The 56,724-nt window shown below is 63.6% G+C and carries 52 protein-coding genes (1 of these 52 only partly in view); 34 read left to right on the top strand and 18 right to left on the bottom strand.

What is annotated here, in order from left to right; all coding sequences use genetic code 11:
• The 6 genes in view from H3V53_RS23460 to H3V53_RS23435 are tightly spaced (at most 41 nt apart) and all read left to right on the top strand, a layout consistent with a single transcriptional unit that may run on beyond the window.
• Positions 1-206 carry the end of an amino acid ABC transporter permease gene (locus tag H3V53_RS23460; protein WP_336599995.1) on the top strand. The gene continues 451 nt to the left of window position 1, outside the view, so only the last 206 of its 657 coding nucleotides appear in the window; its start codon lies off the left edge, out of view; its stop codon occupies positions 204-206.
• A 41-nt stretch (positions 207-247) separates the two neighbouring features.
• Positions 248-1,099: an amino acid ABC transporter ATP-binding protein gene (locus H3V53_RS23455; RefSeq protein WP_336599994.1), complete on the top strand. Its 852-nt coding sequence runs from the start codon at positions 248-250 to the stop codon at positions 1,097-1,099.
• Complete coding sequence (locus tag H3V53_RS23450) at positions 1,096-1,407, top strand: (2Fe-2S)-binding protein (protein WP_336599993.1); 312 nt, start codon at positions 1,096-1,098, stop codon at positions 1,405-1,407. The genes H3V53_RS23455 and H3V53_RS23450 overlap by 4 nt, the downstream gene beginning before the upstream one ends.
• The gene (locus H3V53_RS23445; RefSeq protein WP_336599992.1) at positions 1,386-2,762 is read left to right on the top strand and encodes an FAD/NAD(P)-dependent oxidoreductase; all 1,377 of its coding nucleotides are present in this window, start codon (positions 1,386-1,388) and stop codon (positions 2,760-2,762) included. Before H3V53_RS23450 ends, H3V53_RS23445 begins: the two co-directional genes overlap by 22 nt.
• Complete coding sequence (locus H3V53_RS23440; RefSeq protein ID WP_336599991.1) at positions 2,759-3,940, top strand: NAD(P)/FAD-dependent oxidoreductase; 1,182 nt, start codon at positions 2,759-2,761, stop codon at positions 3,938-3,940. The genes H3V53_RS23445 and H3V53_RS23440 overlap by 4 nt, the downstream gene beginning before the upstream one ends.
• 11 nt (positions 3,941-3,951) lie before the next feature.
• Positions 3,952-4,350 carry an AraC family transcriptional regulator gene (locus H3V53_RS23435; protein WP_336599990.1) on the top strand — a complete coding sequence of 133 codons (399 nt, stop codon included), beginning with the start codon at positions 3,952-3,954 and terminating at the stop codon, positions 4,348-4,350.
• A gap of 104 nt (positions 4,351-4,454) precedes the next feature.
• Here H3V53_RS23435 and H3V53_RS23430 read toward each other — a convergent pair whose 3' ends face one another.
• The 3 genes from H3V53_RS23430 to H3V53_RS23420 form a co-directional block, all read right to left on the bottom strand.
• A complete protein-coding gene (locus H3V53_RS23430) occupies positions 4,455-4,958 on the bottom strand; it encodes an Lrp/AsnC family transcriptional regulator (protein WP_336599989.1) in 504 nt (167 codons plus the stop codon).
• A gap of 107 nt (positions 4,959-5,065) precedes the next feature.
• The gene (locus H3V53_RS23425; protein ID WP_336599988.1) at positions 5,066-6,466 is read right to left on the bottom strand and encodes an aspartate aminotransferase family protein; all 1,401 of its coding nucleotides are present in this window, start codon (positions 6,464-6,466) and stop codon (positions 5,066-5,068) included.
• Positions 6,467-6,881: 415 nt separating this feature from the next.
• On the bottom strand, positions 6,882-7,772 hold the full coding sequence (locus tag H3V53_RS23420) for a GNAT family N-acetyltransferase (protein ID WP_336599987.1): 891 nt from the start codon (positions 7,770-7,772) through the stop codon (positions 6,882-6,884).
• Positions 7,773-8,268: 496 nt separating this feature from the next.
• On the opposite strand from H3V53_RS23420, the gene H3V53_RS23415 reads away from it, so the two are divergent.
• From H3V53_RS23415 to H3V53_RS23390, 6 genes are all read left to right on the top strand, one after another.
• Positions 8,269-9,849: an ABC transporter substrate-binding protein gene (locus H3V53_RS23415; RefSeq protein ID WP_336599986.1), complete on the top strand. Its 1,581-nt coding sequence runs from the start codon at positions 8,269-8,271 to the stop codon at positions 9,847-9,849.
• A 224-nt stretch (positions 9,850-10,073) separates the two neighbouring features.
• Positions 10,074-11,027, top strand: coding sequence for an ABC transporter permease subunit (locus H3V53_RS23410; protein ID WP_054927098.1), 954 nt, complete (start codon positions 10,074-10,076; stop codon positions 11,025-11,027).
• The gene (locus tag H3V53_RS23405) at positions 11,024-12,016 is read left to right on the top strand and encodes an ABC transporter permease (RefSeq protein WP_336599985.1); all 993 of its coding nucleotides are present in this window, start codon (positions 11,024-11,026) and stop codon (positions 12,014-12,016) included. The genes H3V53_RS23410 and H3V53_RS23405 overlap by 4 nt, the downstream gene beginning before the upstream one ends.
• A gap of 38 nt (positions 12,017-12,054) precedes the next feature.
• Entirely contained in the window at positions 12,055-14,019 is a 1,965-nt protein-coding gene (locus H3V53_RS23400; RefSeq protein WP_336600009.1) for an ABC transporter ATP-binding protein, read from the top strand.
• Between the two features lie 263 nt (positions 14,020-14,282).
• Complete coding sequence (locus H3V53_RS23395) at positions 14,283-16,325, top strand: hydantoinase/oxoprolinase family protein (RefSeq protein WP_336599984.1); 2,043 nt, start codon at positions 14,283-14,285, stop codon at positions 16,323-16,325.
• Positions 16,326-16,345: 20 nt separating this feature from the next.
• Complete coding sequence (locus H3V53_RS23390) at positions 16,346-18,400, top strand: hydantoinase B/oxoprolinase family protein (RefSeq protein WP_336599983.1); 2,055 nt, start codon at positions 16,346-16,348, stop codon at positions 18,398-18,400.
• Between the two features lie 815 nt (positions 18,401-19,215).
• Here H3V53_RS23390 and H3V53_RS23385 read toward each other — a convergent pair.
• Positions 19,216-20,688 (bottom strand): MDR family MFS transporter, encoded by a 1,473-nt coding sequence (locus tag H3V53_RS23385; protein ID WP_336600008.1) that lies wholly within the window; start codon positions 20,686-20,688, stop codon positions 19,216-19,218.
• A 688-nt stretch (positions 20,689-21,376) separates the two neighbouring features.
• Here H3V53_RS23385 and H3V53_RS23380 point away from each other — a divergent pair.
• Positions 21,377-23,005, top strand: coding sequence for an FAD-dependent oxidoreductase (locus H3V53_RS23380; RefSeq protein ID WP_336599982.1), 1,629 nt, complete (start codon positions 21,377-21,379; stop codon positions 23,003-23,005).
• Positions 23,006-23,133: 128 nt separating this feature from the next.
• Here H3V53_RS23380 and H3V53_RS23375 read toward each other — a convergent pair whose 3' ends face one another.
• From H3V53_RS23375 to H3V53_RS23365, 3 genes are all read right to left on the bottom strand, one after another.
• Positions 23,134-24,177: a methyltransferase gene (locus tag H3V53_RS23375; protein ID WP_336599981.1), complete on the bottom strand. Its 1,044-nt coding sequence runs from the start codon at positions 24,175-24,177 to the stop codon at positions 23,134-23,136.
• Between the two features lie 171 nt (positions 24,178-24,348).
• Positions 24,349-24,645, bottom strand: coding sequence for a c-type cytochrome (locus H3V53_RS23370; RefSeq protein ID WP_419539560.1), 297 nt, complete (start codon positions 24,643-24,645; stop codon positions 24,349-24,351).
• A gap of 115 nt (positions 24,646-24,760) precedes the next feature.
• The gene (locus H3V53_RS23365) at positions 24,761-25,792 is read right to left on the bottom strand and encodes an Acg family FMN-binding oxidoreductase (protein ID WP_336599979.1); all 1,032 of its coding nucleotides are present in this window, start codon (positions 25,790-25,792) and stop codon (positions 24,761-24,763) included.
• Between the two features lie 332 nt (positions 25,793-26,124).
• Between H3V53_RS23365 and H3V53_RS23355 the strand changes: the two genes are divergently transcribed.
• Positions 26,125-26,580, top strand: a complete 456-nt coding sequence (locus H3V53_RS23355) for a universal stress protein (protein ID WP_054925302.1) — start codon at positions 26,125-26,127, stop codon at positions 26,578-26,580.
• A gap of 140 nt (positions 26,581-26,720) precedes the next feature.
• Here H3V53_RS23355 and H3V53_RS23350 read toward each other — a convergent pair whose 3' ends face one another.
• From H3V53_RS23350 to H3V53_RS23340, 3 genes are read right to left on the bottom strand one after another with little or no spacing between them, the layout of a single operon-like run.
• Entirely contained in the window at positions 26,721-27,554 is an 834-nt protein-coding gene (locus H3V53_RS23350; protein ID WP_336599978.1) for a universal stress protein, read from the bottom strand.
• Positions 27,551-28,054: a universal stress protein gene (locus H3V53_RS23345; RefSeq protein ID WP_054925304.1), complete on the bottom strand. Its 504-nt coding sequence runs from the start codon at positions 28,052-28,054 to the stop codon at positions 27,551-27,553. The genes H3V53_RS23350 and H3V53_RS23345 overlap by 4 nt, the downstream gene beginning before the upstream one ends.
• A gap of 16 nt (positions 28,055-28,070) precedes the next feature.
• Positions 28,071-28,910: a universal stress protein gene (locus H3V53_RS23340; RefSeq protein ID WP_336599977.1), complete on the bottom strand. Its 840-nt coding sequence runs from the start codon at positions 28,908-28,910 to the stop codon at positions 28,071-28,073.
• Between the two features lie 378 nt (positions 28,911-29,288).
• Between H3V53_RS23340 and H3V53_RS23335 the strand changes: the two genes are divergently transcribed.
• Complete coding sequence (locus tag H3V53_RS23335) at positions 29,289-30,035, top strand: beta-ketoacyl-ACP reductase (protein ID WP_336599976.1); 747 nt, start codon at positions 29,289-29,291, stop codon at positions 30,033-30,035.
• Positions 30,036-30,277: 242 nt separating this feature from the next.
• Here the strand turns inward: H3V53_RS23335 and adhP are convergent, their stop codons facing one another.
• Both adhP and H3V53_RS23325 read right to left on the bottom strand, forming a co-directional pair.
• A complete protein-coding gene (gene adhP, locus H3V53_RS23330) occupies positions 30,278-31,303 on the bottom strand; it encodes an alcohol dehydrogenase AdhP (protein ID WP_336599975.1) in 1,026 nt (341 codons plus the stop codon).
• Positions 31,304-31,382: 79 nt separating this feature from the next.
• Positions 31,383-31,997 (bottom strand): LemA family protein, encoded by a 615-nt coding sequence (locus tag H3V53_RS23325; protein WP_336599974.1) that lies wholly within the window; start codon positions 31,995-31,997, stop codon positions 31,383-31,385.
• Positions 31,998-32,200: 203 nt separating this feature from the next.
• Here H3V53_RS23325 and H3V53_RS23320 point away from each other — a divergent pair, with 203 nt between their 5' ends.
• The 3 genes from H3V53_RS23320 to H3V53_RS23310 all read left to right on the top strand — a co-directional run bounded on the left by H3V53_RS23320 (position 32,201) and on the right by H3V53_RS23310 (position 33,953).
• Positions 32,201-32,416: a hypothetical protein gene (locus H3V53_RS23320; RefSeq protein ID WP_336599973.1), complete on the top strand. Its 216-nt coding sequence runs from the start codon at positions 32,201-32,203 to the stop codon at positions 32,414-32,416.
• Positions 32,404-32,859: a hypothetical protein gene (locus H3V53_RS23315; RefSeq protein ID WP_336599972.1), complete on the top strand. Its 456-nt coding sequence runs from the start codon at positions 32,404-32,406 to the stop codon at positions 32,857-32,859. Before H3V53_RS23320 ends, H3V53_RS23315 begins: the two co-directional genes overlap by 13 nt.
• Before the next feature lie 242 nt (positions 32,860-33,101).
• The gene (locus H3V53_RS23310) at positions 33,102-33,953 is read left to right on the top strand and encodes a potassium channel family protein (RefSeq protein WP_419539559.1); all 852 of its coding nucleotides are present in this window, start codon (positions 33,102-33,104) and stop codon (positions 33,951-33,953) included.
• 70 nt (positions 33,954-34,023) lie between these two features.
• On the opposite strand, the gene H3V53_RS23305 is transcribed toward H3V53_RS23310, so the two are convergent.
• Positions 34,024-34,494 (bottom strand): hypothetical protein, encoded by a 471-nt coding sequence (locus H3V53_RS23305; protein ID WP_336599970.1) that lies wholly within the window; start codon positions 34,492-34,494, stop codon positions 34,024-34,026.
• A 270-nt stretch (positions 34,495-34,764) separates the two neighbouring features.
• Between H3V53_RS23305 and H3V53_RS23300 the strand changes: the two genes are divergently transcribed.
• The 3 genes from H3V53_RS23300 to H3V53_RS23290 all read left to right on the top strand — a co-directional run bounded on the left by H3V53_RS23300 (position 34,765) and on the right by H3V53_RS23290 (position 37,033).
• A complete protein-coding gene (locus H3V53_RS23300; RefSeq protein WP_336599969.1) occupies positions 34,765-35,784 on the top strand; it encodes a universal stress protein in 1,020 nt (339 codons plus the stop codon).
• Positions 35,785-35,820: 36 nt separating this feature from the next.
• Positions 35,821-36,309 carry a universal stress protein gene (locus H3V53_RS23295; protein ID WP_336599968.1) on the top strand — a complete coding sequence of 163 codons (489 nt, stop codon included), beginning with the start codon at positions 35,821-35,823 and terminating at the stop codon, positions 36,307-36,309.
• Between the two features lie 286 nt (positions 36,310-36,595).
• Positions 36,596-37,033, top strand: a complete 438-nt coding sequence (locus tag H3V53_RS23290) for an Hsp20/alpha crystallin family protein (RefSeq protein ID WP_336599967.1) — start codon at positions 36,596-36,598, stop codon at positions 37,031-37,033.
• A 374-nt stretch (positions 37,034-37,407) separates the two neighbouring features.
• Here H3V53_RS23290 and H3V53_RS23285 read toward each other — a convergent pair whose 3' ends face one another.
• On the bottom strand, positions 37,408-38,772 hold the full coding sequence (locus H3V53_RS23285; protein ID WP_336599966.1) for an MBL fold metallo-hydrolase: 1,365 nt from the start codon (positions 38,770-38,772) through the stop codon (positions 37,408-37,410).
• 338 nt (positions 38,773-39,110) lie between these two features.
• Between H3V53_RS23285 and H3V53_RS23280 the strand changes: the two genes are divergently transcribed.
• Genes H3V53_RS23280 through H3V53_RS23270 form a run of 3 tightly spaced genes read left to right on the top strand, consistent with a single transcriptional unit; the run spans position 39,111 to position 42,811 of the window.
• Positions 39,111-39,587: a carboxypeptidase regulatory-like domain-containing protein gene (locus H3V53_RS23280; RefSeq protein WP_336599965.1), complete on the top strand. Its 477-nt coding sequence runs from the start codon at positions 39,111-39,113 to the stop codon at positions 39,585-39,587.
• Positions 39,588-39,600: 13 nt separating this feature from the next.
• Entirely contained in the window at positions 39,601-42,111 is a 2,511-nt protein-coding gene (locus H3V53_RS23275) for a cation-translocating P-type ATPase (protein WP_336599964.1), read from the top strand.
• Positions 42,112-42,145: 34 nt separating this feature from the next.
• Complete coding sequence (locus H3V53_RS23270) at positions 42,146-42,811, top strand: hypothetical protein (RefSeq protein WP_336599963.1); 666 nt, start codon at positions 42,146-42,148, stop codon at positions 42,809-42,811.
• Positions 42,812-42,837: 26 nt separating this feature from the next.
• Here the strand turns inward: H3V53_RS23270 and H3V53_RS23265 are convergent, their stop codons facing one another.
• The gene (locus H3V53_RS23265; RefSeq protein WP_336599962.1) at positions 42,838-43,797 is read right to left on the bottom strand and encodes a universal stress protein; all 960 of its coding nucleotides are present in this window, start codon (positions 43,795-43,797) and stop codon (positions 42,838-42,840) included.
• Positions 43,798-44,646: 849 nt separating this feature from the next.
• Between H3V53_RS23265 and H3V53_RS23260 the strand changes: the two genes are divergently transcribed.
• The 3 genes from H3V53_RS23260 (at position 44,647) to H3V53_RS23250 (ending at position 47,161) form a co-directional block, all read left to right on the top strand.
• Positions 44,647-44,952: a DUF485 domain-containing protein gene (locus H3V53_RS23260; protein ID WP_336599961.1), complete on the top strand. Its 306-nt coding sequence runs from the start codon at positions 44,647-44,649 to the stop codon at positions 44,950-44,952.
• Positions 44,949-46,610, top strand: a complete 1,662-nt coding sequence (locus tag H3V53_RS23255) for a cation acetate symporter (protein WP_336599960.1) — start codon at positions 44,949-44,951, stop codon at positions 46,608-46,610. The genes H3V53_RS23260 and H3V53_RS23255 overlap by 4 nt, the downstream gene beginning before the upstream one ends.
• A 104-nt stretch (positions 46,611-46,714) precedes the next feature.
• Positions 46,715-47,161 carry a hypothetical protein gene (locus H3V53_RS23250; protein WP_336599959.1) on the top strand — a complete coding sequence of 149 codons (447 nt, stop codon included), beginning with the start codon at positions 46,715-46,717 and terminating at the stop codon, positions 47,159-47,161.
• A 26-nt stretch (positions 47,162-47,187) separates the two neighbouring features.
• On the opposite strand, the gene H3V53_RS23245 is transcribed toward H3V53_RS23250, so the two are convergent.
• On the bottom strand, positions 47,188-47,658 hold the full coding sequence (locus tag H3V53_RS23245; RefSeq protein WP_336599958.1) for a CreA family protein: 471 nt from the start codon (positions 47,656-47,658) through the stop codon (positions 47,188-47,190).
• 99 nt (positions 47,659-47,757) lie between these two features.
• On the opposite strand from H3V53_RS23245, the gene H3V53_RS23240 reads away from it, so the two are divergent.
• Together H3V53_RS23240 and H3V53_RS23235 are read left to right on the top strand one after the other, a co-directional pair.
• Positions 47,758-47,994 carry a hypothetical protein gene (locus H3V53_RS23240; protein ID WP_336599957.1) on the top strand — a complete coding sequence of 79 codons (237 nt, stop codon included), beginning with the start codon at positions 47,758-47,760 and terminating at the stop codon, positions 47,992-47,994.
• Positions 47,995-48,128: 134 nt separating this feature from the next.
• The gene (locus tag H3V53_RS23235; RefSeq protein WP_336599956.1) at positions 48,129-48,305 is read left to right on the top strand and encodes a hypothetical protein; all 177 of its coding nucleotides are present in this window, start codon (positions 48,129-48,131) and stop codon (positions 48,303-48,305) included.
• 65 nt (positions 48,306-48,370) lie between these two features.
• On the opposite strand, the gene H3V53_RS23230 is transcribed toward H3V53_RS23235, so the two are convergent.
• Entirely contained in the window at positions 48,371-49,978 is a 1,608-nt protein-coding gene (locus tag H3V53_RS23230; protein ID WP_336599955.1) for a DHA2 family efflux MFS transporter permease subunit, read from the bottom strand.
• Between the two features lie 343 nt (positions 49,979-50,321).
• On the opposite strand from H3V53_RS23230, the gene H3V53_RS23225 reads away from it, so the two are divergent.
• The 3 genes from H3V53_RS23225 (at position 50,322) to H3V53_RS23215 (ending at position 53,311) form a co-directional block, all read left to right on the top strand.
• A complete protein-coding gene (locus H3V53_RS23225) occupies positions 50,322-50,981 on the top strand; it encodes an alpha/beta hydrolase (RefSeq protein ID WP_336599954.1) in 660 nt (219 codons plus the stop codon).
• A 269-nt stretch (positions 50,982-51,250) separates the two neighbouring features.
• On the top strand, positions 51,251-52,306 hold the full coding sequence (mreB, locus tag H3V53_RS23220; RefSeq protein WP_336599953.1) for a rod shape-determining protein: 1,056 nt from the start codon (positions 51,251-51,253) through the stop codon (positions 52,304-52,306).
• 216 nt (positions 52,307-52,522) lie between these two features.
• Positions 52,523-53,311 (top strand): alpha/beta fold hydrolase, encoded by a 789-nt coding sequence (locus H3V53_RS23215; RefSeq protein WP_063787730.1) that lies wholly within the window; start codon positions 52,523-52,525, stop codon positions 53,309-53,311.
• 55 nt (positions 53,312-53,366) lie between these two features.
• Here H3V53_RS23215 and H3V53_RS23210 read toward each other — a convergent pair whose 3' ends face one another.
• Complete coding sequence (locus tag H3V53_RS23210; RefSeq protein WP_336599952.1) at positions 53,367-53,768, bottom strand: hypothetical protein; 402 nt, start codon at positions 53,766-53,768, stop codon at positions 53,367-53,369.
• A 390-nt stretch (positions 53,769-54,158) separates the two neighbouring features.
• Here H3V53_RS23210 and gltA point away from each other — a divergent pair, with 390 nt between their 5' ends.
• Both gltA and H3V53_RS23200 read left to right on the top strand, forming a co-directional pair.
• Positions 54,159-55,460 (top strand): citrate synthase, encoded by a 1,302-nt coding sequence (gene gltA, locus H3V53_RS23205; RefSeq protein ID WP_054925335.1) that lies wholly within the window; start codon positions 54,159-54,161, stop codon positions 55,458-55,460.
• A 398-nt stretch (positions 55,461-55,858) separates the two neighbouring features.
• A partial coding sequence (locus H3V53_RS23200) for a glycogen debranching N-terminal domain-containing protein (RefSeq protein WP_336599951.1) occupies positions 55,859-56,724 on the top strand: 866 nt, incomplete at its 3' end.

Genomic DNA, 56,724 nt, shown 5'->3' with positions numbered 1-56,724 from the left:
TCGTGATGATGCTGAAAGACTCGTCGCTCGCCTCGACCATCACGGTCGCCGAAATGACGCGCGAAGGACAGTTGATCGCAGCGTCGACGTTCCAGAATCTGACGGTTTATACGCTCGTCGCGGTAGGCTATCTGGCGATGAGTCTGCCGCTGATGAGCATGACACGCACGCTCGAACGACGTTTCGGTCGGCATAAGGCCAGGTAAGTAAATAAGGTGAGGCCGGAAAAGTTCGAAGTGAGGATGCGATGATCGAAATCACGAATGTGCACAAGAGTTATGGCGCCGTGCCGGTTCTGAAGGGCATTTCGCTGAACGTCCGTCAGGGCGAGGTGGTCTGCCTGATCGGTGCGTCAGGCTCGGGCAAGTCGACGCTGCTGCGCTGCATTAATGCGCTCGAATCATACGATGAAGGCGAAATCCGTCTTCTCGGCCAGCCTGTCGAACAGCGCGCGCGCAACATCAACCAGTTGCGCACCCAGGTCGGCATGGTGTTTCAGCGCTTCAATCTGTTTCCGCACCGGACCGCACTCGAGAACGTGATGGAAGGACCGGTGCACGTCAAACGCATGTCGCGCGCCGACGCGCAGCGCGAGGCGTCGGAGCTGCTGGTCAAGGTAGGGCTCGGCCACAAGCTGCATGCGTATCCGCATCAGTTGTCGGGCGGCCAGCAGCAGCGGGTGGCGATTGCGCGCTCGCTCGCGATGAAGCCGAAGGCGATCCTGTTCGACGAGCCGACTTCTGCGCTCGATCCGGAGCTGGTCGGCGAAGTGCTCGGCGTGATGCGCACGCTCGCACGCGAGGGCATGACGATGCTGGTCGTCACGCACGAAATGGGCTTTGCGCGTGAAGTGGCGGACAGGGTCTGCTTTCTGCATGCGGGTCTCATCATCGAAGAGGGCACCGCGCAGCAGGTGTTGGGCTCGCCGCGCGAGGCGCGCACCCGCGAATTCCTGCGCCATGTGCTGACCGATCGCAGCGGCGGGCATGGCGCGCATGATCGCAGCGAGTCCTCCCGCAGCGAGTCCTCCCGCAGCGAGTCCTCCGGCGGCGCGCATGACAGTTTGGCGCCCGGCGGCGTCGCGGGAGCGGCGATATGAGCGGCCGCTTCGTACGTGTTGGCGAAACGGCGCGCGCCACAGTCGAATTGACGATCAACGGCGAGCGTGTCGCCGCGCTCGCCGGCGACACGCTGCTCACCGCGATGCTGTGCTCGGTGCGATATGTGCGCCAATCCGAATTCGGCGAGGAGAAACGCGCCGGATTCTGCCTGATGGGCGCGTGTCAGGATTGCTGGGTCTGGACCGCGGACGGCGAGCGCTTGCGCGCCTGCACCACCGTCGTCGAAGCGGGCATGCGCGTCGTGACGACGCAACCGGAGGCGCAATGGGCGAACCTCGCATCGTAATCGTCGGCGCGGGCCCTGCGGGTGTGCGCTGCGCGGAAACCGTGCTGGCCGCCGGGATTCGCCCGATCGTCGTCGACGAGGGGCGGCGCGACGGCGGCCAGATCTACCGGCGCCAGCCCGAGGGCTTCACGCGGCCTTACGCGAAGCTGTACGGCACCGAAGCCGCACGCGCGGAGAATCTGCACCAGAGCTTCGAGCGCCTGTGCGCGCAGATCGATTACCGCCCGCAGACGCTCGCGTGGAACGTCGCGCAAGGCAAGCTGCATATCGTCCACCAGGGACACGCGAGCGCGCTGGCCTACGACGCGTTGATCTTGTGCCCCGGCGCGACCGACCGGCTGATGCCCGTCAAGGGCTGGCAGTTCGCGGGCACCTACAGCCTGGGCGCCGCGCAGATCGCGCTGAAGTCGCAGGCTTGCGCGATTGGCCGCCAGGTGGTGTTCATGGGCACTGGGCCGTTGCTTTATCTCGTCGCGAACCAGTACGTGCAGGCGGGTGCGAAGGTCGCCGCAGTACTCGACACATCGAAGACGGGTGCGCGATTGCGCGCGCTGCCCAAGCTCCTTGCGCGGTTCGATGTTTTGCGCAAGGGCCGTGCGCTCGTGGCCGGATTGAAGCGCGCGGGTGTGCGGGTCGAAAACGGCATTGAGCCAGTCGAAATTGTGGGCAATCCAGACGACGGCGTGCACGGCGTCCGTTATCGCAATGCGCGCGGCGAAGTCGCGCAGATCGCGTGCGATGCGGTTGGCCTTGGCTATCACCTGCGGCCCGAAACCCAGCTCGCCGATCTTGCGCGTTGTGCGTTCCGTTTCGATGCGCTCACGCGGCAATGGGTCCCTCAGATCGACGAACTCGGCCGCAGCAGCGAGAAGGGCGTCTATCTCGCGGGCGACGGCGCACGCGTGCTCGGCGCGGACGGCGCCGAGATCGCCGGACGGCTCGCGGCATATGCGGCGTTGAGCGATCTCGGACATGCCGTGCCAGCCGTGACGCTCGGCGCACTGCGCCGCGAACAGCAGAAGATGGATCGCTTCCGGCTCGGTCTTGCCGAAGCGTTCCCGTGGCCTGCCGCGCAGGCGGCGCGGCTGTCCGACGATACGATCGTCTGCCGCTGCGAAGGCATCACTGCGGGCGAACTGCGCCGCGTGGTGCGCGAAGAAGGCGCGCGGGAAGCGAATCGTGCGAAAGCATTCAGCCGGGTCGGCATGGGGCGCTGCCAGGGGCGTTACTGCGGTCACGCGGGCGCCGAGGTGATCGCGGCGGCGGCAAGCGTGCCACTCGAACAGGTCGGCAGGCTGCGCGGGCAGGCGCCCGTCAAACCGCTGGCCATTGCGACTGTGGAGGATACGGAGTGAGCGCGAACCGCGTACAGGCCGATGTTTTGATCGTGGGCGGCGGTTTCATGGGCGCCTCCGCGGCATTCTTTCTACGGCGGCGGGGCCGCTCGGTGATCCTGCTCGAAAGGCAACTGGTCGGACAGCAGGCGAGCGGCACGAACTTCGGTAACGTGCGCCGTCAGGGGCGTTTTCTGCCGCAACTGCCGCTTGCGAACCGCTCACGCGAAATCTGGGGCCGTTTGCCGGAGCTGATCCAGCACGACGCCGAGTTCCTGATGTCCGGCCACGTGCGCGTTTGCTATCGCGACGAGCAGGCCGACCAGTTCGAGACCTATGCGAAAGAGGCTTCGCACTACGGCCTCAAACTCGATCTGCTTCGTGGCGACGCGCTGCGGTCGCGATTTCCGTTTCTCGGCCGCGAGGTGCTGGCTGGTTCGTATTCGCAGATGGACGGACACGCGAATCCGCGGCTCGCGGCGCCCGCGTTTGCGCGCGCTGCCGTGCGGGCCGGCGCGCAGATCGTCGAAAACTGCGATGTCGTGACCGTCGAAAAGGAAGGCGCCGAGTTTCGCGCGACCAGCGCCGACGGCCGCACGTTCCACGCCCCCGTGTTGCTGATTACCGCGGGCGCGTGGGGCAATCTGCTGTCGGAGCAGTTCGGCGAAGCCGTGCCGATTGCCGTCAACGGTCCGCAGATGGCCGTGACCGAGCCTGTGCCGTATGCAATCCAGCCAGTGGTCGGCGTGTCGTCGCCGCAGATCGAAGAGGTCGTGTACTTCCGCCAGGTCGCGCGCGGCAATATCGTAATCGGCGGCTGTGCGCGGGCGCCCGCGTTTCTCGACGAACGTCGCGCGAAGGTGCTGCCGCAGAACACGCTGCTGCAGTTCAGGCAGGCGCAGCGAGTCGCGCCGATGTTGCGCAATCTGAGCATCATCCGCGTGTGGAGCGGCGTCGAAGGCTATATGCCGGACGACAAGCCGATCATGGGCGCGAGCGGCACGACGAGCGGCCTTTTCTATGCGTTCGGTTTTTGCGGCCACGGCTTCCAGTTGGGGCCGGGCGTCGGCGATACGATGGCCGAACTGATCGACACGGGTGCGACCAGCACGCCGATAGAGCCGTTCGATATTCGCCGTTTTGCGGCCGCCCGGGATGCGGTGCCCGTGTCGGTGCCGCCGACATCACGAGTCGCTTGAACGGAGCGCCGATGCTTAGCCTGAGCCCGATGTCGTCGTCCTCGCCGCAATCAGCGAGCGAGAGCCGTCATCCGGCGCGCGCGCCGGACCGTCCGAGCCGCGCGGTGCAGCGTGCGCTCGATTTCATCGACGCCTGTTTCGCCGATCCGATCAGCCTGTCCGAGCTCGCAGCCATCGCCGGCCTGAGCATTTCGAGATTTGCGGTGCGCTTCAGCGCCGAGATCGGCGTCTCGCCGCAGCAGTATGTACGGCTGGTGCGGGTTCGGCATGCGCAGCGTTTGCTGCGGCGCGGCCTGCCGCCGTCGATCGTCGCGACCGAAGTCGGCTTCTTCGATCAGAGCCATCTGTGCCGGCATTTCAAACGCGTGCTCGGCAGAACCCCGGGGGAGTGGCTAAGCGCCGACGGCTGATTGCTAGCGGCTCGCCACAGCGGAGCCCGCCACCAGAACTCGACATAAACTGAAAGGCCACCGGTATCAACGCCGGTGGCCTTTCATCTTTCATGCATCCGCCTTCACTGATGGTGTTGCGAGAACAGCGTCTCAAGCGGGTACTCCGATTTCACGAACGGCGTCTTGATGATGACGTAGCTGAAATACTTTTCTATGCCGATATCGCGTTCCAGCAATCCTTCGATCACGCTCTGATAGTGGTTGACGCTGCGCGTGACGAACTTCAGCAGGTAGTCGTAGCCGCCGCTCGCGAGATGGCATTCGACGATCTCATCCACCGGACGGATGGCCGCCTCGAACTTGGCGAAGTCTTCGCGGCGATGGTCGGCGAGGGTGACCTCGGTGAACACGATCTGCACGTCACCGAGTTTCTGAAGCTGGATATGGGCGCCGTAGCCGACAATGTAGCCGGCCTTTTCGAGGCGCTTCACACGGATCAGACAGGGGCTCGGCGAGAGCCCCACGGCGTCCGCGAGCTCGACGTTCGTGATACGGCCTTTCTTCTGGAGTTGCGAGAGAATACGCAGGTCGGTCCGGTCCAGCTTGGTGTCGCCGCTCGTCGTCATGTATCGGTCTGCCCGTCGAAGGTTCTGCTTGTCGCTTCGTCGCGCTTTGCCCGGGTGAGGCCCGGTGAAGCGCCGCGCAGGCCGATGTTATCACGCGCTCAGGCGGCTCAGGCAGCCGCGCGGCTCGCTGTGCGCAACGCGGCGCGTACCTCCGCTTCGTCAAGCACTTCGTCGAGCGTGCGCTTCAGGCGGCCGAACATCTGCTCGAATTCAGCTTCGACAAAACACAGCGCGGGCGCGAAGCCGAGAATGTTGTCGCCGAATGCGCGGAACACGAGGCGGTTGCGGTACGCGGCGGCCGCGATCCGGTCCGGCAGCTTCAGCGCCGGGTCGAAGCGGGCGCGCGAATTCTTGTCGGCGACCAGTTCGAGCGCGCCGAGCAGGCCGCGATGACGCGAGTCGCCCACGAGCGGATGATCTAGCAGCGCATCGAGACCGGCTGCAAAGCGCGGCGCCTGCGCCTGACCGTTCGCGAGCAGACCGCCTTCATGGTAAAGACGCAGCACTTCGAGGCCGATCGCTGCGCTGACGGGGTGCGCGGAATAGGTCTGGCCGTGACCGACGATCGCGGTATCGCGTGCGTCGCCGGCAATGCCCTGGTAGATTTCGTCCGACATCAGCACGGCGCCCATCGGCGCGTAGCCGGAAGTCAGCCCTTTGGCGACCGTCATCAGATCGGGCTCGACCTGTTCCGCTTCGCACGCGAAGAGCGGACCCGTGCGGCCGAAGCCCGTGATGACTTCATCGGCGACGAACAGGATGTCCAGACGCCGGCACGCATCGCGCATCGCTTTCAGCCAGCCGGCCGGCGGCACGATCACGCCGCCCGATCCCTGGATCGGCTCGCAGAAGAACGCGGCGACGTTCTCCGCGCCGAGTGCCGCGACCTTCGCTTCGAGAGCGGCGACCGATGCGGCGATCAGCGCCTGCGCGTCGCCGCGTGGCGTGTGACGGTACGCATACGGCGACGGCAGATGATGCTGGTGCGGCAGCGGCAGATCGAAGTTGCGGTGAAACGCAGGCAGTGCGGTGAGCCCAGCGCCGACCGACGACGATCCGTGATAGCCGCGCTCCAGCGCGATCATCTGCTTCTTCGACGGACGTCCGGTCGCGTTGAAGTAATGCGTGATGAAGCGGATCGCGGAGTCGACCGCGTCGGAGCCGCCGAGCGTGAAGTACACGTGCTGCAGCGAAGCGGGCGCGAGCGCTACCAGCTTGTCGGCCAGCTCGATCGCGGGCTCCGACGAAAAGTGGAAATAGGTGGTGGCGTACGGCAGCTTCGTCATCTGACGCGTCGCCGCTTCGACGATGCTCTGCTGGCCGTAGCCTACGTTCACGCACCAGAGGCCCGAAAATGCGTCGAGCAGCTCGTTGCCGTTGATGTCGCGAAGATTGGCGCCCTGGCCGGATTCGAGCACGGTGGCGCCGCGCGCTTCGTGCGCACGGTAGTTGATGACGGGGTGGATCAGATGCTTGCGGTCGGCGTCGATAAGCGATTTTTTTGACATGATGGTATGTTCCCGGCACGTGACGAACGGTAAGACTCACCCCCTGATAGTAGCGACAGCCGCATGCGTGCCGTTCCGCCAAAGAAACGCCCAAAGAGCGTGCGTGCAGCGTTTTGCACCCCGCAGACAGCATTTTGTGCTGCACGTGCTTAATAGCGGGGCGTGAGATGGCGCCTTGTCGATGAGGCTGGGTGGCGTGTTAGGGCGAGCGGCCAGAGTGCATGCGCGATGTCGAAAAAACATGACGGCAATCGCACGGCCAGGCGCGACGACGAACGCGACGACGAACGCGACGACGAACGCGACGACAAACGCGACGACAAACGCGACGACAAACGCGACGACAAACGCGACGACATGCGCAACAACAGGTGCAATGCCGGGCGCAAAACCGCGCTACGCGCGGCGGCCCCAGTCACGCAAGCGACTGCATGGTCACGGCAAATTGATGCAGCGCGCGTTCGGCGCGATCCGTATCTACGTGACGTTTCGCACCGGCAGGCCGCCGCATCTTCACTACCGTCTCGGTACGGACAATACCGAGGCCGCTTAGCCACGCACGCAAACCGTGTCCATGCGGCACATCGATACGGATCAGCGCGCCTTCGTTCAGCGCGAGCCAGTGGCTGATCAGCGCCTTCGCATGCACGCCGTCCGGCGCGTCTCCAGCGACCACCGGGCCGATGATGAACCCGCGTCCGAAGCGGCGAAACAGCGAGAAGCCGAGCAGTTCGCCGTCGCGATCAAGCGCGATGCCATCGGCCAGATCGAGCAGCGGCGGCAACACGAGACTGCGATCCAGACCGCTCGCGCGCGACGCGAGCGCGATCAGTTGCGGCGTATCGCGCGCGCCGAGCGGACGTAGCCGTTCGTTCGCGGGCAGTGCGACGAGCGGCGGCCGGAACGCCGCGCCCTGCATCTGATCGAGCGCGCCGCAGGCCTCGAAGCCGAGCGCTTCGCACAGCGGCCGCGCGGCATCGCTCGCGTACAGCGTGATGTCGCGTTCGCCAAGTTCGTCGAGCGCGCGGGCGAACAGCGCCTCGCCGATCCCCTTGTCCCGATGTTCCGGCGCAACCAGCAGCATGCCGAGCGTCGCGCGATCGCTGCCGAATGCCCAGCACACTACCGTGCCGACCAGCGCGCCCGCCATCTCGGCGACGAAGCCGATCCCGGTGCACGCCGAAAAACGCCATTCCTCGCAGCGATGCGGCCAGCCGATCGCCGCAGACAGCCGTTGGGCGGCGGGAATGTCGTCGAGGCACAGGCGTCGGCAGGTGAACAGCGCTTGGGTGGTGGGATCGGACACGGGGCGCTCCCGGAGTAGTCGGCCGTGCCGCGACTGTTGCACGTTGCCCGGCCGATGACCAGTATGAATTTTTTATCATGGTGCAGCGCGCACAAGGAAGCAGTGGCCATGCGCAGCGGCGGGGCCTGTGATACGAAATGCGCGCTCAGGCGGTCCAGATCGCGTGCGGCGTGCCGAAACGGCCAATTTTGTCGATGCAATCTGCGGCGCGCTCACTTCTACGATGATGTTCATGCAGCGGCGTTCGTCGGCGCTCGCACAGGGCGGTGCAGGGAGCGCATATCAGGGTCGATGCCAGGGGCGGCAAAACATGCTGTTTGTACCGCTCAAAACCGCGTTTTCGGATGGTCGCGTCTGCTGATACGCGATCAACGGCAGTTTTTGCAGTGCTTAAATCGATTCATGCAGTCACACCGCACCGCGACCAGCACGCGGCGCGCCGTCGAACACCAACGCTGGATATCCCACGTTCAATCTCGAGTGAGGAGCAGTTCGCATGTACGACGACGAAATCAAAAAGGGCGGTTTCAGCCGCCGTGACATGATGCGTTTGCTGGCCGCCGGGGGCATGCTCGCCACCGGAGCGGGAGGGCTGCTGGCAGGGGCGAGCCCGGCGTTCGCCGCGCCCACGCCGAAAAAAGGCGGCAAGATCCGGGTCGCTTACGACGCATCGTCGACCGCCGATACGCTCGACCCGGCCAAGGGCTCAGCCGGCTCCGACTACATCCGCTTCTTCATGTTTTACAGCAGCCTGACGCAGCTCGACGCGTCGCTGACGCCACGGATGAACCTCGCGGAATCGGTGGACAGCAGCGACGCGAAGGTATGGGTGATCAAGCTGCGCAAGGGCGTGACCTTCCACGACGGCAAGGCGCTCGTGCCCGCCGACGTGGTCTATTCGCTGATGCGTCACAAGAATCCGGCCACTGCGTCGAAGGTGAAGACGCTCGCCGACCAGTTCGTGGACGCGAAGCAGACGGGCCCGAACGAAGTCACGCTCACGCTCGCGTCTGCGAATGCCGATTTACCGGTGATACTCGCGACGCCGCAATTCGTGATCGTCAAGGACGGCACGACCGACTTCACGACGGCAGTCGGCACCGGCCCCTACAAGGTGAAGACGTTCAAGCCGGGCGTCTCGACGGTCGGCGTGCGCAACGACAGCTTCTGGAAAACGGGCGCGGGCCCCTATCTCGACCAGATCGAACTGATCGGGATCGGCGACGACGCGGCGCGGGTCAATGCGCTGCTCTCCGGCGACGTTCATCTGATCAATTCCGTCGATCCGCGCGCGACGCAGCGCATCGCGGCGACGCCTGGCTACGAAGTCCGCGAGACCAAGTCGGGTCTCTATACCGACCTGATCATGCGCCGCGACAATCCGACGTCGGGCAACCCCGATTTCGTGCAGGGGATGAAGTATCTGTTCGACCGCGACCAGGTGCGCAGCGCCGTGTTTCGCGGCTATGCGGTGATCGGCAACGATCAGCCGATTCCGCCGGGGCACCGCTACTTCAACGCGTCGCTGCCGCAGCGGCCGCACGACCCGGACAAGGCGAAGTTCCACTTCCAGAAGGCCGGGGCGATCGGCGCGACGCTGCCGCCGATCTACGCAACGACCGACGCGAACGGCTCGGTCGAAATGGGGGTGCTGCTGCAGCAAAGCGCCGCGAAGATCGGGGTGAATCTGAACATCAATCGCGTGCCGGCCGACGGCTACTGGTCGAATCACTGGATGAAGCATCCGCTCGGCTTCGGCAGCGTCAATCCGCGCTCCAGCGCCGACGTGTTGTTCACGCAGTTCTTCAAGTCGGACGCACCGTGGAACGAGTCGGGCTGGAACAACCCGAAGTTCGACCAGTTGCTGGTCGCCGCCCGCTCCGAAACCGACGACGCGAAGCGCAAGCAGATGTACGGCGACATGCAGGTGCTGGTGTCGGAGCAGGGCGGCATCGGCATTCCGACCTTCCTGAGCCTGCTTGATGCGAACGACAAGAAGCTGCAAGGACTTGCACCGGTGCCGACGGGCGCCATGATGGGCTTCAACTTCGCCGAGTACGTGTGGTGGAACGCGTGACACGCTGACGACGAAGCCGAAGCGCGCGAGCGCGGCGACTAGTCTTGCTGCAGTCTTGCGCAACACAACGGCAACACGCAGCGACACGCAGCGACACGCAGCAACACGCAGCAACACCCCAGCTATCCCGCAGCACAGTCTCAAGCAGCCCCAACGGCTGCGGCTACGCCGGCGCATCGATGCCGCGCCCGCGTAGCCGCAGCGCAACCGAGGAGGTCTTGCCCATGAACGGGAACATCGCCGAGCTGATCGGCCGGCGCATCGCCGTCACCGCGCTGACGCTGCTGATCGTCTCGATCATCATTTTCGTCATCACCAACCTGTTGCCCGGCGACGCCGCGCAGGCCGCGCTCGGCCAGTCGGCGACCGCCGAAACGGTCGCGGCGCTGCGCCAGCAGTTCGGTCTCGACCAGCCCGCGTGGCTGCGCTACATCCACTGGCTGATCGGCCTGCTGCACGCGAACTTCGGCGTGTCGCTGTCGAACAATCTGCCGGTGACTGAATTGATCGAAGGGCGTCTGCCGAAGTCTCTGACGCTCGCCGCGATCACGACGGCCGTGTCGGTGCCGATCGCGGTGTCGGCGGGCATTCTCGCGGCGGTCAACCGCGAGTCGCTGATCGACCGGATCGTGAGCCTCGGCACGTTGTCGCTGGTGGCGACGCCGGAGTTCCTGATCGCGACGCTCGCGGTGCTGGTGCTGGCCGTCAAGCTGCACTGGTTGTCAGCGTTGTCGTATAGCGGCGAGATCGACAGCCTGCATGATTTTCTGCGCGCCTACGCGATGCCCGTCGTCACGCTCTGCGCGGTAGTCGTCGCGCAGATGGCACGGATGACGCGCGCAGCAGTGATCGAGCAACTGAGTTCGTCGTATGCGGAAATGGCGATGCTCAAGGGCGCGAGCCCCGCGCGCGTGGTGCTGCGCCATGCGCTGCCCAACGCGATCGGCCCGATCGCCAACGCGATCGCGCTGAGCCTGTCGTATCTGCTCGGCGGCGTGATCGTCGTCGAGACCATCTTCAACTATCCGGGCCTCGCCAGCCTGATGGTCGATGCGGTGAGCAACCGCGACTTCCCGCTCGTACAGGCCTGCACGCTGTTGTTCTGTCTCGGGTATCTGCTGCTCGTGCTGCTTGCCGACCTGTGCGCCATCATCTCGAACCCGAGGCTGCGGACATGACGATCCTTCGACCTACTTCCCAAACGCCGCACCGGCCCGGCGCACTCGAGCCGGCGCAGCGCAGCAGCACGTTGCCGCAGGGCGCCGAGCCTGGCCGCTCGTGGGGCAACGGCGGGGGCCGGGCGCCGCAGCCGGTGCGCCGCCGCAGCGTCGCGCAACGGATGAACCTGTCCCTAGGCGGCTGGATCGGCCTGGCGATGGTCGGCTCCGCGCTGTTCGTCGCCGCGTTCGCGCCGTGGCTTGCCCCCCATCCGGTCGGCGCGATTCTCACGCCCGACGTGTTCGCTGGTTTCAGCGCGAAGCTGCCGCTCGGCTCCGACTACCTCGGCCGCGACATGCTAACCCGCATCATCTACGGGATGCGGCTGACGGTGGTGCTCGCGCTCGCCGCCGCGCTGCTTGCGGCGCTCACGGGGACCATGCTCGGGCTGCTCGCGGCAGTCGCCGGCCGGCGCATCGACGAGACGATGAGCCGCCTGCTCGACGCGGTGACGTCGATTCCGTCGAAGATGTTCGCGCTGATGATCGTCGCCGCCTTTGGCTCGTCGCTGTCGTTGCTGATCGTCACGGCAGCGGTGAGCTACATGCCGGGCTCGTACCGGATCGCGCGTTCGCTCGCCGTCAACATCGGCACGCTCGAATACGTGCAGGTGGCGCGGGCGCGCGGCGAGAGCGCGCTGTACATCGCGTGCTTCGAGATGCTGCCCAACATGATTCACCCGATGCTCGCCGACACGGGACTGCGCTTCACGTTCGTCGTGCTGCTGCTCTCCAGCCTGAGCTTTCTGGGGCTCGGCGTGCAGCCGCCGTATGCGGACCTCGGGTCGCTGGTGCGCGAGAACATCGCCGGTCTCGGCGAAGGCGTGCCGGTCGTGATCCTGCCGGCTATTGCGATCGCCGTCCTGACGGTGGGCGTGAACCTGCTGATCGACGGGTTGCCGCATCGCGGCCGCCGCAAGGGCGCGGCCGACGCTGACGGAGGCCATTGATGAAGGCCCATCTTTTCAGACGTGCTCATGCGGCCATCATGGCCAGATCGGGCGCCGCGCCGTTGCCGTCGTCGAATCTCGTCGAGGTGCGCGGGCTGCGCGTGGTCGGCAGCCGTCCGGGCGAGCCGGATACGACGATTGTTCACGACATCGACTTCGAGATCGCGCGCGGCGAAGTGCTCGCGCTGATCGGCGAATCCGGCTCGGGCAAGACCACGATCGCGCTGTCGCTGATGGGCCATGCGCGCAGCGGCTGCCGGATCGTGGGCGGCGCGATCCGGGTCGGGGACACCGACGTGCTCGGGCTGGCGCCAAAAGCGCTCGCTGGCCTGCGCGGCCGCAAGGTCGCGTATATCGCGCAGAGCGCGGCGGCCGCATTCAACCCAGCCCGCACGATCATGGACCAGGTGGTCGAAAGCGCACTGATCCACGGCGTGCTCACCAAACGCGCGGCGCAGGAGAAAGCGGTCGAGCTCTTTCGCGCGCTCGCATTGCCGGAACCGGAGACGATCGGGCGGCGCTATCCGCACCAGGTATCGGGCGGACAGTTGCAGCGACTGATGGCGGCGATGGCGCTGATCACCGACCCGGAGCTCGTGATCCTCGACGAACCCACCACGGCGCTTGACGTGACCACACAGATCGACGTGCTGCAGGCGTTTCGCCGTGTGATCCGCCAGTGTGGGATGACGGCCGTCTATGTGTCGCACGATCTGGCGGTGGTCGCTCAGATGGCGGATCGCATCGTCGTGCTGAGCAATGGCGAGATTCGCGAAACGGGCCGCACGCAGCAGATTCTGCATGCACCGGCACATCCGTATACGCAAAGCCTGATTGCCGCGATTACGCCGGTTGCGCCGGCGCTGGCGGGTGCCCCTGAGGACGTCGACGCAACTGGGGCGGCAACCGGGGCAACCGGGGCGTCCGCCAACCAGGCGCAGGCGGCCGCCGCGCCGCTGCTTGAACTGCGCCGTCTGACGGCCGGTTACGGCGGAACCAATGCGAAAGGCTGGCCGAACAAGGTGATCCTGAACGACGTGGATCTCGTGATCGGCCGGGGACAGACGGTCGGGGTAATCGGCGAATCCGGCTCGGGCAAGACCACGCTCGCGAAGGTGATCGCCGGACTGGTGCCGATGGCGCGCGGCACGCTGATGCTCGACGGCGAGCCGCTTGCGGCCGACCTGCGCCGCCGCAGCCGCGAACAGTTCCGTCGCATCCAGATCGTGTTCCAGAACGCGGACACCGCGCTCAACCCGACCCATACCGTGGAGCGCACGCTCGCGCGGCCGCTGAAGTTTTATCACGGCATAAAGGGCGAGGCCGCGAAGCGCCGCGTCGCCGAACTGCTCGGCCTGGTGCGGCTGCCCGCGGAGCTCGCGCAGCGGCGCACCGGCGAGCTGTCGGGCGGACAGAAGCAGCGCGTCAATCTGGCGCGGGCGCTCGCTGCCGAACCGCAACTGATCCTGTGCGACGAAGTCACGTCCGCGCTCGATACGGTGGTCGGCGCGGCGATTCTCGAACTGCTGCGCGATCTGCAGAAAGAGCTCGGCATGTCATACCTGTTCATCACGCACGACATCGCCAAGGTCCGCGCGATCAGTGACGACATCGTCGTGCTGTATGCGGGACACCGCGTCGAGACTGGCAATCGCGACGCGCTGTCGGCGCCGCCGTATCACCCGTATTCGCATCTGCTGGTGTCGTCCGCGCCCGAGTTGCGCGAGGGCTGGCTCGAGGAAGCGGATGAGCGCTGCCATCGCGCGCTGCCGCCGATCGGCGAAGCGACGCATGAGTCAGAGCTTTGCACGTTTCTCGCGCGCTGCCCGATGCGGATCGACGGCGTTTGCAATCGCACTGCGCCGACCGAGCGCACGCTCGCGAGTGGCGCGCAGGTGCTGTGCCATCGCAGCGAGGCAGAGCTGGAGCAATACCAGAGCGTGCCGGGCGATGACGCGGCGGCAATGGCCGTGCTTGCGCAGTCTGCGAGCTTGCGGGGTTGAGGCGACGCGCGTGTGCGACGCGCGATGCCTGTGGGAGTGCGCGTCGCACACGCGCTTGCGCTGGCAGCACGGGCGCGTGACACGCGCCTCTTGTAGCCGAGCCGCGTGACATGCACCGTGTGGCGCACGCGTAACTCGAACGCGCGACCTGCGCCGCCCCTGCGAATCGAAGCTTCTGGCGTGCTCCCACCGCGATGCGCGGCGGGGCACGGTTTGTCTCGTCGGGCACGCGCTTGCCGGACATTTTGCGAGGATACGGGTCAATGGGCTTGAGAATCGGAGTCGACATCGGCGGATCGTTTGCCGATTTCGCGGTGCTGGACGATGCGACGGGCGAGCTGAAAACGCTCAAGGTCTTCTCGCGGCCGGATAGCCCCGGCAGCGAAGTGCTGCGCGGCATGGAAGCGCTGCGCGTGCGCGACGGCATCGATCCCACCGACGTGACGTACTTCACGCACGGCACGACGGTCGGCGTGAACGCTGTCGTGCAGCGCAAGGGTCTGCGGCTCGGCCTCATCACCACGCGACATTTCGAGGACGTGCTGGATCTCGCGCGCCTGAAGGGCCCGGACATGTATAGCCTGATGTCGAAGCGGCCCGCGCCATTGGTGCCGCGCGAACGCGTGTTCGGCGTGGTCGAGCGGCTCGCGGCGGACGGCAGCGTCGAGACGCCGGTCGACGAAGCGAGCGTGCTTGACGCGCTCGCGCGGCTCCAGCAGTCCGGTTGTGAAGGCGTGGTGGTGGCGCTCCTGCATGCGTACCGCAACCCCGCGCACGAGCATGCAGTGAAGGCGCTGATCGAGCGCGCGATGCCGGGCTTCTTCGTGTCCTGTTCGAGTGATGTGTGGCCGATCATCCGCGAATACGAGCGGACGTCGACGGCGGTGATTGGCGGCTATGTGCAGCCGAAGGTGTCGCACTATCTGGGTTCTCTGCAACGCGCGCTGGTCGAGACCGGCATTACCGCCGACATGAAAGTCACCAAGTCCAATGGCGGCGTGATGAGCGCCGAGGCAGGCAAGACCAACTGCGTGCACATGATCCTGTCGGGCACCGCGTCGGGCGTGATCGGTGCGGCTTATGTCGCGCGGCAAAGCGGAATCGATCACTGCATGAGCCTCGACATCGGCGGCACGACCGCGGACGTCGCGCTGATCGTCGACGGCGAGCCGCAGTACGCGAGCGGTGAATATATCGGGGATTTCCAGATTCATATCCCGTCTGTGTCGGTGTCGTCGATCGGCGACGGCGGCGGCTCGATCGCGTGGGTCGACGACTTCGGCGTGCTCAAGGTCGGCCCCGAAAGCGCGGGCTCGAATCCCGGGCCCGTATGCTACGCGCGCGGCGGCACCCGCGCGACGATCACCGACGCATTCGTCGTGCTCGGCGTGATCGGCAATGCGAGCCTCGGTTACAACTCGGTGAGCGTCGATCACGATGCCGCGCATCGCGCGATCGGCGTGCTCGCGCGCAAGCTCGGTATCGGCGTGTATGCGGCGGCCGAGGCAGTCGTCGATGTCGCGGTGTCCGGCATGTACACCGGCGTAAGCCGGATCGTGTCACGCTTCGGCATCGATCCGCGCGCGTTCGCGCTGCTGCCGTTCGGCGGCGCCGGGCCGATGCTCGCGTGCTATTTCGCGCGGGCGCTCGGCATGAAGCGCATCGTCGTGCCGACCGCGCCGGGCGTGCTGAGCGCGCTCGGCGGACTGATCGCCGACACCCGCAACGACTTCGTCAAGACCACCTACTACGACCTCGATGGCGGCACGCTCGCGCGTCTCGCCGACGACCTGCACGCGCTCGACACGGCGGCGCGCGCGTGGCTGCGCGAACAGATCGGCGACGACGCGGGCGCGAAACTGCATGTGTCGGCCGATATGCGCTACAAGGGGCAGTCCTTCGAGATCGACACACCGCTCGACGCAGCGTGGCTTGCGTGCGGCGACCTCGGCGCGCTGGCCGAGGCGTTCCATCGCGAGCACGAGCGGCTGTACGGGCACCGCGACATGCGCGCGACCGTGCAGGTGATCGCGCTGCGTCTGGTCATCAGCGCGGCGACGCCGAAGCCGGTGCCGGTGCCCGTCGCCGCAGGCGAGGGCGCGCCGGTCTCGGTGGGCACGATCCGCGTCTACATGGACGGCGCGTTTCACGACGCCGCGCTCTACCGGCGCGCGGACCTCAAGGCGGGCGAGCAGTTCGACGGACCCGCGGTGGTCGCGCAGGACGATTGCACGACCAGCGTGCTGCCCGGTTTTCGCGGCCGGGTCGACTGCTTCGGCAACCTCGTTTTCACGCTCGTTCATTGATCGCCCAGGGAGCTGCGCTCATGCAATTCGACAAGGCAGTGCTTCAGATTTTCGCGAACTACTGCGTGGCGGCCGCCGAGAGCATGGCCTTCACGCTCGTGCGCACCGCGCATTCGACCTTCGTAAAGGAGACGGAAGACTTCTCGTGCGCGATCACGACGCCTGAGGGACTCACGTTCGCGTCGCCGAAAACGCTCGGCGCGACGTGGTATGTCGGTCTTGATTACAGCGCCGTGATCGGCATGATCGACTGCTACGAGCCGGGCGACATCGGCATGACCAACGACGCGTATAGCGGCTTCGTCGCGACGCATACGCCGGATATCGTGCTGTGGAAGCCGGTGTTCTACGAAGGCGAGATCATCTGTTTCGTCGGCGGCCATATTCACAACACCGACATGGGCGGCGCTGTGCCCGCCTCGCTGTCGCGCACGCTGACGGAAATCCAGCAGGAGGGCATCCGGTTTCCGCCGTGCAAGATCGTGCGCAAGGGCGTGGTCGATGAGTCGCTGATCCGGCTGATGGCGACCAATGTGCGCGTGCCCGGCCAGAACACCGGCGACCTGCATGCGCAACTGGCGTCGCTGCATACCGGCGAGCGCCGCGTGCTCGAGATTGTCGAGCGCTTCGGCATCGACGGCTTCAAGACGGGGATGAGCGCGTTGCTCGACTACTCGGAGGAGCAGGCGCGCACCGTCTTGCGCGCGATCCCGGACGGCGACTATTTCTTCGCCGAATTTGCCGATGAAGATTCGGTCAAAGGCAAGCCGATGCGTGTCGCGCTGACCGCGCGCATCCGCGACGGCCTCGTGGAAATGGACTACACGGGCAGCGACCCGCAATTGCAGTCCTCGCTGAACATGCCGACGGGCGGACGCGAACGGCATGCGCTCGCGCTCGTCGGACTTGTCTACGTGCTGTACACGCTCAATCCGGAGATCCTGCTGAATTCTGGGATGCTGCGCGTGGCGCGCTGCATCCTGCCCGAAGGGACGGTGGTCAACGCGCAGGCGCCGGCCGCGGTCGGCATGCGCAGTCTGACTTGCAAGCTGACCCACCTGCTGACTTTCGGCGCGTTCTCGCAGGCGGTGCCGGAGCGGCTTGGCGCGTGCCCGGCCGGCGGGCTATCGATCCTTAGCGTCAAGACAACGGGCGCGCAAGGCGCGACCGTGATGGCGTCAATTGGACCCATTGGCGGCGGCGCGGGCGGCGGTCCCAACGATGACGGCGAAGACGGTTCCGGCGCGAACAACGCGTTTCTGCGAAACACGCCGGTCGAAATCAACGAGGCGGAAGTGCCCATCCGCATTCTGCGTTATGGCGTGGCGCCGGGCTCGGGCGGCGCGGGGCAGTATCGCGGCGGACAGGGGCTCGTGATGGAGTTCAAGGTGTTTTCACCGAACACGCTCGTCACCGCGCGCAACCGGGACCGCACGCGGTTCGCGTCCTGGGGCGTACGCGGCGGCCACGCGGGCGCGAATGCGCGCTTCACGCGCAATCCCGGCACCCCGCACGCTGAAGAGCTCGAAAACAACGATTTGGTCGTCTGCATGCCGGGCGACGTGATTCGGCTGATTGGCGCTGGGGCGGGCGGCTATGGGCGTCCGGTGGATCGCGATCCGTTGCGGGTGCGTGACGACGTGCTGCGCGGCTATGTCTCGGCGAACGACGCGCGCGAGACCTATGGTGTCGCGCTGACCGGCGATCAGGTGGATGAAGCCGCGACCGCCACATTGCGCCGTGCGCTGCGCGACCGGCTGAACGGGGTGGACGTGCCCGCGTTCACGTACGGCCCGTACCGTGACGCGTTCGAGGCGAAGTGGACCCGCGAACGTTACGCCGCGTTGACTGGCATCCTTGCCCGCCAGCCGGTGCAATGGCGCCACTTCATCAAGCACCGGTTGTTTGAAGCACTCGATGCGCATGTTGCGGAGCTTGCTGCGCAAGGCGAGGTCGATCACGGTGATGCGGCGCTCGTGGATCAGCTGTTTTGCCAGCTATGCGTCGCCTGCAAGGAGTTCGAGATGGCGGATCACGGCGGGGTCGCGGTGACAGCAAGCGATCGTGGTCGATGAGATGTCGCCGCCGAAGCGACGCAGCGCACCGGCCTGGGGGATAGAACGCCAGCTGGGCCGACTATGAAGCCGAGAACGGGCGCTTCGTTGGTTTTCTGACAAAGCCCGTTGGTCCGGGCGACCCGTACGGATGCTATCCGCTGTACACGCGCGACAGTGCATGCTTCTGGGTGCGACCGGCATGAAAACCGCAACGCGTTCGACGTTCGCTACACTGGATCGGCTTCAGTTACCTTGCGATTTTCTATGACGCAAATTATTCCTTTAATGTGCGGCTTCTATCACGCTCCAGATTCGCTCATTGGAATCACCCATGAATCGTCTCGCGATAACAGCCCGGCACTTGGTGCAACGATAGTGCTCGAGAGCGAGCGTACCGTTGCACTCTGCGATACCGATCAATGTGAGGCTGTCTTGCCGTTGAACATCGACGGGGCGGCCGTCAATGTTTGCGCATATTTCGCAAACTTCCACAGTGCCTCCTGATTTCGTCGTTGACGTTATCCGGTATCCGAACTGCCGCTTATGCGAGGTTCGCAAAAAGGGGACTGCCCGGGGTAACTACATGCGGCAAACACCCGGATCCTTCCAGTCCTCAACGCGTCGGCCTGGACAGCGAACGTGCTTCTCGAGCGGCATATTGCTCGCTTGCCATCGGTCCGAGCATGCAAGTCCGAGCGGAACATGCAGAGGAGCATAGGCGCAAAATTGCTGCATCGCAATATTGAATTGCGGTGCCAGACCAGCGATGAGCGTCTCTTCGAGAGGAATTGAAGGGCGACGCCTCACGTGCGAAGGGAGCAACGAATCCATGCTCAACGCTGAGGCGCTTCACGGTTTCTGGCCGCAGCAACGGTGGGCACGAGAACCGCGAAAACGACGATTGCCAAAGCGACGATAAAGAGTCCGGCAAACGTCAGATGAACCGACTGATGAAGAGCCAGACGAATGGCGGCAACGCTGTCCGTACTGCCGGGTGCTGACTCGATCACCTTGCGCAGTTGATCGGAAGTGACGGCGCCAAGCGTCTTCGAATGAGCCAGTCCGTAGTTGAGCAAGGCGCCGAAGACGGTCGCGCCGAGTGTGCTTCCAAGGTTGCGCGAGAACAGGTTTGAGGCGGTAGCGCTGCCACGTTGCGACTTGTCGACCTGCTCCTGGATGAGGACGAGAGAAGTGACGCTAAGCGCGCCCATTCCAAAGCCCATGACCAGCGATCCGATAGCGGCCACAAGCGGTGTGCTATGAGGGGTCAACGACACGAAGAGCATCGCGCCAACCGGGATCACTGTGCTTCCACCGATCAGCAGCTTGCGCAAATCGAACCGGTGAAAGGAGCGGGCGGAAAGCGTGGCGCCCAGCGGCCAGCCCACCATGACCATGGTCAGCGCAAAGCCCGCGACCACCGGCGTGCGATGCAGCACGCCCTGAACATACATCGGCAGAAAGGTTGTCAGCCCCATCAAGGCCATGCCGGAGAAAAGCGTCGCGAGGTTGGTCATCGCAATGGGCCGATGCCCCCACAGGCTAAACGAGATCATCGGGTCCGGGCTTCGCCGCTCCTGCCAGACAAACAGCGCCGCGCTTGCGATGAACACGCTGCCGCTGAGCATTGCGTGCGTATAGTCCCCTGTACTCAGGCTCGTCAAACCGATCATGAGCGCAGCGATGGCCGCGGTAAAGAGAACCGCACCGCCGATATCGATCGATGGCCGAGCGCCTCTTTCCTTTTCATGCAGGAACAGGACAAATCCTGCGGCTGAAATCAATCCAATGGGGATGTTGATCCAGAAGATCCACGCCCACGATAAGTCACGGACAATCAATCCGCCGATCATTGGTCCGAGGACGGCCGCCGTCGCCCACACGCTGGCCAGATAGCCCTGAACCTTTCCACGCTCTTTCGCCGGATAGAGGTCGCCCACGATGGTCAGCGTGACCGGTTGTATTGAGCCGGCGCCGATGCCCTGAATGAGTCTGAACACGATCATCGCAGGCATCGACCAGGCGAAGCCTGCCAGCAACGATCCGACCAGGAAAATGGCAATACCGGTCAGCATGATTCGCTTGCGACCAAAGATATCCGCGAGCTTGCCAAAGACCACCGTCATGGCGGTCTGCGTCAGCAAGAACGACGAGAAAACCCAGCTATATAAATGCAGTCCGCCGAGTTTCGTCACGATCTGCGGCATGGCAGTCGAGACGATTGTCGCTTCGATGGCGACCATCGCCAGCGAGGCCATCACGGCTGCGATGACAAGTGGCCTGGATGTCTCCGATCTGGAAGACAGGTTGACTAACAATGTGTTCATGAGATTCCTGCTGAAATGGCGACGGTTCAGGACATGCTCCGCGCGTCACCGATGTCGATAGACTTGGCAAACCGCCTGTCCCAGATAAGCGGGAATCTCCGGATGGCCCGGACTCAACTGTAGGGCCGAGCTACCCGTTTTCCCCTGCCCGAAAGATTCAAAAATCTGCTCAGGCGACTCAACCGGATATCTGCCGACATTGCCCGACATGGGGGCAGCGTTCCAGGCGGAGTGAATGATCCTTTGATTAGCCGGCGCGCGAATGGTGAAACCGGCGCGTGAGCGCTGCCGCTTGCCGGGCCGAGCGACGGCGCCAGCGCCACCGCATGGCTTATTGGCCGAAGTTCGGCAGAGGCGTGCGTTGCAGCGCAGAAAGCCGCAGCTGGCAGCCAAGGGGAGTGGGCAGTGGTTCGGAGGCGGCCGGTAGTCGCACCGAAGCGGGCTTTCCGGTCGGAGAATGTGGCCGTTGCGGTGGCGGAAAAGCGTTATCAAGCGAGCTATCGGTGTCGCAAATTACAATGCTCTGAAAGCCGTCGGGTCTAATGTATGAAGAAAGCGCGGGGACACAGTTTGCGGAAGCGGATCATCGCGAGAAGCAAATTATTCTCGCGATCTATATGTTCGCCCTATTTCCGCACTTCATATGCTCACGATAGACGATGTACGAATGATTCCCTTGTTTGCTGGTCTGCCAGACAGCGAACTTGATCGTTTGGCAAGGTCCGCTGGCGATGTACATTTGCAAGCCGGAGATTTTGCCGTACATGAGGGCGGAGAGCCTGCGCTTTACGCAGTGCTGGAAGGGAAATTAGAAGCCTTCAAGGTCTTTGATGGTGTTGAGCGCACGCTTGGTTGGAGAACGCCTGGAAGTGTGTTCGGCGAACTGCCGCTTGTGTTGAGCTCGCCATTCGTTATCTCTTACCGAGCTGCTTTGCCGTCTCGGGTTATGCGTGTCGACACACAACACTATTATGCAGTTGCGGCCTCATGCCGAGAAATCGCCGTAAAAGTGGGTCTCCTCGCCCGAGAGCGCGTCGGAGGGTTGCAGGAAATCGCTGACGAGCCGCCCGCGCCTCGGGCGACGATGATCGGCGATCGCCTTGATCCTGCCTGCAGGGCGTTGCAACAGTTCTTGCAACGCAATCAGATAAGCTTTGAGGTGAAGGCGCCCGATGATTTCGAGAAGCAGTCTTCGGAGTCCGGGGAACGTTTTCAAGAAGCTGATTTTCCCCTTTTGAAATTGCATGACGGGGCTGTTCTCCGGCGCCCGTCAACTCGACAGCTCGCTACAGCGCTTGGCTTGCGCACCCAGCCGAGCCTTCGGGACTATGACACCGTAATTATCGGAGGAGGTCCAGCTGGGCTTGCGGCAGCCGTCTATGGTGCATCTGAAGGTCTGCGTACTCTGGTCCTCGAGCGCGAGGCACTAGGTGGGCAGGCGGGCACCTCATCGCGCATCGAAAATTATCTGGGTTTTCCGAATGGCGTATCAGGGGAAGAGCTTGCAAGCCGCGCGTTGCAGCAGGCGAAGAGACTCGGTGCGGAGATCGTGGTTGCGCGATCGGTCAGGAAAGTCGAGATTGGCGCCCACTGTCTACACCTCGATGGGGACGACATCATTCAGGCGCGAACAATCATCCTCGCGACAGGCGTCAGCTGGCGGAGGCTCGATATCGAGGGGTGTGAGCGATTTGCTGGTAAGGGTATCCATTATGGTGCCTCGCGCGGCGATTCCGGTGGTACGCACGGTCTCGACATTTTCCTCATCGGCGGTGGCAATTCAGCCGGTCAGGCCGCCTTGAATTTCGCCAATCATGCTCGGCACGTAACGCTTGTCGTGCGTGGGGATTCGCTCGAGAAAAACATGTCCCGTTATCTAATCGAGCAGATCAAGGCAAAATCCAACGTCTCCGTCCAACTCGATTCGGAAGTGACCGCGGTACGGGGGGACTCGCGTCTGTCCGCGATCTGTCTGCGGGACCGGTCACATGGAGAGGTGAGCTGGAAAGCCTGCGGAGGGCTCTTCGTTTTTATCGGTGCAGACGCGGAGACGGGATGGCTACCGTTGGAGATCGCGCGCGATCAACGCGGGTTCGTGCTCACGGGCGACGATGTCGTTAAGGCCGGGCGCTGGTCCGAAACTCGCGACCCTTACCTGCTCGAAACGAGTATCCCGGGCGTATTCGCATGCGGTGATGTACGACTGAGTCCCGTCAAACGTGTCGCCTCCGCCGTTGGAGAAGGCAGTATGGCAATCGCATTCGTTCACAAATACCTGGAAAGTCGTCGAGGATGAATAGTTAGAGGCGTGCAAATAGGTTTATCGTCAGGTTAACGCCCCACGTGCCAGCTTTAAACACGTTGACGTGAAGCCATGGCGTGACGTCCCGCCATGAGAATGCTTGCGGATCTCGCGGCGAGTTTCTACCGGGTTCCAATCACCATTGAATCGGGGCCGGTAAGCGGCTCGACGCGTATCTGTTTGAAGCCGACTTCCTGCATCCATTCGCGACACTGCGCACCCGTATAGTCGAAACCGCCCGGTGTCTCGATGAGCATGTTCAGGCTCATCAGCAGGCCAAACGCATTGCGCCTGCGGTCATCGTCGATTACCGAGTCGTAGACGATCAGGCAACCGCCGGGCGGTAGCGACGCGTAGCATTTCGCGAGGAGCTCGAGCTTCTGCCCGAGATCCCAGTCGTGGAGGATGTGTCCCATCACCAGCACATCGGCGGATGGACATTCCTCCTTGAAGAAGTCGCCGGGATAGAAATGCAGCCGGTCCTGCAGGTTGTGCGACGCTACGTACTCTTCAAACACAGGGCCCACTACGGGCAGATCGAAGCCGCCGCCGCGCAAGTGCGGATGCGCAAGCGCGACCTGCACAGGTAACGCGCCCTGGGCGGCACCGATGTCGATGAAAGTGCTGTAGTTGCGCCAGGGGAATCGTTGCGCAATCGCCTTGGCCGTGCCCAGGCTGACCCCGCTCATCGCCCTGAGGAAACCCCGGAGCTTGTGTTCGTCGCGATACATCGCGTCGAAGGGATTGCCACCCCCTTTCGCCTCGTTCTGTGGAAGCCCCGTGCGAAGCGCTTCCGTCAGATGGCCCCAGAACGGATACAGGCGCGCGTTGGCCATTTCCAGTAATCCACCCACATAGCCAGGCTTGGCCACGTCCAGAAAAAGCTCGGCGTCTGGCGTATTGCGGTATTTCCCGTCTTCGCGTTCCAGCAGATTCAATGCGACCAGCGCGTCAAGAAAGTCGAGGGCCGATCTCGGATGCAATCCGAGTGCCTCGGTAAGCGCCGCAGCGTCGCGAGGTCCCGTCGCGAGGCACGAGAAGACACCGAGTTCGACTGCGGACAAAAGGGTCTTGGACGCCCAGAACCCCATGCCCAGTTGTAGTAGCCGTTCAGGCGAGGGTTCTCGCGTGCGCGGGTGGTCAGCGCCTGGCTCCTGTCGATCCATGCTCGATGTGCTTTCCATCATTGCTCCCGGAGGACGTGTGATCCAGCATCAGACAGGATGGTAGGCGAAAGGAAATTTTTCGAGCGTTCGCTACCGTACAGACAGATTCCAGCTCGGTGTGCAACCGGTGGCCGCCAGAGCGCATCTGGCGACAGTCGCTTTGCCGCGCTGCTATTGCGTCATGACCCATTGAATCAGCTGGTGGGCGTCCTCTGCCGAGATGGACCCGCCGCGTTCCGGGGGCAGCGGCATGGCCGTGTCGCCCCAATGCGCACGCCCACCTTTTCTAAGCTTGATTTCGAGCATCTGTGCTGCGTTCGGTACGTTGCGGTACCGGTCTGCAATCTGATGAAACGAAGGCGCAAGAAAGGGAGCATCGGATGTATGGCAGAACATGCAGTGGTGCTGATCGACCAGGCCATCCGGTTCCTTCGATTGAGCGCGAACTGGACTCACACTGGCGAGCAATACGCTCGACGCGCAGGCGAAGATAACGAAAGGGCGTGCATGAATCACGGCAACGACTCCTTGTGTCCACCCAGGATTTGTTCTCTTTTCATCACCGAAGGCAAATGCCCAGGCATCAATCCACGACGTCCGACAACTCTCGCCGCGGCGAATGCTCCGCATGTGGACCGCGCCCGACGCGCAGCAGCAACTGAGGCACGGCGTCGACGTTCAACAGGGCCCTGAGCTGATCGCGCAGCGTCGTGACTTCGATCGGCTGATTCAGATACGACGCTGTCAACCCGTTGGACGTCGCGACCAGCAACATACGTTGGAGGGCCTGGCCCGCGGCCAGCCAGGCTTCGCGGTCGTCGCGGATAGTCGCAATGCCTACGAGAAGCGGCGAGCCCTCGACAAGCCGCTGATGAGTGGCGGGCGTCCCGGCACCGACGTCGAATACACGCACGACTGACGCCATAAGCGGCAGTGCGAAATCGAGCAGGCTACCCACGGCAGCGCCATACGCAGGCATGCCGTCGGAGTGCCGGCGCGGATGAATCCAGCTTGCGAGTTCACGTCGAAAGCGCGGATCGGCAAACTGCATGTGGTCGGCTTCCGCGATCAACTGTGCGATGGACCGACGGGAAGACTCCTGGTCTACGCAGACAGCGATGGCACCTTCCGCATCGCACGCACCGATCATCTGGCTTTTCAAGGATTCGGCTATGGGTTCACTGGCGAAGGGCGATCGCGTTGTCACGCGTCGGGTTATGGCGTTGAACAGGTTCGCCAGCGACGGGTCGCGGGCACCCGTCGTGGTGACCTTGATACGCGCGACGACATCGGGATCGAAGTCCGACGGGAAAATCCGGATCGACCAGGCGAGTCCGAAATGGCTCAACGCCACGCGCAAATTGAATAACGCCGCACCGCAACTGATCAGCATCTCGCGATCGAACGGATCGACGACGGGTAACGCACGCGTGCGGTCGGCGCAGAGGTGGACAGTGTCCCCATCGACGATGAATCGCCACGGTTGCGCATTGTGATTCGACGGTGCGAGCACGGCGTATTGGAGCGCGAAACGGATCTGCTTTTCCATCGGCGCGAGGGCGTCGAAGAGATGCTCGTCGGGCTGCCATGCAGAAGGGGACGCGTGCGTGCTCATGGGAATGTTCCTTTCGATCCTTGAGGGACTTGTCTTCATCGTGGCACGCAACGTCGGGGAGCATTTGAGGCAGGTCAATCTTCTGGCGGTGCCGTTGCGACCATGAAGCCGCGCTTCTTGAAGCGCTTCGAGAGGTTGAGGAAAAACGCCGCCAGAGGCTGTTCGGCGGTCATGGTGCCGGGCAACATCGCTGTCCCGGCTCGCGGACGATTTCGCTGTTCAGCCCGTGGAGTGGTCCAGATGCGCGCCTGAGGTTTGGGCAGCCGTTGACGTGCGTCAAGTTCGGCGGACCGAGCGGGACCACACTGTCAATTATTTGACGGAGGTGGGCCATGTACGAACGAATCGTCGTCGCGCTCGACGACAGCGCTTGCGCGCAGCGCGCGCTAGGAGAGGCCGTGCGGCTGGCGAGCCTGTCGCATGGGGTCGTGGAGGTGCTGTCCGTCGTCGATAGGGGCAAGTGGCCGGAAGGCGACACGGGATACGAACTGGAGCCTGAAACGCGTATCGCCTCGAGTATTGCCAGCCGGGTCTTCGAAGGCGCGCAGCAGGTGTTGCGCGAAGCCGGCGTGCGCGGAACGGTGCGGGCCATCGATGCGTACGGTGAAAACGTGTCCGCAGTGCTGGCGCGGGCCGCTGAGGAATGCGACGCCGACATCATCGTGATTGGCACGCACGGAAGGCGTGGCACGCGGCGGCTTTTGCTCGGCAGTGTCGCGGAGTCGCTCGTGCGTGCTACGCAAAAGCCGGTGCTGGTCGTGCGGCACGATTCGACGCCTCTCGCGTAATGTCAGGCGGCCCGCGCTTTTGACGCGGCGCATGGGCTGCCTGATCGCATTGCCGCAGCTCGGACATGCACTGGCCGGCGCGACGGATGACCTTCGTACCGCCTGTTGTCACCGCCGCGCCAGGTGCACTGTCAGTGCTTTCAGTGGGACATCAGCACCGGTATGGTCATCGATTCGAGCATCGTCTGCGTGACGCCGCCGAATACCCGCTCACGCGCGCGGGAATGGCCGTAAGCGCCCATCACGATCAGGTCGAAGTGCAGATCCGACGCGCGAGCGAGCAGCGACGCGCCCGTTCGTGCGCCCAGACGAGGCGGCGTCAGCGAAAACGATGCATTAATGCCGTGGCTGTCGAGCCACGCTGCCACATCGATGCCGACGGGCGCCTCCGAATGAGGGTCGGCTCGCCGTACGATGTCGACGGACACGTAACGCGCCGCCTTCAGTAACGGAAGCGCGTCTGCTACGGCGCGCGCCGCTTCGCGGCTGCCGTCCCATGCGACCAGCACATTGTCGCCCGGTGCGTTCACGGTGCCGGCATGCGGAATCACCAGCGCCGGACGGCCCGCGTCGAGCACCAGACTGCCGACGAACCTTGGCGCAACGTATGACGCTGCATCCCGCAGATCGTCCTGACCGAGTATCAGCAGATCCGCATGGCGAGCGTGCAGCGTGGCCACCTCCAGCGCAGGGCCACGTGGCGCTCGCCATTCGACGCTGCCGTGGCCGCAACGCTGCGCAGCGGCGAGGAACGCGTCGTGCGCGCGTTGCTGGCGCTCGGCCAGCTGCGCTTCGAACTCGGCGAACGAAGCGCGATCGTCCCGCGCGAACGACCGCCTGAGCGTGTCGGTGGACACGGCGTACAGCCCGATCAGGTGAGCCTCCCAGCGCCGCGCAAGATCGAGCGCCAAGGCAATCCGGATCGGGGCATGGCGACTATCGTCGATATGGACGAGCAGCGTTTTGTAGCTCATGTCAGTGCCTTTTCATTGGACGTTGCAGCAGCGGAACCGGCGGGAAGACCGGCCGCACGCGCCGGAATCATCAGCACGGGGCAGGCCGCGCTTCGTAACACCCGCTCCGCGACGCTTCCGAGCACGAGACGCCGGAAGCCACGGCGGCCATGCGTGCCCATGACGATCAGATCGGCATGCCATTGCGCGGCCATCGTGTTGATGCGATGCGCGACGTCCTCGCCGGGCGGCGTGACCTCGACGACTTGCGGCGTGCCCGTCACGCCGCGCTTGTCAAGGCGCGCCTTGGCATCCGACGAGATGCGCCTGCCTTCTTCCTCGAACGCGTCCCGGATGATGGATGGATCGAAGCCGGGCGCGTCGTAGGCGATCACGGGCACGTCGATCACATACAAGGGCAGCAACTGGGCCCCATGTTCGGCGGCGAGCTTCACGGCGGTATCGAGCGCGCGCGAAGCCGTGTCGCTACCGTCGAGCGCAACGAGTATGCGGCTATACATGGCATCTCTCCGAGGGTTAGTGCGAGAACAGAACGGGCACTGTCATCGACCGGAGCAGCGTGCGCGTGGCACCGCCCATCACCAGGTCCCGCAGACGCGTGTGCGCGTAAGCGCCCATGACGATCATGTCGCAGCCAAGGTCGGACACCTGAGACAACAGGACGTCGCCGACGGGCGTGCCACCTTCAGCAGCGATGTCACGGACCTCGACTTTCACGCCATGACGTGCCAGCGTCAGCGCGATATCGGCCCCGGGAATGCGTGGGCAACCCGGTGCGTCCCGCTCCGCGTTGACGGTCACCAGCGTCACTTTGCTTGCGTTCGACAGAAAAGGAAGCGCATCGTGAATCGCGCGCGTCGCTTCGCGGCTTGCGTCCCACGCGATCAGAATGTGCTTGCCGCATTCCGTGAATGAGCCGCTCGACGGCACCACCAGCACGGGGCGCCCCGCCGCCATCACCAGATTTTCGATGAACTGCTCGGCTACGAACGACTCGGGATCGACCACATCGGCTTGGCCTGCGACGATCAGATCCGCAAGGCGTGCGTACGGCGGCATGACATCGTTCGCGTAGCCTGTTGCCGCGATCCACCGTCCCTCCATCTTGTTACGCGTGAGCGCCGCGTGAAAGTGATGCTGGAGCGTCATGCAGCGGTCTTCCCGCAGCCGCTCGTGCTCGATGTAGTAATTGGCGGTGCCTCCCATGATGAAGAGGGCATGCGGGTCCGGCACATAGGTGCACAGGACGCCCGTGAGTTTTGCGTGGAAGCGGCGCGCAAACTGCAACGCCAGATCGAGACGGGACTGCGCATGCGTGCCCGTGTCCAGGTGAACGAGAATGCTTGGGTAACTCATCGCCAAGGCTCCAGGGGTCGATGCGGATAAGCGGGCGCACCCGCGCTGCAATCGAGTCTATGAGGCGGTCCGCCGCGGCGGTTGATGCAGATCAACGCCTGGGATGCGGGATGGCGGCTTGATGCAGGTCAATCCATGCCGGTGATGCGCAGCTAGATTAGACAGAGATGTCTTTGCCGTTCATCGACTGTGGAGCATTGATCATGAAGCGAGAATCCGATGCCGTCGCGCCGCCTGGGGTTTGCCGCGCGGCCCTGGCAGCGCCTTTACACGTGACCGAGGCATGTCAGCACGCGATCGTGCATGGCGCTGCGCCGTCGAACGAGGCGCGCGCAGTTCGATCGCCTGTTCATCAGGCAACTGGCATGGAGGTCTGACATGGAAACAGGACGTGTGGCTTTCGTCACGGGCGGCATGGGCGGGCTGGGCGCTGCGATCAGTCGGGCGCTGAACGATGCCGGCATCACAGTGGCGATGTCTTATTCGACGCGCAATGACCACGTCGCGACGTGGTTGATGAAAGAGCGTGATCTCGGCCGTCGCTTTCACGCGTACGAAGCGGATGTCACCGATTACGATTCGTGCGAGCGTTGTGCGAAACGCGTCCTCGACGAGTTCAAGAAGGTCGATATCCTCATCAACAACGCCGGCATCACACGCGACGCGACGTTTGCCCGTATGAGCAAGGCGGATTGGGATGCGGTGCTGCGCACCGATCTCGATGGACTGTTCAACATGTCCAGGCAGTTTCTGCCCGGCATGGTCGAGCGCGGCTATGGGCGTGTTGTCAATGTGGGTTCGGTGAATGGTTCGCGTGGCGCATTCGGGCAGGTCAATTATTCGGCTGCGAAGTCGGGGGTGCATGGATTCACGAAGTCGTTGGCGCTGGAAGTCGCGAAGCACGGCATCACTGTGAATACGGTGTCGCCGGGCTATCTGGCGACGGCGATGGTTCAGGCCGTCCCGCACGACATCATGGAAACGAAGATTCTTCCGCAGATTCCCGTTGGGCGGCTCGGACGTCCTGAAGAGGTCGCGGCACTCGTGGCGTTTCTGTGCTCCGACGACGCGGCGTTCATGACGGGCGCCAATCTCGCCATCAACGGCGGCATGCACATGGAGTGAGTCTGGCGTCGCAGTTACCGGCAGATCGCCGCCGCGACGCAGGCAGACCGACGCGTCCGAACTTCGCTGCACGATGCCCGTGGCGTATTGCTGTCGCACGGGGACGACGCGTCGAATCGCGGCAATGCTGGCGTCGCAGCCCGGCGCCGATCGCGTGAAGGGCGGCAGCGTCCCGTCGTATCGGCCAACCAGGGACAGGCGTCACTGCGTGCGCTGCACCATGCCTGTCCCCTTCACCGCGCCTAGTCGAGCACCAGCACGACGCGCCCGTCGACCGTTCCTTCCCGCAATTGCCCGAACACCTTGTTGATGTTTTCGAGGCGGTCGCGATGGATATGCGCACGAACACTGCCTTGCGCAGCAAAATCCAGCGACTCCTGCAAATCGCGTCGCGTGCCGACGATCGACCCGCGCACGGTGATGCCATTGAGCACGGTCGAGAAGATCGGCAACGGAAAGTCGCCGGGCGGCAGCCCGTTCAACGCGACCGTTCCGCCACGCCGCACCATGCCGAGAGCCTGAGCAAACGCGCTGCGCGACACGGCGGTTACCAGCACGCCGTGGGCTCCGCCGATTTCCTGCTGGATCGTGGCCGCGGGGTCCGTCGTGTTCGCATTGATCGTGAGCTTCGCACCGAGCTTGCGAGCGAGCGCCAGCTTCTCGTCGGAAATGTCGACCGCGACGACGTGCAGGCCCATCGCGATCGCATACTGCACGGCTACGTGACCCAAACCGCCAATGCCTGAGATGGCCAGCCACTGGCCGGGACGCGTGTCGGTTACGCGAATGCCTTTATAAACGGTGACGCCGGCGCAGAGAATCGGTGCGATGTCGTCGAATGCGACGTTATCGGGCAGGTGTCCGACGTAGTTCGGATCAGCAAGTACATACTCGGCATATCCGCCGTTGACGGAATAGCCGGTGTTTTGCTGGTCGTGACAAAGCGTTTCCCAACCGCTCAGGCAATGCTCGCAGTAGCCGCAGGCCGTGTAGAGCCACGGCACGCCCACGCGGTCGCCTTCCTTCACGTTCCTCACGCCGCTGCCGACAGCCGCGACATAGCCCACGCCCTCATGGCCCGGAATGAAGGGCAAGGACGGCTTGACGGGCCAGTCTCCGTCGGCCGCATGGAGATCGGTGTGACACACGCCCGACGCCTTGATGTTGACCAGAATCTGGCCCGGCCCGACTTCGGGAACCGGGACTTCTTCGATACTCAGCGGCGCACCGAACTGATGAACGACGGCAGCCTTCATGTGACGCGTCATGTTTTGCTCCTCCAAAAATTACCGCAGTAGTGACAGCAGATGGCGCGCCGCACGCAAACACGTCGTGCGCTCGACCGCGCTAGACACGCAGCGAACCGCGCAATGTGCCGAAGTCCGTGCGTGGCCTGCGATGCACGGGCGAACCGTCGCGCACGGAGAAGGTCGGCTTCCCGGCATCGGCATGAATGGCTTGCGCGAGGCTGAATGGAAAGACGTGCAGCGAAGCGTTGTAGCGTTGCGCGGCACTGTCGTAGCGATCGCGCGCGGCCGCGATACGCCCGGCCGACATCGCGAGGCGCGCCTGAAGCTGACGAAAGCGCGGCGTCGCGCTCAGCCGGTGCTCGGATTCGCACGCGACCATCAGTTGCGACATCGCGTCGGTCAATTGACGTTGCGCGACATCGAAGCGCGCGAATAACGCGGGCGCGTCGACGAATTCCGGCGTCGCGTGGAGCGCAGCGACGCCCGAGCGCGCGCTCACGACCTCCGCAAGCGCCGATGAACCCGTTGACAGGGACGGGCGTGCCAGCGCTATCGCTTCGTCGGCCAGCGAGAGGCGGTCGTTGTAAAGATCGAGAACCTCGGCGAACGCCGCCCGTGCTTCCTCATTGCGCACATGCGGGCGATCGGTGCCACAGCCCGCCAGCACGCAGAAAGCGATCAGCAGAGGAATGAACCGAAGGGACTTCGACATCGTGCATTGCTCGCGTGAGACCAGTCCTGTCGAGCGTAGAACGGTTCGCGCCCCGGCCATTGATCCCTGTCAACCGGTTCGCGATTAGAACGGGCTTGCGTCGGCATTCGGGAGAATCGGATGCTGTTTGATCAGGATCAGTTTTCACACGCAGCGGGCCATTACCTTGAAGGGGTTCATGACTTCGCTTCGGAGCCGAAAACGTGTCGATCCAGCATCGTGAAAACGACGAGCAGGCGGGAGCGGCCGGGCGAGTGAGCGCGGTGTGCGGCGCCGTGGCGGCCATGCTCGAAGCACTGGTGCGGGCGTCGCGCATCGAGCGTCAGCGCGAGATCACTTGCCAGATCGTCGAACTCGCGACGACAGCGGCACAAACGCCAATGCAACCGGGCGCGCAGGGGGCACCATGGCGCGGTTGAATCTCGGGCTGTGCAGCGCTCTCGTCGGATCGGCATGGCTTGCAGCATGTGCAACGGCGTCGCATGAAGCCGCGTTTCGTGCAAAGGAAGTCGAACTCTTTCGGGCTCGCCAGGAAGCGAGCATTGTCTGCACATCGACAGCCGCCTGCGACGACGCATGGAAGCGCACAGAAACATACGTTGCGGGGCACTCCGCGACGCGCATCGTGCAGGCCGACGATGCCGTGATCCAGACCGCGTTCCCCCATGCGTTCGGCTTCGTCTATCTGGCCGCGTCGAAAGACGCCGACGGCAAGGGCGGCACTGCCATCCGGTTGAAGGCGATGTGCCGCGGAATGTACGACAGCGACGGCAAGGCCGGGCTGTTGTATTCAACGTGCGCAAAATCGATCATTTCGGTAGAGACGGGTTTCCGGCCGTGGCTGGAGAAGCGCAGCGACTGATCCGGTTCTGCGGAAGCCCGTGCCTTCGCGCACGCGTGACGGAAACAGGACGTGTCGGCATCGCCCACAATCGGCACGCGGCTATTCGCATTCTGACTGCGATGGCGGAGCGTGATCTGAGTCAAGCGTTGCGACGAGGCATGGCGTAGCCTGATAAGCAGCGGCATTGGTATCTTGCTGGCACGTCAGGCTGCACGCGGCAGCCGATGTCATCAAGCGTCGTCTCCCACTCTACTTGCGCGATGGCTAACGGGCTCGACTTCTTTACGATCAGCGGCGCCGATGCGCATGACGGTGCGCGCGCCATGCGCGCGTGGCGCGTCATTCGCTGGCTTCTGTGCGGATTGAGCCTGCTTGCCATCCCCGCGTTCTATGGCGAGCTCACGTCGGCTTCACAGGGCGTGCTGATCATCGCGCGCGGCCTGTACCTGTGCATGTTCGCGGGCTTCGCGCTCTGCCTGCTGTGGATGCTCCACACCAGCAGGAAGCCGAAGGCATGGCTTGCGCGCAACCGGCTTGACGTGACGCTCATGATCGGCGCTGCGATCAGCGCGGGGTGGGGCGCGCCGCCGTGGCAGACGCTCGAATGGGTGTTGCGGTTGCTATTCGTCGGCCTCGTGGCGATCCGCATCGTCCTGTCGCTGAAGGTCTTTTTCGCACCCAACCGGCTGATCGGGTTGTTGATCGCCGGTGCCGGCGTGCTGGCAATGGCTGGGGCAGGATTCCTCTTGCTGGAGCCGAGGGTCCACAACTACGCTGACGGTCTTTGGCTCGCGTTTGAAAGCAGCGCGACGGTCGGTTATGGAGACATCGCGCCCACCACGCCAGCATCGCGCGTGTTTGCCGTGTTCGTCGTGCTGCTGGGTTACGGCATGTTGTCGCTGGTTTTTGCGAGCATTGCGGCCGCGTTCATCGGCAAAGAGGAACGCGCGCTGCGCCACGAAATGCACCGCGACATCAAGCACCTGAACGCCGAAATTGTTCAGCTGCGCGCAGAACTGCGGGCATTGCGCGAAAGCCTTGCTCCATCGGGCGATGCGATCGCCGAAGCGGAAGCGCTTCATCCCGTGCCGCGAGATCAGCACGGACCATGAAGCGGCGCGACGGGCCTCGCGTATCGTCGCGCCGGATGACGCACTCACTCGGCGCACTCACTCGGCGCACTCACTCGCCGCGAAACTGCGGAACGGGAACCGCACGTTTGACTGACCGGTTCGCGTACGGCTGGGCATTCACGGCGTCGTTGTCCGCAGGCAGACGCGACGTGGATGCCGATTTTGTCTGGGCCGTTATCGGGGCGTTTGTCGCCGCAAGGGAAGCGGATTGCGGGTTCGTCGCGTTGCCGTTCGCATCGATGTGCGCGCCCGAGGCCAGGTCTGACAGACGCTTGCAATACAGCATGGTCTGCGAGGCGCAATCGGGCCACATCAAGGTGGCCGCCACCGCATAGTCGAGCGGACTTTTGGCGGACGCGACCCGCGTCCACATCTCGTGCCAGAGCGCCATGCCTTTCGTGAGCGCTTCGGCGTGTGCCAGAGCGAATGCCTCCCACGTCGACGGCAAACGATAAGACGGCACCTGTCCTTCCCATGATCCCGGTGCCGTGGCGTGCAGATCAGAACGAGCGGTATTCATGTCTGTCTCCTGGTTGCTGAAAAAGCGGCATCTCGACGCGTGTTGCCGCGCGTCCGGCGCGATGCAAGCAGCTTCGACATCGACTCTAGACCCCGCTTCGCGTTGCCGCTTGAGGCACATCAAGTTTTGGATTCCGCGCCCGGTGTCAGCGTGACGCGCATGAGGTGGGGCACGTCGACGACCGTTGATACAAATCAATTCCGCCATCGCGCGAGCATCGAATATAGAAGCATGCCCGGCGTACGCGCCGGAACACGATGAGGGAAGGCGATGAACCGCAACATGGCACACGACACGGCACCGGTCGCATTGGAACGAGTCCTGGTTGCCGCCGAGGGCGGCGCGGGCCTCATCGGATTGACGCGATTCGCGTTGCGATTTGCAGCGCCCGACGCGCTGGTGCGACTCGTCGATGTGATCTGCAACCCGGCCGCGCTGGTCCCGACGCTTCTGCTGTCATATCCGGACTGGAGCGAAGCCCATCGCGCGATGCTGCGTGCGTCACAAGCCCGTCTCGATCAGGCGGCGCATGGCGCGGCAGAATTCGTGGCGCGTCCGGAGACCGAGCTGATCGACCTCGCAGAGATGCATCGTCACGCGACCGACGCGTTGAGCGACGCAGCCCGGAATTGGCACACAGATCTGATCGCCGTCGCTTCGCATCCACGCAGTCACCGTTGGGCGTGCAGGCTCGATCCCGAGGAACTCGTCGCCGTGTCGCATTGCCCGGTGCTGCACGTGCCGACCGCGTGCCTCGGCGGTATAGACGCAGGCGTGGCGCGCGTGCTGGTTGCCGTCGATGGTTCTGAAGCCTGCATGGCGGCGCTACGTCTTGCGGCGCACATCGTGCCCACGGCCGCCGCGTTCAGGGTGATCTACGTGGCGGACGGCCGTTCAGGGCTGAGAGACCTGCTGCCGCGCGGCTTTTTCCATCACGACGGCACACGCGCACTGGCCGACGCCCAGGCGTTGATGAAGCGCGCGTCGCGGCCGGTGGAAGCGGTGGTCGCCGAAACGGACCTCGAATATGACGACGTCGCGAGCGTCATTCTGCGCGAAGCGAAGCAGTGGCAGGCCGACCTCGTGGTGATGTCGTCGAGCAGCCGGCCGATGCTCAAGCATCCGCTGCCGGGACATGTCGTCTCGCACACGCTGCGGGATGCCGAGTGTCCCGTGCTCGTCTGTCCGCCCCAGGCGGGGCGGGCGACGCACGCCGAGTCAGCAGGCAATGACGCGCAGCCGGCGGCGACGCCGGAAGGCGTGGTTTCGCCACCGCCCGCGTTTCTTTGAATTGTCGTTCGTGCATTCGTTGCGGAGGAGTCGATCATGTACAAGCGGATTATGGTTGCGCTGGACGGCAGCAAGTCAAGCGCGCACGTGCTGGAAGAGGCCGTGAAGATGGCGGGTCTCACGCAGGGCACCGTTCACGCCGTCTATGTCGTCGACAAGTCGCCGCTCTTCAACTATGCGGGGTACTACGATCCGATCGCGCTCGTCGATGCGCTGCGCAAGGATGGCCGGGAGACGCTCCAGAACGCGGAAGCAGCGTGCAAGGCGGCGGGCGTCGCGTGCGAAGCGGAGCTGATCGAAACCGAGCGGCTCTCCGAGGACGTCGCAGAGACGCTTCGACACTACGCTGCCCGCACCGGCGCGGAACTGGCCGTGCTCGGCACGCACGGCCGTCGAGGCGTGCGCCGCGTCGTGCTCGGCAGCGTCGCCGAGCGCTTCGTCCGCTTCGCCGAATGTCCCGTGTTGCTCGTCCGTGGCGTCGAGTCCAGGCAAGAGTCCAGGCAAGAGTCCGGGACGGACGCCTGACCCAAGAGCGGATCATGCCTCGCCAGCCATCCAGGATCGTGCTGGCGCGCGCCGGGGTGTAGGTGTCTTTGGGCGCGCTCGTCGGGACGATTCACGGGCTGATTCGACGGCGTTATCGCGTTCCGCAGGCGCGTCGAGAGGCCTTGCGCCGGCAGCCGGGCATCGAATCACGCATACGAAACTGCGCGTCTGCGGCTGCCATGCGCCGCAGGCGTGCTGTGAGCCGCTTTAGCGGTCGGACAATCGTGGCCATGTGCGTGGCCTGCTTACTTCAAGGAGAGGTGCAATGAGCAATTTGACGCGGTTTGACCCGTTCTCGATGGACCCTGTCGTTGCGGATCTGTTTCACGGTTTCTTCCGCCCCATGCGTTCGATGACGACGAGCCAGGACACCGAGCTTGCGTCGATGAAGATCGATGTGACGGAGAGCGACAGCGCCTATACGGTGAAGGCAGAGCTTCCGGGCGTCGACAAGAAGGATATCGACGTGCAGATCGACGGACGCGTCGTCTCGATCAACGCGAAGGTCGAGCGCAACAAGGAAGAGAAGGATGGCGAGCGCGTCATCCGGCGCGAGCGCTATTCCGGGGCGATCAGCCGCTCGTTCTCGCTCGCGGGCGAAGTCGATGACGCCAACGCAAAGGCGGAGTACAAGGACGGCGTGCTGTCGTTGAGCCTGCCGAAGCGGGCACCGACCGACCAGAAGCGTCTGACGATCAGTTGAGCGGTGGTGGGGCCTTCATTCGCCGGTTGCACGCGCCGGAAAACAAGGTGCCGACAGTGCGTCGAAGCGATGCACGAAATGGTATGGCTGACGGGAGGCGAGGCGGGCTTGAGTGGCAGGCCCGCCATTTTTCATCCGCATTGATGCGGCGGTCTATAGCGGGTGTGCCCGAGTTTTGCCCGATTGCGCGGCGCCCTGCATTGCGGGCGCCGCGGTGACATTGGAATCACGTTAAGACAGCGAAGATGCGCGTGGTTGATCTGAATCAGTCCGCTCAAGCGAAGCGACGACGTGGATAGCGCTCAAGAAGGGCGCGACCATCGAGGTGTGAACGTTTGGGCGGTCCATGCGCTTCTGCATGGCCGCCGCTTTTCCTATAACCCGTTGAGTTCGGCCGACTGCTGATAGACGGGCACCTCGCAAGCCCACCCGAATGTCTCCGAGATGCGGCGCCGCATCGCATCCGCGGCCGCCGGCTCGCCGTGCGTCACGAAAGTGCGCGCGGGCGGGTCCCGCAGACTCGATAGCCATTGCAGCATCTCCCGGTAGTCCGCATGCGCCGACAGCGACGTAATCGATACGACATTGGCGCGCACGCGAACATATTCGCCGTGCAGCTTGATCGAGCCTTCGTGCGCGGCGAGCGCTGCGCCACGCGTGCCCGCCGCCTGAAATCCGACGAGCGCAATGGTATTGCGCGGATCGGATGCGTAGAGGCGCAGGTGATGCAGTACCCGGCCGCCCGTCGCCATTCCGCTACCTGCAATGATCACCATCGGTCCGTTGTGAGAGGCAATCGTCTTCGACTGTTCGACGGTTCGGGTCATGATCGCCACCTTGTCCATCGCGTTCGCTTCGGAGATGGTCAACCGATGCTCGTCGAGGTGTTTCCGGTAGACATCCGTGACGCTTGTCGCCATCGGGCTGTCGAGGTAGACGGGCACATTCGGCATACGCCCCTCCTCTTTCAGCTTCGAGATGTAGTAAAGGATTTCCTGGGTTCGCCCGACCGCGAAGCACGGCATCACGACGACACCGCCTTTCGCAAAGGTCTTGGTGAACAGCTGCGCCAGTTCGTCTTTGGGATGAGTGTCGGGGTGCAGACGGTCGCCGTAGGTCGATTCGACGACGAGATAGTCCGCGTGCGCCAGCGGTGTCGGTTCGCGCATGATGGGGTCTTCCGGCCGTCCCACGTCTCCCGAGAACGCAAGCACATAGTGATTGCGGCACGCGACAACGCTTCCCGCGCCGAGGATGTGACCAACGGGCAGAAACCGGAACCAGATGTCATGCAGCAACTCGACGGGGGTGTCGAAAGGGCGCGGCACGAACAGTCGCAGCGCGCGTTCCGCGTCTTCGAGGGTGTATAACGGCAGCGCGGGATGGTGCTTCGAGAACCCATGGCGGTTCGCGAAATCCGCTTCTTCCTCCTGCAGTCTCGCGCTGTCGCGCAGCATGATCTCGCAGAGGGCGGCTGTCCCTGGCGTGCAGTACACGGGGCCGCGAAAACCATTGCGTACGAGCAATGGCAGATAGCCGCTGTGATCGATATGTGCGTGGGTCAGTATCACAGCGTCGATCGAATCCGCCGGCACGGGTAGCGGCACCCAGTTGCGCATCCGCAGATTCTTGACGCCCTGAAAAAGCCCGCAATCGACAAGAATCCGCGCGCCGGGTTCTTCCAGCAGATACTTCGAGCCGGTCACGGTTTCGCTCGCACCGAGAAAGGTCAGCTTCATCGCGCCTCCGCAGACAGATGGATGTTCACACGCTCCATTGCATCCGATGTAGCCGTGATGCCATTGATCCAGGTCATCAACGGGTCGCGCGTACGGTTGAACGGAAAACGCTGGCGCACGCGCACGCCGCCTTGACTTGCGTCAATCGCGCGCCCGTCGCGGGTGTTAGCCTGGTGTAACCGGTAGATGTGCTGGAGACGGCAATGGTCAGGATACTTGCGCTCGGATGTGGATTCATTGCGCTGGCCGGTGTGGTCGCGCTTGCGGTGATGTACTACGTCATCTGGAAAAACGCCGACTGATCGGCCGCCGCGCGCATTTCTCAGGAGATCAGACAAATGAAACGCTTCGACCACATGTTGCGTACGGTGTCCATCGTGCTTTGCTTCGGCACGGCGAGCATCGCCGTGTCCGCGCAATCGCTTCCGGAAGCGGTCAGCACGAACGGTGTACTGTATATGACGGGAGGCGTCGGCGAAGACGAAGCTAAGGCATTTCTCTCGCTCGCCCCGCGCTACAGTCTTCGCATGATGTTCACGTCGCCCGGCGGCGGCTATCTCGCAGACGTCGGCGTCCGCATTGCCGATGCGGGCGGGAAGACGCTTCTCGACACGCGCACGGGAGGGCCGTTCCTGTACATCATGCTTCCGGCCGGGCGCTATCGCGTCATCGCGAATGCAGGGGGCCCGGAAGTGGCCCGGTGGGTGACCGTGCCTCGTCGCGGCGGCACGGATTTTCATCTGCCGCTCGAAGAGCGCGCCGCGCGGGGCACGAACGCGAACTGTCCGCGTTGTCGGCCGTCGGCGGGGCTCTAGCGGGCGACCGTTCATGAGACGCGAAGATACGCCATCGGTGGTGTTCGTCGGCGATGCGGCAACTCGATCGACACGCGGCGCGAACCCGGCCATCGGTCTGACGACGGCCGAAGTCGTCGCGTTGCGCGCCGTGCACGGCCGCAATGTGATTGCCTCCGCCTCGCGCAACCTGTGGTGGAGCACAGTGCGCGATGTGCTCGCCGAGCCGATGTTCGTGCTGCTGATCATCGCGGCCGTGCTGTACGGTCTGCTGGGCGACAGGCCGCAAGCGATGACGCTGCTTGCATTCGTCGTGGCGGAAGTAGCGCTGACCATGTTCCAGAGTCATCGCACGGCAAGCGTGCTGCGCGCGCTGCGCGACCTGTCGGCGCCGCGGGCTCACGTGCTGCGCGATGGGATACGGACTTCCGTGTCGGCGGTGGAACTCGTTCCCGGCGATGTCGTTTTCGTCGAAGAAGGTGCGAAAGTGCCTGCCGACGGCCTGGTGGTGGAAGCGCACGAACTCAGCGTGGACGAGTCGCTGCTCACGGGCGAATCCATCGCGGTCGACAAGTTTCCATGTTCGCCCGACGACGGCACACTGCCCGCCGCCATGTCGAACGCGCTGTTCTCGGGCACGATGGTCGTCCGGGGCCAAGGGTGCATGAGCGTGACTGCAATCGGCGCGAAGACGCAGCTCGGCCAGATCGGCATGCAGCTTGCCGATGTGAAAGAGGCGCCATCGCCGCTGCAGCGCGAGATCCGTACATTCGTCAGGCGTTTCGCCACCCTGGCAATGCTGATCTGCGCGTTGCTGGTTCTTGCGTACCGCTGGCGCACGGATGCGTGGTTGCCGGGACTGCTGGCGGGCATCACGCTCGCGATTAGCATCTTGCCCGAAGAGCTTCCCGTCATCATGACCGTCTTCATGGCGCTGGGTGCGCGCCGGATCGTCGCCGAGGGCGTGTTGACGCGGCGGCTCAGCGCGATCGAGACGCTGGGGCAGACGTCTGTGCTGTGCGTCGACAAGACGGGCACGCTGACGCAAAACCGCATGTCGGTGCGCGTGCTGTACGCGAACGGCGACGAAGCCTGGATCAGCAACGACGCGCCGGAAATTCGCCCCGTATTTCATGAATTGATCGAGTATCTTGTGCTGGCAAGCGAGATCGAACCCGTCGACCCTATGGAGCGTGCGTTTCACGAGGCAGGAAATGCATACCTCGCCGATACGGGCCGCTTGCACCGGCATTGGTCGCTCGTGCAGGAGTACGCGCTGACGCCCGACTTGCCTGCAATGTCGCACGGCTGGCAGACCGCCGATGGCGGCGATCTTCTGGTGGCGTGCAAGGGCGCACCCGAAGCGATCTGCTCACTGTGCGGAATGTCTCCTCACGACTCGAAAGCGTTGCTCGAGCGGGCGACACGGATGGCGGAGAACGGATTGCGCGTGCTCGGGGTGGCGCGAGCACGTCATCGCGGCGAAACATGGCCCGCCAGACAGCATGACTTCGATTTCACGTTCGTGGGTCTGGTTGGCTTGCTCGACCCTGTGCGCCCCGAAGTCGCGGGCGCGATTGCCGAGTGCAAGGCAGCCGGCGTGCGTGTCGTGATGATTACAGGCGACTATCCGTCGACGGCGCGCGCGATCGCCACGGAAGTCGGCATCGATGCCGCGCACGTGATGTCAGGTGCCGAACTCGCCGCAATGGACGACGCGGCTTTGCAACGGGTGATAAGCGACACGAGCGTGTTCGCGCGCGTGACACCCGAGCAGAAGTTGCGGCTGGTGAATGCATTTCGCCGCGCCGGCGAGGTCGTCGCCATGACGGGAGATGGAGTCAACGACGCGCCGGCACTGAAGGCGGCGCATATCGGCATTGCGATGGGCCGGCGCGGCGCCGAGGTGGCACGCGAGGTCGCGTCGCTCGTGCTATTGCGGGACGACTTCACGCCGATCGTATTGGCCATTCGTCTCGGCCGGCGCATCTATGCGAATCTGAAACAGGCGATCAGCTTTTCGGTTGCCGCGCATTTGCCCATGATCGCCGCCGCGACGATTCCCGTTCTCGCCGGCTGGCCACCGATGCTTGGACCGGTGCACATTGTGGCGCTCGAAATGATCATTGCGCCCGTGTGCTCCATCGTGTTCGAAAATGAGCGCGAAAAGCCGACAGTCATGCACGAACCGCCGAGGCGCACCGGCGAGCGGCTGATGACCAACCGGGCGCTCGCGGCCAGCGTGATGATCGGATGCGCGGTGGGCCTGGCTGTGGTCCTGGCGTATGCCTCGATGCTGTTGCGTGGATTCGATGCTGCGGCTGCGCGAACCGTGGCCTTCCCAATGCTCGTGCTGGGCAACGTAAGCATCATGACGGCTGTGCGACTGCGGGCGAGAGGCGCCGTGCCGCGCCATCTGAGGGATACCAATCCGTATGGATGGGCCGTTGCGGGTTTTGCGCTGGTCGCGCTTTGCATGCTGCTGATGGTGCCCGCGATAGCGCGTGTCTTTGGTCTGCACGCGGTGCTGGCCTGGCCGCAGTGATGGCAGCCGAAGGGATACGGGAGAGGCGATCGACGTGAAATATCTGCTGTTCCTGTTCGCCGCGGTGTTCGTGTTGAACCTGATCCCCGCGTTCGCGCCGCCGACCTGGCTCGCGATGTCCTGGATCGGGTTTCAGCGTCCCGAAGCCAATCCCCTGCTGATCGCGCTCGTCGCGGCCTGCGCGGCGACTTGTGCGCGTCTGGTGCTCGCGCGCAGCGCGGGACGATTGGTGCGTAGCAAATGGCTGCGGGAGGCCGACCGCGAGAACATCGACGTACTCAAGTCACGTCTGAGCCAGCACAGGGCCGCGACGGCGGGCGCCATTCTGCTGTACGCGTTCAGCCCGTTGCCGTCGAATTACCTGTTCATCGCGTATGGTCTGATGCGCGCGAATCTCTGGCTGATAGGCGTGCCTTTTTTTGTCGGGCGTGTGGCGAGTTACGCGGCGTGGGCCAGTCTCGCGCAGTGGGTGCACGGTTTTGTCGATCCCGAGTCGGAGTTCGAGGGCACGTTTTTCAGCCTTTATTTCATAGCGTCACAACTCGCTACGATCGGACTGGTTGTGCTTTTCGTCCGCCTGGACTGGAGCCTGCTGCTTCATGAGCGACGATTGCGGCTGCGGCCTGCACGTTGGCAAAGGGAAGGCGTAGCGGCCCGCACGAGCAAACACCGGCCATCAGCGCGAAACAAGGCGCCGTAGAAACGGCGCCCGGCGTCACGTTCTGGCTAGTGCGCCGTCGCTTCGCCGCCGCGCGCAAGCAGCATCGGCGTATCGACGAGCCGCGCGGTGCGGGCGGCCACGCTGCCGAGAAACCATCGCGCGATACCGCGTCTGCCATGCGTGCCGAGAACGAGCAGGTCGCCATGCCACTCTGCCGTGTCCCGTACGATTGTGTGCGGAACATCGTCGTGGGTGGTATGCGTCTTGATGAGGGCGGTCTCTGCGCTGCGGCCCTGATCGGCGCAGATGCGCGCAGCGCGCTCGAGGGCGGCATGACCCTGCTCCAGATACGCGCTTTCCAATGTGTCGGCGGCACCGCCATCGAACAGATGGACTGCCCGGTCCACGACGTAGACCGCGCGCAGCAGCGTGTCCGGCGTCGCCAACTGCAGACCGGTTTGCAAGGCGGCGAGCGAGCAGGCGCTGCCATCCAGTGCAAAGACCATACGCTCGGGCGGCCGATCCGTAGGAACACGGCCATCTTCTGGCACGAGCAGCAAAGAGCAGGTCGCACGCCGCGCCACCGGCTCCGATACCGTCCCTTCAATCCAGCGCAAAAGACCATGATGATGCCGCATGCCCATTACGAGCAGGTCCGCGTTCCAGTGCGATGCGGTAGTGAGCAATGCATCGGCCGTATTGCCGCTATGCACGGAGAGATCGACCAGTCCAAACTCCAACTCTATCCCGGCGAACATCCCTTCGATTTTCGCAAGCGCGACGCGCGCATCGCCGATGATCTCGTCTCTTGCTGCAGCCAGGAAACCTTGAGTCGTCGCGCCGAGAGGAAACAGCGTGCGCGGGTTCTGGGCAACCGTTACCAGCCTGATTTTTGCACGGCCGGCGAACAATGCTTTTGCATATCCGGCTGCGCGCAATGTCGCCTCCGAGTCATCCACGGCCAGCATGACGCGCTGAAACGCGCTCTTCGGGGCGGTCATGCCAAGGTCCGATGTTTGCGTCATGATGCTCCTCCGTTTCAGGCTGCACTTCATGGATGGATTCTCCATTCGGCGAAGGGTGCCCGATTGATCCTGGTCAAATTCTCATGCGCTACGCTGCGCCAGTACGGGTGCATTCAGTGCGTTAGAAACAGAGTCGCGAAGGGCATGGTCATGAAGTCGGACGGTCTCCTGGGGCCTGAAATGCGTAGGCGCTCGTCGGTTTCGTAGACTTCGAGACCGGCCTTCTGGCTGTGCAGTCTTTCCAGCGCTTCGTCCGGAAAAAGACCTGCGAGTTCGGCGAGCGCGCCGCTGCCTGCAGGTGCCTGGTGAACCACACTGCGCGACGAACGGCGCAAGCGTGCCATCAACTATAGGACATCTCGCGTGCTGTGTTTGGCGGCTGTTTGCATCTGGGCACGCTATCGACGAATGAGCTTCGCCCATTCCGATTGAAAAAATCACGCGCACCGTTTACGCACTCGTGACCGTAGTGTCAAAGCTTTAAGTCGACCTGTCAGGACCCGGTTGACCTACGTCAATCGCGGTGCTGCATGGCCGACTCACTATTGAGGTCACTTCGGCGCAAGATGCCCGGCGCAGCGTAGCCAGGCAACTTCGATTTCCGCAGACAAGCGCGAATCTTCGTGTAAACCCGGGCGCGAGAAATCGTTTGCCGTAAGAACCGGGTAAGCGCGTGCTCTTAACGTAACGCTGAGCGCATCAGAAGAACGACGCATCGAAACGCATGCGCGAATGCATTGCACCACTTCCGTTTCAGGACACCAGGTGCACATAGATGCCCCTCCTCACGACCAAGGTCGGAAGAGGGGGCTAGTCAGTCAGCGAAAGCTGTCGATGCAGGAGACGAAGATGGATCTGAAACTCGCAGAGAAAATCAAATCGAACGCGGCATACCGCGAACTGGTGCGAAAGCGCTCAAGGCTCGGGTGGACGCTGACCACCCTCGTGCTGGTCGTGTATTACGGCTATGTTCTGCTGATTGCGTTCGACAAGCAGTTCCTTGCTGCAAAGATGGGCGCGGGCGTGATGACATGGGGAATGCCGGTCGGACTGTTTGTCATCGTGTTCACGGTGGTCGTCACGGGGTTCTACGTGCGTCGCGCCAACAGCACATACGACCAGCTCACCGAGCAGATCAAGCGGGAGGCAGCATGAACGCACGACGTCTTCTCGCGCTCGCGGCGCTGTCTGTCGTCTCATTGCGCTGCTTTGCCGCTGGCGCAGACATGGGGCAGACGGTCAAGCAGGCGACCAACTGGACGGCCATCACGATGTTCGTTGTATTCGTCGTCGCGACACTCTTTATCACCAAGTGGGCGGCAAGACGGACGCGCTCGGCCGCGGAGTTTTACACAGCAGGCGGCGGCATCACGGGGTTTCAGAACGGACTTGCGATCGCCGGGGACTTCATGTCGGCCGCTTCGTTCCTGGGCATCTCGGCGGCCGTCTATGCAAACGGCTATGACGGTCTCATCTATTCGATCGGCTTTCTGGTGGGTTGGCCGATCATCACTTTCCTGATGGCTGAAAGGCTGCGCAATCTCGGCCGGTTCACCTTTGCCGACGTGGCGGCATATCGCTTCAGGCAGGCGCCGATCCGCGCGTTCGCCGCTTCGGGTACGCTCGTCGTCGTGGCGTTCTATCTGATCGCGCAGATGGTGGGTGCAGGGCAGTTGATCAAATTGCTGTTTGGCCTCGAGTACTGGATCGCCGTGGTAATCGTGGGCGCGCTCATGATGGTGTACGTGCTGTTCGGCGGCATGACGGCAACTACCTGGGTGCAGATCATCAAGGCGTGCCTGCTCCTTGCGGGTGCCTCGTTCATGGCGTTCATGGTGCTATGGCAGTTTCATTTCAGCCCCGAAGCGCTGTTCGCGAAGGCCGTCGAGGTGCATGAGAAGAAGGCGTCCATCATGGGCCCCGGCAATTTCATCAAGGACCCGATATCGGCGATCTCGTTCGGCATCGCGCTGATGTTCGGCACAGCCGGGCTGCCGCATATCCTGATGCGCTTCTTTACCGTGCCGAATGCGAAGGAGGCGCGCAAGTCCGTGTTCTGGGCCACGACATGGATCGGCTACTTCTATATTCTGACCTTCATCATCGGGTTCGGCGCGATCGTACTGGTGAGCACGAATCCCGTCTTTAAAGATGCTGCGGGCAAATTGCTGGGCGGGACAAACATGGCTGCTGTGCATCTCGCGAGTGCTGTAGGCGGCAACGTGTTTCTTGGCTTTATTTCCGCTGTTGCGTTTGCGACGATTCTTGCCGTCGTCGCGGGTCTCACGCTCGCCGGCGCATCGGCGGTGTCGCACGATCTGTATGCGACCGTCTTCAAGCACGGTAAGGCGCCGAGTGCGAATGAGCTGTTCGTATCGCGAGTCACGACGGTCGTGTTGGGTATTGTCGCTGTCGTGCTCGGGATCGTGTTCGAGAAGCAGAATATCGCGTTCATGGTCTCACTGGCTTTCGCCGTCGCGGCGTCGGCCAATTTCCCGGTGCTGTTCATGTCGGTGCTGTGGCGCGGCTGCACGACGCGCGGTGCAACCATTGGCGGCTTTCTCGGACTGATTTCAGCCGTGTTGCTGACGGTCCTCTCCAAGGCGGTCTGGGTTGACGTGTTCCACTTTTCGAACGCGCCTTTTCCTTACGCGTCGCCGGCACTCTTTTCGATGGCGATGGGCTTCGTCGGCATCTGGCTCTTCTCGGTGACGGACAAGTCCGCTCGCGGGCGCATCGACCAGGCCGGATTCGAGGCGCAGTCGGTACGCTCGGAGACTGGCATAGGAGCGGTGGAGGGAGCGAGTCACTAAACCGGCACTTGCGACGGGTCACGCCACTCAGGAATCAGGCGCGCAACCCCGTGACAAGTTGAATTTGATCGTCCCCCTTCCCGCAAGAAAGCCCGTGCGGGAAGTTGTCCCCTCCTTTGTCGGAGGGGTATTTTTTTCAGCGGGCACAGGGAATCGCGGCACGCGTTTATCCACGCCGTGTGAGGCATATTGACGATGCCGCATGGTTTGATTGCCTTGATCCAGATCAGATCGGCCGACCGTTGCATCACTATGCTGAAAGCCATACCGCGAAGGGCATGCCGCGTATCAGAGCCGCGATCCTGCATCGTTACGTCGCGATCCACACATCAAAGCAGAGCGCGGTTATGCAGATGAGAGTCGATATGAAGGTGCTTGAGAAGACTGCATTCGTCATGCATGTCTTCGTTGCGATCGTGCTGTTTGCTGTCGTGATCCACCGAAACTACCCTGAATTGTTGACACACGCGGCGTACGAGTCGGAGATATTCGCCGACGCTTATACCTCGACGTGTCTGCTTTCAGAATTAAACGCGTGCACGGCGCTTTAGGGACTCACGATGCGGGCTTTCGATTTTTATTCTCCGCTCTGTCGTCCGCGTATCGGCAACCGGATCACATCGACGTGACCTGGCAGGTCTCCCGCCAGTTCGTTTTCCGCATAACTGAAATACAGTACTGTCAGTCGGTTCGGGTCAAGAATCCGGAATATATGCAGGAGATTGAAAATGGGATCGACGGAAGCGTCGAAGACTTGCGCTTGACGAGGGATCTTGTTCGGCGTTTCCAGTTTACCCACCTGATGGCAGGAAACTTGAACGTCAGGCGTAGGCGGAGCGCTACCGCCAAAGCCGTTTTCGTCATCGGATCTGGAAACATAACAGGTCACGCCTTTCAGGAGCGGGTCGTCATAGGCGGATACTCTGATCTGCCCGCCATAGCGATGGGAGTGAGTCGCGATTTTCGCCAGATCCTCGCCATGAACTGGTAACGCCGCGCACGGCAACAGTGCTGCCAACATCCAGGGAATCGAAAAGCGCCGTGTCATGATGTGTCTCCTACGAACTGCCTGGCTGGTTGTGGACTTGTTTGAGCCAGCTTACGAGCACACGTGTCTGCCTCATTGACCGACGTCAACGAGGGGCGAATGCGCCCCCTGGCTGATCTTCAGGAAGTGACGGGACTGATGAAGTCCAGTCTCTACAAGGCGTTTGACAGCAAGGAAGGACTGTTCCGGCGGGTCGTCGAGCGCTATCACCGCGACCATCTGGGCTTTCGCGGGCAGGCGCTGGGGCAAGCGACGCCGAAGCTGATTGCCGAATCGCTGCTCAATGGCATCGTCGGCCTGCATACGGGAAGAACACGCCTTCCGGTTGTCTGGTGACGCTCGCGGCCCTTGCGTGAAGCGCTGACGCGCGTCCGCTCGCCGATGAACTGTCGGAAAGCCGCGACGCGTTCGAGCGGCGCCTGCGTGCCCGCTTCGAGTCGGTGAAGGATGCAGGGCCGCTGCCGGCAGGCATGACGAGCCATGATGCTGCCGCGTTCCTGTCGACGCTCATCCAGGGGCTGGCCGTGCAGGCGAGAGGCGGCGCGACGCGTCGCCAGCTTCGTCAGCTGGTGGCCGCCGTGCTGAAGAGCTGGCCCGACGAGGCGCCCGGCGCGAAGCGTGCCGCTGGGCGTGCGAAAGGCGTGTAAGGGCCAAACGGCGGATCGCGCGGATAGCGTCATGCGCAGCACCGGCATGCCCGGCGGCGCCTGGGTCAATGTGCGCCGGACGCGTCCCCACCACCGCCGCCGCGCGCGGGCCGCGTGATCCAGATGAGCGGGATGATCAGCACGAAGATGATCGCCGACGCGTAGAAGATGTCGTTGAGTCCCATCATCGCGGCCTGCGTATTGACGGTGAAATCGAACAGCGCATTCGACGACGACGGGCTGATGTGCAGCAGGGACTGCGTTGCGTCCATCGATTGCGCGAACACGGGGTTGTTCGCGTTGGCCTGCTCGGTCAGCCGCTCGTGATGCAGGATGGTGCGGTTGTTCCAGGCGGTGCCCGCAATCGAGGTCCCCACCGCGCCGCAGAACACCCGGACGAAATTCGACAGGCCCGCCGCGGCCGGCACTTTCGGGCCCGGCTGGCCCGACAGGATGATGGCCGTCAGCGGCACGAAGAACATCGCCATGGGGATCCCTTGCAGCAGTGTGGGCAGCACGAGGTGCCACGTGTCGATCTCGACCACGTAGTTCGAGCGCATGAAGAACACGATCGCGAAGCCGATGAACGCGAGCGTCGCAATGATGCGCGCGTCGGAGCGCGGCAGCACGCGGCCCATCACGGGCGCGAGGATCACCGCGAAGATGCCGAGCGGCGCCGTGACGAGGCCGGCATCGACGGAGCGGTAATTCAGGTACTCCTGCATCCATTGCGGCAATAGCACGAGGTTGCCGAAGAACACGCCGTACGCGACCGAAATCGCGACCGTGCCGCCGAGAAAGTTGCGCTGCGTGAACAGCCTGAGATCGACGATAGGGTTGGGCTCCGTCAGCTCCCATACAAGGAAGAACGCGAAGCTGATCACGGCCGTGACCGCTAGCGCGACGATCACAGGCGAGCCGAACCAGTCGAGATCCTTGCCCTTGTCGAGCATGATTTGCAGTGACGCGACCCATGTGATCAGCAGGCCGAGACCGACGACGTCGATGGGCAGCTTGCGCGTGGGCGTTTCCCGCGTGCGGTAGATCATCCAGGTGACGCCCGCCGCGAAAATACCGACGGGAATGTTGATGTAGAAGATCCACGACCACGAGTAACTATCGGTGATCCAGCCGCCGAGCGCGGGGCCCGCAATCGGGCCGACGGTCGCCGTCATCGCCCAGAGCGCGAGCGCCGTCGACGATTTTTCCTTCGGCCACGAACTGAGCAGAATGGCTTGCGACAGCGGAATCAGCGGGCCCGCCACCACGCCCTGAAACACCCGCGCGAGCAGCAGAATGGGCAGCGACGGCGCGACACCGCACAGCCACGACGCGAGCACGAAGCCGAGAATCGCGCTGACGAACAGCTTGATCTGCCCGAAGCGCTGCGTGAACCAGCCTGTCAGCGGAATCGACACGGCGTTCGACGCCGCGAACACGGTGATGACCCACGTGCCTTCGTCGACGGACACGCCGAGGTTGCCGGAGATGGTCGGAATCGCGACGTTCGCGATCGACGTGTCCAGCACGTTCATGAAGACGGCGAGCGCGACGGCGAAGGTCGCGAGCGCCAGCTGCCCGCCCCACAGCGGTGCCGTGGCCGCACCGGGCGGGCCGGGCGGCGTGGCGGGCTTCGGTGCGGACGGCGCGTCGGGTTGATTCGGCTCGCTCAAACGGTTCTCCGGCGGTGGGCGGACACGGGCGCATACGAGGGGCGCGGGGCACGGTCGCACGACGTGACGGTATCGGCAACATGCAGCTGTGCGCGGCGCAACATGCGGATGATAGTCGCATCCATCGAAACGCATCGGCGAGTCATGCAGGCGCTAGCGCAGAGCGCATCAGAAAGGGCTTGTCCAGTGCGGCGTCGCGCCCGAATGTCAGTTGTTGGGCGCCACTGACGCTTTGTGCAAAATACGCGCGAAAATATGACGTGCGGCGTATGCTGCCGCCTGCGCGTGACACGGCGGCGCAATGCCCGGCGTGCACGTCGCGCACCACGAAAGGATGAAGGCGATGGACTGGGAACAATTCGACAACGGCTGGCGGCTCGCGCCCGCCGAAGGACGGGCAACGGCGCTGGTCGTGCTGTTGCATGGCGTCGGCAGCAATGCTCAGGACCTCGTGCCCCTCGCGGACATCTGGCGCGAAGCGCTGCCGCACGCGGCGTTCGTGTCGCTCGACGGCAGCGAGCCGTTCGACGGCGGCTTCGGCGGGCGTCAATGGTTCAGCCTGCGCGATGTCGATGCGAACAACCGTCCGGGCCGCGTCGCGGCCGCGTGGCCCGCGCTGCAAGCAACGCTGGACACCGAACTCGCGCACTGGGGCCTGGACTACGGCCAACTGGCGCTGGTGGGTTTCTCGCAGGGCTCGATGATGTCGCTGCATCACGTCGCGACGAACCCGCAGGGCGCGGCCGTCGTGGTCGCGTTTTCGGGGCGGCTCGCATCGCCCGTGACCGCGAAGAGCGCCACGCCCGTGACGCTGATCCACGGCGACGCCGACAACGTGATTCCCGTCGACGAAACCGAACGCGCGGCCATTGCGCTGCACGACGCGGGCTTCGAAGTCGACGCGTACGCGCTGCCGGGCGTCGGCCACACCATCTCCGGCGACGGCGTCGCGCTTGGCCGCGAAGCCCTCGTGCGCGCGCTCGCGCCGCTTGCCGGGTCCTGACCGGTTGTTCATCCCGCCTCTGTGAGATCCGTCGAAAGGCCGGTCGACACGGCCGCCGATGAGCGGTCGTGCATGCGGCCGTAAGCGGCCGTAAGCGGCTGTAAGGCGCGTTTCCGAATCAATCTTCCTAAAGTTCGCTGGGCAATTGCCGATATGCGCTCTAGAGCCGGAAAAACTTTCCGACGCACGAACGCGCCGGATCGTCGCGCCGTACGTTTGACATTTTTGCTGCCGGTGAGGCAGTTCACTCCTTTTAAAAGAGCCTGAACATGGCCAGATCGAATGCGCAGTCATCGTTGTTTGGACGCCTGTTGCGCCAGTCCGTGGCGGTCGATCTCGGCACGGCCAACACGCTGATCTACACCGACGACGGCGGCATCGTGCTCAACGAGCCGTCGGTCGTGTGCTTCGACAAGCACGAAGCGGCAGCGGGGAAGACCCGCGTCGCGCTGGTGGGCAGCGAGGCCAAGCAGATGCTGGGCCGCGTGCCCGTCAACATGGAAGCGGTGCGGCCGATGCGCCACGGTGTGATCGCCAATTTCCCCGCGGCTGAGCACATGATCCGGCAGTTCGTCGACATGGCGCGCCCGCGGCCGTTCTTCGCGCGCCGCGCCGCGTTCACGATCTGCGTGCCGTCGGGCGCGACCCAGGTCGAGCGCCGCGCGATCCGCGAGGCGGCCCACGCCGCGGGCGCGTGGAAAGTGAACCTGATCGACGAGTCGCTGGCCTCGGCCGTGGGCGCGGGCTTGCCCGTGTCGGCGCCGACGGGCTCGATGGTGGTCGACATCGGCGGCGGCACGACGGAAATCGGCGTGATCGCGCTGGGCGGCACCGCCTACAACGGCTCGATCCGCATCGGCGGCGACCAGCTCGACGCGGCGATCATCAAGCACGTGCGCACCAACTTCGGCGTGCTGCTCGGCGATCAGACGGCGGAACTCGTGAAGAAGACGATCGGCTCGGCGCTCGCCATTGTGCCGCCCGACACGATGCGCGCGACGGGCCGCGGCGTCGACGACGGCCTGCCGCGCACGGTCGAGCTGTCGACACAGGACGTCGTCGACGCCATCGCCGCGCCGCTGCGCCAGATGCTGGCCGCCGTGAAGGGCGCGCTGGAAAATGCGCCGCCCGAACTCGTCACCGACATCGCGGATGCAGGCATCGTGCTGACGGGCGGCGGCGCGCTGCTCGGCAATCTCGACCGCTATTTCAGCAATGAGCTTGGCGTCGACGTGCGCGTGGCCGACGAGCCGCTGACGTGCGCCGTGCGCGGCGCCGGCGCGGCGGCGAGCGCAGGGCTGCTCGACATGTCGGCGTACGACTGACGCAATCGTTTGACATGCTTCGCGCCGCGGCTCCGCAAGGCGAGCGTCGCGAACGCAGCGCACATTGGCGCTGCACGCGCGAAAGAAAGCGCTATGTGACAATCGGGCTTTGACGGCGCGCGCGTGATAACCGCGCGCCTTTTTCATTTGCCTTCTTCAGTGAATCAGACTTCCGCTTCGAACGCGCTCTCCATCCACTTGCCCAACGGCTTGCGTATGCCTTACGTCGAACAGGGCGAAGGCGAACTGCTGCTCTTCGTGCATGGCTCGCTGTGCGATTACCGTTACTGGGAACCGCAGCTCGCGGGCTTATCCAGGCGTTACCGATGCGTTGCCGTGAGCCTCACGCATTACTGGCCCGAAACGACAACGCCTGCTGACGTTCCGTTCAGCTGGAGCAATCACGCGGATGAAGTCGCGCAGTTCATCGAGCGGCTGGGCGCGGGGCCCGCGCATGTGATCGGGCATTCGCGCGGCGGATGTGTCGCGTATCACTGCGCGCGGCGTCACGCGCAACAGGTGAAGACGCTGACGCTCGCCGATCCCGGCGGCCCGTTGCAAACGGGCGACCGCGCGCCTGCCAATTTGCCCGAGACGGTCAACGCACTGCGTGCGCGCGCGGCACAGCTAATCGAAGAGGGTGAAGTGGAAGCGGGCTTGCAGCTATTCGTCGATTCGGTGAGCCGTCCGGGCTTCTGGGCGAAGAGCACGCCGGGCTTTCGGCGCATGGCCACGGACAACGCGTCGACGCTCGCGCGGCAGTTCCGTGATCCGCTGCCCGCCTACACGCGCGAGAACGCAGCGCAGGTGAAGTGCCCCGTGCTGCTGATCGACGGCGAGAAGAGCCCGCTGATGTTCCGCCGCACGGCCGAAACGCTGGCGTCGTGGCTGCCCGATGCGCGCCGCGAGACGGTGATGGGCGCATCGCATGGCATGAACCTCGCGCATCCCGCTGCTTTCAACCGTTTCGTCGACGCGTTCATTCAGGGCGCGAAACCTTCCTGACGTAGATAGCGCACCTGCGCCATTGGCGCCCGGCAGCGCGAACATGTCTGACGCGTCAGTCTTTTGCGTGCGCGTCGACATCGAGCGCGCGCTCGGCCGGTTCGCCCACGAGGCCGCGATAGTACAGATGGACACCGATCGCGAGCGAGTCGTGGCGGATTTCGTTAAAGGCCTTCCACGCTTTCACGGGCTCCTTGAACACGAGATAGTGCGCTTCATGCGAGATCAGGCGCGCGACCTGGTGCAGGCCGTGACCATGCAGACGATCGACGAGCGCATCGAGGCTGTGATGCGTGCGCGCGTCCGTGCGCGGGTAGAGCATGTGCAGAACGGCGACCTTCTCCGTTGCCAGCGCCGCCGACATCGCGAGCACGATGTCCTGGTGGTTCAGCGCCGTGACGGCGATGTCGTCGGCATCTTCGGTCGCGGGAAAGAGCGTGTCGATGTTCATGTTCATTTTGGTCGTTCCTGTGTCTGACTTTAAAAAAGACCCGCCGTAGTCACGGCGGGTCCAAGACAGCAATGTGTTTGCAGGGGAAGCGAAACACGAATCCAGTATCGCAAACGCCATCGCGTTTGGCGCCCCATCGGCGAGCAAAACATTGTTGCGCTGATCGCTCCAACTTTCATTTGTCTGTCGGCGCAAAGCCTTGTCTCTGTGTCGAGTATTGCGGTGTGCGAGATGGATTGTTGCGCGCGAGCGTGCCAATCAAGGCACCTGGCCGCCGTAAAATGCATGCGGCCGCCGGGTGCGGCGATCCGCACAGCCGCGCGCTTGCGCCTGTGCCGCGTAACGCGCGTCGCGGCCCTCGCATGTCATGCAATGCAATGTCGAAAGGAATCCCTGATGAACGTATCAACGACGAAAGCCACGCTGTCGTTTTCGAATAGCGACGAAAAGATCGAATTGCCGGTTTATAAAGGATCGATGGGTCCGGATGTGATCGACATTCGCAAGCTGTATGCGCAAACGGGCAAGTTCACCTACGACCCTGGCTTCATGTCGACGGCCTCGTGCAACTCGTCGATCACGTATATCGACGGCGACAAGGGCGAGCTGCTGTATCGCGGCTATCCCATCGACAGCCTCGCGTTGAACGCCGACTTCCTCGAAACGTGCTACCTGCTGCTCAAGGGCGAGCTGCCCACGCTGCAGCAGAAGAAAGAATTCGAAGAGACCGTCACGAAGCACACGATGGTGCACGAGCAGATGCACTTCTTCTTCCGGGGCTTTCGCCGCGATGCGCACCCGATGGCGATTCTGGTCGCCGCAGTCGGGGCGCTGTCGGCGTTCTATCACGACTCGCTCGATATTAACGACCCGACGCATCGCGACGTGTCCGCGATCCGCATGATCGCGAAGCTGCCTACGCTCGTGGCGATGGCTTACAAATATTCGATCGGCCAGCCGTTCGTGTACCCGCGCAACGACCTGTCGTACAGCGCGAACATCATGCACATGATGTTCTCGAACCCGGCTGAGGAGTACAAGGTCAATGACGTGCTGGTGCGCGCGCTCGACCGCATCCTGATCCTGCACGCCGATCACGAGCAGAACGCGTCCACGTCGACGGTGCGTCTGGCGGGTTCGTCGGGCGCGAACCCGTTTGCGTGTATCGCGGCCGGTATCGCGTGTCTGTGGGGCCCGGCGCACGGCGGCGCGAACGAAGCGGCGCTGAATATGCTGGAAGAAATCGGCTCGGTCGACAACATTCCGAAGTTCATCGAGCAGGTGAAGGACAAGAATTCGGGCGTGAAGCTGATGGGCTTCGGCCATCGTGTGTACAAGAACTACGATCCGCGCGCGAAGCTGATGCGTGAGACCTGCCACGAAGTGCTGAACGAACTGGGCCTGCACGACGACCCGCTGTTCAAGCTCGCGATGGCGCTCGAAAAAATCGCGCTGGAAGACGAATACTTCGTGTCGCGCAAGCTGTACCCGAACGTCGATTTCTACTCGGGCATCGTGCAGCGCGCACTCGGCATTCCGACAGCGATGTTCACCTGCATCTTCGCGCTCGCGCGCACCGTGGGCTGGATCGCGCAATGGACGGAAATGATCGCCGATCCCGAGCAGAAGATCGGCCGTCCGCGTCAGCTGTTCGTCGGCGAAACGCCGCGCGAGGCGAAGCCGATCGCAAAACGCTGAACTCGTTGAACATCGGCTGATACAAGGCTTGCTTTTGAACGCCGCTATCCGCGGCCTCGTCTGAAAATGCAGACGCCGCTTCCGCAAAAGGGAAGCGGCGTTTGTTTTTGTGGGCCTTGCGTGCTCAATTGAGAAGGACGACGAAGCAAATACCGCGCTCACGATCGCGTTGCGAAAATATCGGGTGCGCAGTGCACCAGCTGGCAAGCAACAGACACCGAAAAGACAGCACGACCCGTGCCAAATAGCAGGATTCGCAGCCGATTTCGCCTTTCAATGTAAATTTCATGAAGAATCGGGGCACCCGTCGTACTATCCTCTGTCCTACTTCCGCTAACCTTCTACAATCCCCGGAACGAAGTTCATCGGAACGAAGCCACCAGAACAGGAGCGAGCTGATGCAGGACCCAGAAGCACTCGGCGGGCTGACCCATCAGGGCGGCGTCGACTATCGCGGCGATGAGGCAGATGGCGCGTTCATTGCCCCGGAAAACCTGAACGTCGCGAGCGCGACGCAGCACGTGCTGAAGTCGGGCGGCACGTTCATCGTCAACGATCCCCTCGGCGACGTGACGGGCCATGACGACGGCCTGTTCGTCAACGATACCCGCGTGCTGTCGCAACTGCGCCTGACATTCGGCGGCCGTGCGCCGTCGCTGCTGTCGGGCAGCGTAAGCAGCGACAACACCTCATTCACCGCGCATCTGACCAATCGTCCGTTGCCGCCTCTTGGCGGCGACAGCACGCCCGAAGGCGTGATCCACGTCGAGCGCGTGCGCGTGCTGTCGGGCACCGTGATGAACGAGGCGATCGAGCTCACCAACTACGGCGCGACGGACGCCGTGGTGCCGCTGTCCATCTCGTTCGCGAGCGACTTCCGCGACATGTTCGAAGTGCGCGGCCTGAGGCGCGCGAAGCAGGGCAGCATCGAAGCGCCGCGCGTGCACAAGAACGAAGTGCTGCTCGGTTATATCGGCCTCGACGACGTCGCGCGCCGCGTGCGCGTCGCGTTCTCGCCGATGCCCGACAAGCTGCTCGCGGGGCGCGCCGACTACACGATCAAGCTGCCGGCGCAGGCCTGCGTGTCGATCTATCTGTCCGTGGCCGTGCAGGTCGAGGCGCACAAGGGTGCGCCCGACGTCGACGTGCCGCAATCCACGCATACCGTCACCGAGCTGCACGTGTCGCAGATCGACGCGGCACGGCCGCGCGTGGGCCGCTCCGCCGTGCGCGCGGCGCTCGTCGACGCGCACGTGCGCGAGCG

The sequence above is a fragment of the Paraburkholderia bengalensis genome (assembly GCF_037126505.1).
GTDB classification, from domain to species: domain Bacteria; phylum Pseudomonadota; class Gammaproteobacteria; order Burkholderiales; family Burkholderiaceae; genus Paraburkholderia; species Paraburkholderia bengalensis.
This window is presented reverse-complemented; position numbering and strand designations above follow the sequence as displayed.

What these genes read in the sequence shown, in the direction of transcription:
- H3V53_RS23455 (WP_336599994.1), top strand. Translation starts at nt 248, where the DNA reads ATGATCGAAATCACGAATGTGCACAAGAGTTATGGCGCCGTGCCGGTT.
- H3V53_RS23450 (WP_336599993.1), top strand. Translation starts at nt 1,096, where the DNA reads ATGAGCGGCCGCTTCGTACGTGTTGGCGAAACGGCGCGCGCCACAGTC.
- H3V53_RS23445 (WP_336599992.1), top strand. Translation starts at nt 1,386, where the DNA reads ATGGGCGAACCTCGCATCGTAATCGTCGGCGCGGGCCCTGCGGGTGTG.
- H3V53_RS23435 (WP_336599990.1), top strand. Translation starts at nt 3,952, where the DNA reads ATGCTTAGCCTGAGCCCGATGTCGTCGTCCTCGCCGCAATCAGCGAGC.
- H3V53_RS23430 (WP_336599989.1), bottom strand. Translation starts at nt 4,958, where the DNA reads ATGACGACGAGCGGCGACACCAAGCTGGACCGGACCGACCTGCGTATT.
- H3V53_RS23425 (WP_336599988.1), bottom strand. Translation starts at nt 6,466, where the DNA reads ATGTCAAAAAAATCGCTTATCGACGCCGACCGCAAGCATCTGATCCAC.
- H3V53_RS23415 (WP_336599986.1), top strand. Translation starts at nt 8,269, where the DNA reads ATGTACGACGACGAAATCAAAAAGGGCGGTTTCAGCCGCCGTGACATG.
- H3V53_RS23410 (WP_054927098.1), top strand. Translation starts at nt 10,074, where the DNA reads ATGAACGGGAACATCGCCGAGCTGATCGGCCGGCGCATCGCCGTCACC.
- H3V53_RS23405 (WP_336599985.1), top strand. Translation starts at nt 11,024, where the DNA reads ATGACGATCCTTCGACCTACTTCCCAAACGCCGCACCGGCCCGGCGCA.
- H3V53_RS23400 (WP_336600009.1), top strand. Translation starts at nt 12,055, where the DNA reads ATGGCCAGATCGGGCGCCGCGCCGTTGCCGTCGTCGAATCTCGTCGAG.
- H3V53_RS23395 (WP_336599984.1), top strand. Translation starts at nt 14,283, where the DNA reads ATGGGCTTGAGAATCGGAGTCGACATCGGCGGATCGTTTGCCGATTTC.
- H3V53_RS23390 (WP_336599983.1), top strand. Translation starts at nt 16,346, where the DNA reads ATGCAATTCGACAAGGCAGTGCTTCAGATTTTCGCGAACTACTGCGTG.
- H3V53_RS23380 (WP_336599982.1), top strand. Translation starts at nt 21,377, where the DNA reads ATGATTCCCTTGTTTGCTGGTCTGCCAGACAGCGAACTTGATCGTTTG.
- H3V53_RS23375 (WP_336599981.1), bottom strand. Translation starts at nt 24,177, where the DNA reads ATGGATCGACAGGAGCCAGGCGCTGACCACCCGCGCACGCGAGAACCC.
- H3V53_RS23365 (WP_336599979.1), bottom strand. Translation starts at nt 25,792, where the DNA reads ATGAGCACGCACGCGTCCCCTTCTGCATGGCAGCCCGACGAGCATCTC.
- H3V53_RS23355 (WP_054925302.1), top strand. Translation starts at nt 26,125, where the DNA reads ATGTACGAACGAATCGTCGTCGCGCTCGACGACAGCGCTTGCGCGCAG.
- H3V53_RS23350 (WP_336599978.1), bottom strand. Translation starts at nt 27,554, where the DNA reads ATGAGCTACAAAACGCTGCTCGTCCATATCGACGATAGTCGCCATGCC.
- H3V53_RS23345 (WP_054925304.1), bottom strand. Translation starts at nt 28,054, where the DNA reads ATGTATAGCCGCATACTCGTTGCGCTCGACGGTAGCGACACGGCTTCG.
- H3V53_RS23340 (WP_336599977.1), bottom strand. Translation starts at nt 28,910, where the DNA reads ATGAGTTACCCAAGCATTCTCGTTCACCTGGACACGGGCACGCATGCG.
- H3V53_RS23335 (WP_336599976.1), top strand. Translation starts at nt 29,289, where the DNA reads ATGGAAACAGGACGTGTGGCTTTCGTCACGGGCGGCATGGGCGGGCTG.
- adhP (WP_336599975.1), bottom strand. Translation starts at nt 31,303, where the DNA reads ATGACGCGTCACATGAAGGCTGCCGTCGTTCATCAGTTCGGTGCGCCG.
- H3V53_RS23325 (WP_336599974.1), bottom strand. Translation starts at nt 31,997, where the DNA reads ATGTCGAAGTCCCTTCGGTTCATTCCTCTGCTGATCGCTTTCTGCGTG.
- H3V53_RS23315 (WP_336599972.1), top strand. Translation starts at nt 32,404, where the DNA reads ATGGCGCGGTTGAATCTCGGGCTGTGCAGCGCTCTCGTCGGATCGGCA.
- H3V53_RS23310 (WP_419539559.1), top strand. Translation starts at nt 33,102, where the DNA reads ATGGCTAACGGGCTCGACTTCTTTACGATCAGCGGCGCCGATGCGCAT.
- H3V53_RS23305 (WP_336599970.1), bottom strand. Translation starts at nt 34,494, where the DNA reads ATGAATACCGCTCGTTCTGATCTGCACGCCACGGCACCGGGATCATGG.
- H3V53_RS23300 (WP_336599969.1), top strand. Translation starts at nt 34,765, where the DNA reads ATGAACCGCAACATGGCACACGACACGGCACCGGTCGCATTGGAACGA.
- H3V53_RS23295 (WP_336599968.1), top strand. Translation starts at nt 35,821, where the DNA reads ATGTACAAGCGGATTATGGTTGCGCTGGACGGCAGCAAGTCAAGCGCG.
- H3V53_RS23290 (WP_336599967.1), top strand. Translation starts at nt 36,596, where the DNA reads ATGAGCAATTTGACGCGGTTTGACCCGTTCTCGATGGACCCTGTCGTT.
- H3V53_RS23285 (WP_336599966.1), bottom strand. Translation starts at nt 38,772, where the DNA reads ATGAAGCTGACCTTTCTCGGTGCGAGCGAAACCGTGACCGGCTCGAAG.
- H3V53_RS23280 (WP_336599965.1), top strand. Translation starts at nt 39,111, where the DNA reads ATGAAACGCTTCGACCACATGTTGCGTACGGTGTCCATCGTGCTTTGC.
- H3V53_RS23275 (WP_336599964.1), top strand. Translation starts at nt 39,601, where the DNA reads ATGAGACGCGAAGATACGCCATCGGTGGTGTTCGTCGGCGATGCGGCA.
- H3V53_RS23265 (WP_336599962.1), bottom strand. Translation starts at nt 43,797, where the DNA reads ATGACGCAAACATCGGACCTTGGCATGACCGCCCCGAAGAGCGCGTTT.
- H3V53_RS23260 (WP_336599961.1), top strand. Translation starts at nt 44,647, where the DNA reads ATGGATCTGAAACTCGCAGAGAAAATCAAATCGAACGCGGCATACCGC.
- H3V53_RS23255 (WP_336599960.1), top strand. Translation starts at nt 44,949, where the DNA reads ATGAACGCACGACGTCTTCTCGCGCTCGCGGCGCTGTCTGTCGTCTCA.
- H3V53_RS23245 (WP_336599958.1), bottom strand. Translation starts at nt 47,658, where the DNA reads ATGACACGGCGCTTTTCGATTCCCTGGATGTTGGCAGCACTGTTGCCG.
- H3V53_RS23240 (WP_336599957.1), top strand. Translation starts at nt 47,758, where the DNA reads ATGCGCCCCCTGGCTGATCTTCAGGAAGTGACGGGACTGATGAAGTCC.
- H3V53_RS23235 (WP_336599956.1), top strand. Translation starts at nt 48,129, where the DNA reads ATGACGAGCCATGATGCTGCCGCGTTCCTGTCGACGCTCATCCAGGGG.
- H3V53_RS23225 (WP_336599954.1), top strand. Translation starts at nt 50,322, where the DNA reads ATGGACTGGGAACAATTCGACAACGGCTGGCGGCTCGCGCCCGCCGAA.
- mreB (WP_336599953.1), top strand. Translation starts at nt 51,251, where the DNA reads ATGGCCAGATCGAATGCGCAGTCATCGTTGTTTGGACGCCTGTTGCGC.
- H3V53_RS23215 (WP_063787730.1), top strand. Translation starts at nt 52,523, where the DNA reads ATGCCTTACGTCGAACAGGGCGAAGGCGAACTGCTGCTCTTCGTGCAT.
- H3V53_RS23210 (WP_336599952.1), bottom strand. Translation starts at nt 53,768, where the DNA reads ATGAACATGAACATCGACACGCTCTTTCCCGCGACCGAAGATGCCGAC.
- gltA (WP_054925335.1), top strand. Translation starts at nt 54,159, where the DNA reads ATGAACGTATCAACGACGAAAGCCACGCTGTCGTTTTCGAATAGCGAC.